The 57,057-nt window shown below is 71.6% G+C and carries 50 protein-coding genes (2 of these 50 cut by a window edge); 20 read left to right on the forward strand and 30 right to left on the reverse strand.

Annotation, left to right across the window (positions count from 1 at the left end; all coding sequences use genetic code 11):
• Both ACSHXN_RS15275 and ACSHXN_RS15280 read left to right on the forward strand, forming a co-directional pair.
• On the forward strand, positions 1-601 hold the final stretch of the coding sequence (locus ACSHXN_RS15275) for a TOMM precursor leader peptide-binding protein (protein ID WP_438303241.1). Its footprint begins 623 nt before the window's first position; only the last 601 of its 1,224 coding nucleotides appear in the window; the start codon falls outside the window, past its left edge; it ends in the stop codon at positions 599-601.
• A complete protein-coding gene (locus tag ACSHXN_RS15280) occupies positions 594-1,955 on the forward strand; it encodes an ABC1 kinase family protein (protein ID WP_438303242.1) in 1,362 nt (453 codons plus the stop codon). The genes ACSHXN_RS15275 and ACSHXN_RS15280 overlap by 8 nt, the downstream gene beginning before the upstream one ends.
• Positions 1,956-2,029: 74 nt before the next feature.
• Here the strand turns inward: ACSHXN_RS15280 and ACSHXN_RS15285 are convergent, their stop codons facing one another.
• From ACSHXN_RS15285 to ACSHXN_RS15305, 5 genes are all read right to left on the reverse strand, one after another.
• Complete coding sequence (locus ACSHXN_RS15285) at positions 2,030-2,254, reverse strand: hypothetical protein (protein ID WP_438303243.1); 225 nt, start codon at positions 2,252-2,254, stop codon at positions 2,030-2,032.
• Positions 2,255-2,396: 142 nt separating this feature from the next.
• Positions 2,397-2,723, reverse strand: a complete 327-nt coding sequence (locus ACSHXN_RS15290) for a hypothetical protein (protein ID WP_355134237.1) — start codon at positions 2,721-2,723, stop codon at positions 2,397-2,399.
• The gene (locus ACSHXN_RS15295; RefSeq protein ID WP_010984500.1) at positions 2,720-3,088 is read right to left on the reverse strand and encodes a WhiB family transcriptional regulator; all 369 of its coding nucleotides are present in this window, start codon (positions 3,086-3,088) and stop codon (positions 2,720-2,722) included. The genes ACSHXN_RS15290 and ACSHXN_RS15295 overlap by 4 nt, the downstream gene beginning before the upstream one ends.
• A gap of 176 nt (positions 3,089-3,264) precedes the next feature.
• Positions 3,265-3,582: a hypothetical protein gene (locus tag ACSHXN_RS15300; protein WP_355134239.1), complete on the reverse strand. Its 318-nt coding sequence runs from the start codon at positions 3,580-3,582 to the stop codon at positions 3,265-3,267.
• A gap of 169 nt (positions 3,583-3,751) precedes the next feature.
• On the reverse strand, positions 3,752-5,950 hold the full coding sequence (locus tag ACSHXN_RS15305) for an ATP-dependent DNA helicase UvrD2 (protein WP_438303244.1): 2,199 nt from the start codon (positions 5,948-5,950) through the stop codon (positions 3,752-3,754).
• A 354-nt stretch (positions 5,951-6,304) separates the two neighbouring features.
• Here ACSHXN_RS15305 and ACSHXN_RS15310 point away from each other — a divergent pair, with 354 nt between their 5' ends.
• Complete coding sequence (locus ACSHXN_RS15310) at positions 6,305-6,547, forward strand: mycoredoxin (RefSeq protein WP_059128322.1); 243 nt, start codon at positions 6,305-6,307, stop codon at positions 6,545-6,547.
• 44 nt (positions 6,548-6,591) lie between these two features.
• Here ACSHXN_RS15310 and ACSHXN_RS15315 read toward each other — a convergent pair whose 3' ends face one another.
• From ACSHXN_RS15315 to ACSHXN_RS15340, 6 genes are all read right to left on the reverse strand, one after another.
• Entirely contained in the window at positions 6,592-7,203 is a 612-nt protein-coding gene (locus tag ACSHXN_RS15315; protein ID WP_438303245.1) for a class I SAM-dependent methyltransferase, read from the reverse strand.
• Between the two features lie 16 nt (positions 7,204-7,219).
• Positions 7,220-8,173 (reverse strand): NAD(+) diphosphatase, encoded by a 954-nt coding sequence (gene nudC, locus ACSHXN_RS15320; RefSeq protein WP_438303246.1) that lies wholly within the window; start codon positions 8,171-8,173, stop codon positions 7,220-7,222.
• Between the two features lie 152 nt (positions 8,174-8,325).
• On the reverse strand, positions 8,326-9,729 hold the full coding sequence (locus ACSHXN_RS15325; protein WP_438303247.1) for a dipeptidase: 1,404 nt from the start codon (positions 9,727-9,729) through the stop codon (positions 8,326-8,328).
• A gap of 10 nt (positions 9,730-9,739) precedes the next feature.
• Positions 9,740-13,486 carry an ATP-dependent helicase gene (locus ACSHXN_RS15330; protein WP_438303248.1) on the reverse strand — a complete coding sequence of 1,249 codons (3,747 nt, stop codon included), beginning with the start codon at positions 13,484-13,486 and terminating at the stop codon, positions 9,740-9,742.
• Positions 13,487-13,629: 143 nt separating this feature from the next.
• On the reverse strand, positions 13,630-16,962 hold the full coding sequence (locus ACSHXN_RS15335) for an ATP-dependent helicase (RefSeq protein ID WP_438303249.1): 3,333 nt from the start codon (positions 16,960-16,962) through the stop codon (positions 13,630-13,632).
• Between the two features lie 305 nt (positions 16,963-17,267).
• Entirely contained in the window at positions 17,268-17,630 is a 363-nt protein-coding gene (locus tag ACSHXN_RS15340; RefSeq protein WP_438303250.1) for an MGMT family protein, read from the reverse strand.
• Positions 17,631-17,816: 186 nt separating this feature from the next.
• Between ACSHXN_RS15340 and ACSHXN_RS15345 the strand changes: the two genes are divergently transcribed.
• The 4 genes from ACSHXN_RS15345 to ACSHXN_RS15360 all read left to right on the forward strand — a co-directional run bounded on the left by ACSHXN_RS15345 (position 17,817) and on the right by ACSHXN_RS15360 (position 24,520).
• Positions 17,817-20,636: a lysylphosphatidylglycerol synthase transmembrane domain-containing protein gene (locus ACSHXN_RS15345; protein ID WP_355134255.1), complete on the forward strand. Its 2,820-nt coding sequence runs from the start codon at positions 17,817-17,819 to the stop codon at positions 20,634-20,636.
• A gap of 124 nt (positions 20,637-20,760) precedes the next feature.
• Positions 20,761-22,326, forward strand: coding sequence for an alpha/beta hydrolase (locus ACSHXN_RS15350; RefSeq protein ID WP_355134257.1), 1,566 nt, complete (start codon positions 20,761-20,763; stop codon positions 22,324-22,326).
• A gap of 165 nt (positions 22,327-22,491) precedes the next feature.
• Positions 22,492-24,030 carry an alpha/beta hydrolase gene (locus ACSHXN_RS15355; protein WP_356106754.1) on the forward strand — a complete coding sequence of 513 codons (1,539 nt, stop codon included), beginning with the start codon at positions 22,492-22,494 and terminating at the stop codon, positions 24,028-24,030.
• A 103-nt stretch (positions 24,031-24,133) separates the two neighbouring features.
• Positions 24,134-24,520: a DUF4440 domain-containing protein gene (locus ACSHXN_RS15360; RefSeq protein WP_356106751.1), complete on the forward strand. Its 387-nt coding sequence runs from the start codon at positions 24,134-24,136 to the stop codon at positions 24,518-24,520.
• Positions 24,521-24,641: 121 nt separating this feature from the next.
• Here ACSHXN_RS15360 and moeZ read toward each other — a convergent pair whose 3' ends face one another.
• The 12 genes from moeZ to ACSHXN_RS15420 all read right to left on the reverse strand — a co-directional run bounded on the left by moeZ (position 24,642) and on the right by ACSHXN_RS15420 (position 39,303).
• Positions 24,642-25,820, reverse strand: coding sequence for an adenylyltransferase/sulfurtransferase MoeZ (moeZ, locus tag ACSHXN_RS15365; protein ID WP_355134263.1), 1,179 nt, complete (start codon positions 25,818-25,820; stop codon positions 24,642-24,644).
• Between the two features lie 62 nt (positions 25,821-25,882).
• Positions 25,883-26,632 (reverse strand): spherulation-specific family 4 protein, encoded by a 750-nt coding sequence (locus tag ACSHXN_RS15370; RefSeq protein ID WP_356293725.1) that lies wholly within the window; start codon positions 26,630-26,632, stop codon positions 25,883-25,885.
• Positions 26,620-27,579 carry an NAD-dependent epimerase/dehydratase family protein gene (locus ACSHXN_RS15375; RefSeq protein WP_355796638.1) on the reverse strand — a complete coding sequence of 320 codons (960 nt, stop codon included), beginning with the start codon at positions 27,577-27,579 and terminating at the stop codon, positions 26,620-26,622. The genes ACSHXN_RS15370 and ACSHXN_RS15375 overlap by 13 nt, the downstream gene beginning before the upstream one ends.
• Positions 27,580-27,761: 182 nt before the next feature.
• Entirely contained in the window at positions 27,762-29,159 is a 1,398-nt protein-coding gene (locus tag ACSHXN_RS15380) for a hypothetical protein (protein WP_438303251.1), read from the reverse strand.
• Positions 29,156-30,886 (reverse strand): DUF3492 domain-containing protein, encoded by a 1,731-nt coding sequence (locus ACSHXN_RS15385; RefSeq protein WP_438303252.1) that lies wholly within the window; start codon positions 30,884-30,886, stop codon positions 29,156-29,158. Before ACSHXN_RS15385 ends, ACSHXN_RS15380 begins: the two co-directional genes overlap by 4 nt.
• Before the next feature lie 221 nt (positions 30,887-31,107).
• Complete coding sequence (locus tag ACSHXN_RS15390; RefSeq protein WP_355796633.1) at positions 31,108-32,724, reverse strand: ABC transporter ATP-binding protein; 1,617 nt, start codon at positions 32,722-32,724, stop codon at positions 31,108-31,110.
• The gene (locus ACSHXN_RS15395; RefSeq protein WP_355134275.1) at positions 32,721-33,719 is read right to left on the reverse strand and encodes an ABC transporter permease; all 999 of its coding nucleotides are present in this window, start codon (positions 33,717-33,719) and stop codon (positions 32,721-32,723) included. The genes ACSHXN_RS15390 and ACSHXN_RS15395 overlap by 4 nt, the downstream gene beginning before the upstream one ends.
• A complete protein-coding gene (locus tag ACSHXN_RS15400) occupies positions 33,716-34,726 on the reverse strand; it encodes an ABC transporter permease (protein ID WP_355134277.1) in 1,011 nt (336 codons plus the stop codon). Before ACSHXN_RS15400 ends, ACSHXN_RS15395 begins: the two co-directional genes overlap by 4 nt.
• Before the next feature lie 4 nt (positions 34,727-34,730).
• The gene (locus ACSHXN_RS15405; protein ID WP_355134279.1) at positions 34,731-36,443 is read right to left on the reverse strand and encodes an ABC transporter substrate-binding protein; all 1,713 of its coding nucleotides are present in this window, start codon (positions 36,441-36,443) and stop codon (positions 34,731-34,733) included.
• Positions 36,444-36,620: 177 nt separating this feature from the next.
• A complete protein-coding gene (locus ACSHXN_RS15410) occupies positions 36,621-36,713 on the reverse strand; it encodes an Ms4533A family Cys-rich leader peptide (protein WP_355134281.1) in 93 nt (30 codons plus the stop codon).
• 56 nt (positions 36,714-36,769) lie between these two features.
• The gene (locus ACSHXN_RS15415; protein WP_383357221.1) at positions 36,770-38,215 is read right to left on the reverse strand and encodes a DUF3152 domain-containing protein; all 1,446 of its coding nucleotides are present in this window, start codon (positions 38,213-38,215) and stop codon (positions 36,770-36,772) included.
• Between the two features lie 8 nt (positions 38,216-38,223).
• Positions 38,224-39,303, reverse strand: coding sequence for an alpha/beta fold hydrolase (locus tag ACSHXN_RS15420; RefSeq protein ID WP_355134283.1), 1,080 nt, complete (start codon positions 39,301-39,303; stop codon positions 38,224-38,226).
• Between the two features lie 206 nt (positions 39,304-39,509).
• Between ACSHXN_RS15420 and ACSHXN_RS15425 the strand changes: the two genes are divergently transcribed.
• The 4 genes from ACSHXN_RS15425 to ACSHXN_RS15440 all read left to right on the forward strand — a co-directional run bounded on the left by ACSHXN_RS15425 (position 39,510) and on the right by ACSHXN_RS15440 (position 41,580).
• Positions 39,510-39,731 (forward strand): hypothetical protein, encoded by a 222-nt coding sequence (locus ACSHXN_RS15425; protein ID WP_438303253.1) that lies wholly within the window; start codon positions 39,510-39,512, stop codon positions 39,729-39,731.
• 356 nt (positions 39,732-40,087) lie between these two features.
• Positions 40,088-40,732: a TetR/AcrR family transcriptional regulator gene (locus ACSHXN_RS15430; protein WP_355134285.1), complete on the forward strand. Its 645-nt coding sequence runs from the start codon at positions 40,088-40,090 to the stop codon at positions 40,730-40,732.
• Positions 40,733-40,886: 154 nt separating this feature from the next.
• Positions 40,887-41,114: a DUF3107 domain-containing protein gene (locus ACSHXN_RS15435; RefSeq protein ID WP_059128345.1), complete on the forward strand. Its 228-nt coding sequence runs from the start codon at positions 40,887-40,889 to the stop codon at positions 41,112-41,114.
• 196 nt (positions 41,115-41,310) lie between these two features.
• Positions 41,311-41,580 carry a hypothetical protein gene (locus ACSHXN_RS15440; protein ID WP_355134287.1) on the forward strand — a complete coding sequence of 90 codons (270 nt, stop codon included), beginning with the start codon at positions 41,311-41,313 and terminating at the stop codon, positions 41,578-41,580.
• A 139-nt stretch (positions 41,581-41,719) separates the two neighbouring features.
• On the opposite strand, the gene ACSHXN_RS15445 is transcribed toward ACSHXN_RS15440, so the two are convergent.
• Positions 41,720-42,457, reverse strand: a complete 738-nt coding sequence (locus tag ACSHXN_RS15445) for a ferritin-like fold-containing protein (RefSeq protein ID WP_355134289.1) — start codon at positions 42,455-42,457, stop codon at positions 41,720-41,722.
• 462 nt (positions 42,458-42,919) lie between these two features.
• Between ACSHXN_RS15445 and ACSHXN_RS15450 the strand changes: the two genes are divergently transcribed.
• Both ACSHXN_RS15450 and ACSHXN_RS15455 read left to right on the forward strand, forming a co-directional pair.
• Complete coding sequence (locus ACSHXN_RS15450) at positions 42,920-45,025, forward strand: DEAD/DEAH box helicase (protein ID WP_383357227.1); 2,106 nt, start codon at positions 42,920-42,922, stop codon at positions 45,023-45,025.
• 134 nt (positions 45,026-45,159) lie between these two features.
• Positions 45,160-46,038: an alpha/beta fold hydrolase gene (locus ACSHXN_RS15455; RefSeq protein ID WP_355134293.1), complete on the forward strand. Its 879-nt coding sequence runs from the start codon at positions 45,160-45,162 to the stop codon at positions 46,036-46,038.
• Here ACSHXN_RS15455 and ACSHXN_RS15460 read toward each other — a convergent pair.
• Entirely contained in the window at positions 46,035-46,931 is an 897-nt protein-coding gene (locus tag ACSHXN_RS15460) for an NYN domain-containing protein (protein ID WP_355134295.1), read from the reverse strand. The two genes, ACSHXN_RS15455 and ACSHXN_RS15460, sit on opposite strands and share 4 nt — an antisense overlap.
• 251 nt (positions 46,932-47,182) lie before the next feature.
• Here ACSHXN_RS15460 and ACSHXN_RS15465 point away from each other — a divergent pair, with 251 nt between their 5' ends.
• Positions 47,183-47,335, forward strand: a complete 153-nt coding sequence (locus ACSHXN_RS15465; RefSeq protein WP_331265367.1) for a hypothetical protein — start codon at positions 47,183-47,185, stop codon at positions 47,333-47,335.
• Positions 47,336-47,421: 86 nt separating this feature from the next.
• On the opposite strand, the gene ACSHXN_RS15470 is transcribed toward ACSHXN_RS15465, so the two are convergent.
• The 3 genes from ACSHXN_RS15470 to ACSHXN_RS15480 all read right to left on the reverse strand — a co-directional run bounded on the left by ACSHXN_RS15470 (position 47,422) and on the right by ACSHXN_RS15480 (position 49,829).
• Complete coding sequence (locus ACSHXN_RS15470) at positions 47,422-48,027, reverse strand: MarC family protein (protein WP_355796621.1); 606 nt, start codon at positions 48,025-48,027, stop codon at positions 47,422-47,424.
• A gap of 145 nt (positions 48,028-48,172) precedes the next feature.
• Positions 48,173-49,051: a PHP domain-containing protein gene (locus ACSHXN_RS15475; protein ID WP_355134299.1), complete on the reverse strand. Its 879-nt coding sequence runs from the start codon at positions 49,049-49,051 to the stop codon at positions 48,173-48,175.
• 136 nt (positions 49,052-49,187) lie between these two features.
• Positions 49,188-49,829, reverse strand: a complete 642-nt coding sequence (locus ACSHXN_RS15480; RefSeq protein WP_331265369.1) for a DUF6758 family protein — start codon at positions 49,827-49,829, stop codon at positions 49,188-49,190.
• Between the two features lie 167 nt (positions 49,830-49,996).
• Between ACSHXN_RS15480 and ACSHXN_RS15485 the strand changes: the two genes are divergently transcribed.
• Positions 49,997-51,256, forward strand: coding sequence for an MFS transporter (locus tag ACSHXN_RS15485; protein ID WP_438303254.1), 1,260 nt, complete (start codon positions 49,997-49,999; stop codon positions 51,254-51,256).
• Positions 51,257-51,296: 40 nt separating this feature from the next.
• Here ACSHXN_RS15485 and ACSHXN_RS15490 read toward each other — a convergent pair whose 3' ends face one another.
• Complete coding sequence (locus tag ACSHXN_RS15490) at positions 51,297-51,881, reverse strand: suppressor of fused domain protein (protein ID WP_355796617.1); 585 nt, start codon at positions 51,879-51,881, stop codon at positions 51,297-51,299.
• Positions 51,882-52,395: 514 nt separating this feature from the next.
• On the opposite strand from ACSHXN_RS15490, the gene ACSHXN_RS15495 reads away from it, so the two are divergent.
• Complete coding sequence (locus ACSHXN_RS15495; RefSeq protein WP_355134306.1) at positions 52,396-53,514, forward strand: magnesium and cobalt transport protein CorA; 1,119 nt, start codon at positions 52,396-52,398, stop codon at positions 53,512-53,514.
• 23 nt (positions 53,515-53,537) lie between these two features.
• The gene (locus ACSHXN_RS15500; protein ID WP_438303255.1) at positions 53,538-54,047 is read left to right on the forward strand and encodes a hypothetical protein; all 510 of its coding nucleotides are present in this window, start codon (positions 53,538-53,540) and stop codon (positions 54,045-54,047) included.
• Positions 54,048-54,108: 61 nt separating this feature from the next.
• Here ACSHXN_RS15500 and ACSHXN_RS15505 read toward each other — a convergent pair whose 3' ends face one another.
• Complete coding sequence (locus ACSHXN_RS15505) at positions 54,109-54,864, reverse strand: hypothetical protein (protein ID WP_355134310.1); 756 nt, start codon at positions 54,862-54,864, stop codon at positions 54,109-54,111.
• Between the two features lie 174 nt (positions 54,865-55,038).
• On the opposite strand from ACSHXN_RS15505, the gene ACSHXN_RS15510 reads away from it, so the two are divergent.
• The 3 genes in view from ACSHXN_RS15510 to ACSHXN_RS15520 are tightly spaced (at most 43 nt apart) and all read left to right on the forward strand, a layout consistent with a single transcriptional unit that may run on beyond the window.
• A complete protein-coding gene (locus tag ACSHXN_RS15510; RefSeq protein WP_438303256.1) occupies positions 55,039-56,319 on the forward strand; it encodes a magnesium transporter MgtE N-terminal domain-containing protein in 1,281 nt (426 codons plus the stop codon).
• The gene (locus tag ACSHXN_RS15515; protein WP_355134314.1) at positions 56,309-56,884 is read left to right on the forward strand and encodes a DUF1003 domain-containing protein; all 576 of its coding nucleotides are present in this window, start codon (positions 56,309-56,311) and stop codon (positions 56,882-56,884) included. The genes ACSHXN_RS15510 and ACSHXN_RS15515 overlap by 11 nt, the downstream gene beginning before the upstream one ends.
• A 43-nt stretch (positions 56,885-56,927) precedes the next feature.
• On the forward strand, positions 56,928-57,057 hold the 5' portion of the coding sequence (locus ACSHXN_RS15520) for an Mrp/NBP35 family ATP-binding protein (protein WP_355134316.1). 1,004 nt of this gene lie beyond the right edge of the window; 130 of the gene's 1,134 nt are visible here — the first part of the coding sequence; it begins with the start codon at positions 56,928-56,930; its stop codon lies beyond the right edge, outside the window.

Consider the following 57,057-nt stretch of genomic DNA (forward strand, 5'->3'; position numbering starts at 1 on the left):
GCGCTCCCCCCACGACGAACAGGCCCCGGCCCACTCCCTCGTGATCATCACCCCGCGCAACGGCGTCGACATCCACGCACCCGACCCCTTCACCGCCGAACCGCTCATCACCTCCGGAACGCCCCATCTGTACGCCGGCGTCGTCGAGGGCACCGGAGTCGTCGGCCCGTTCGTCCTCCCGGGCGAGACAAGCTGCGCGGAGTGCCTCCACCAGGGCCGCGCCGACCGGGACGAGACCTGGCCGCGCCTGGTCGCGCAATGGCGCTCCGGACGCGCACCGCAGGTCCAGCCGTGCGATCTCGCGCTGGCCACCGCCGTCGCAGGCGTCGCCGCCTGCCATGCGCTCACCTTCCTGGACGGCGGAATGCCCTCCAGCGCGAGTGCCCGCTGGGAGGCCTCCGTGCCCCGTCTCGACTGGCATGCGCGACCCGTCTGGCCCCACCCTGCATGCCCGTGCGGCGCGGCGGAGAGAGGTAAAGGGGAACGCACCTCAAAGGACGCGGAGCCGCACGAGACAATGGCAGGGCAACGGCTGCCGAGAAGTCTGTCCCGCAAGGCACACGCGGCACGGCTGTCTGGGACTTGGAGGGCGCATGTCTGATCTTCCCCGGAAGGCGGTCACCCGGACCGCCAAGCTCGCCGCGCTCCCGCTCGGCTTCGCCGGCCGGGCGACCTGGGGACTCGGCAAACGGATCGTGGGCGAATCCGCGGAGCTCGTCGGCCGGGAACTCCAACAGCGCACCGCCGAGCAGCTGTTCAAGGTGCTCGGTGAGCTGAAGGGCGGCGCGATGAAGTTCGGGCAGGCCCTGTCCGTCTTCGAGTCGGCGCTCCCCGAGGAGGTCGCAGGACCCTACCGCGCCGCCCTGACCAAACTTCAGGAAGCGGCCCCGCCGATGCCCACGCGCACCGTGCACGGCGTACTGAAGGAACGCCTCGGCGACGACTGGCGCGAGCTGTTCCTGGAATTCGAGGACAAGCCCGCGGCGGCGGCCTCGATCGGCCAGGTGCACCGCGCGGTGTGGCACGACGGGCGCGAGGTCGCGGTCAAGGTGCAGTACCCCGGCGCGGGCGACGCCCTGCTCTCCGACCTGAGCCAGCTCAGCCGCTTCGCCCGTCTCCTCGGCCCCCTGATCCCCGGCATGGACATCAAGCCGCTGATCGCGGAGCTGCGCGACCGGGTCTCCGAAGAACTGGACTACGGCCTGGAGGCCCAGGCCCAGCAGGCCCACGCGGAGGAGTTCGCGGGCGACCCGGACGTGATGGTCCCGGCCGTGGTCCACCAGTGCGACCAGGTCCTGGTGACGGAGTGGGTCGAGGGCATACCGCTGTCCGAGGTGATCTCCGACGGCACCCAGGAGCAGCGGGACCGCGCGGGTCAGCTGCTGGCCCGTTTCCTCTTCTCGGGCCCGGCCCGCACAGGCCTGCTGCACGCCGATCCGCACCCGGGCAACTTCCGCCTGCTGCCGGGGTCCGGCGACAGCACCCGGAAGGAGCAGTGGCGGCTGGGTGTCCTGGACTTCGGCACGGTCGACCGGCTGCCGGGCGGCCTGCCCGCCCCCATCGGCGACTCCCTGCGCATGACCCTGCAGGGCGACGCACAATCGGTCTATGAACTCCTGTGCGAAGAGGGCTTTGTGAAGGAGTCCATCGAACTCGATCCCGACGCGGTGCTCGACTATCTCCTCCCGATCATCGAACCGGCCCAGGCCGACGAGTTCACCTTCACCCGAGGCTGGATGCGCAGCCAGGCGGCCCGGATCGCCGACCCGCGCTCCCCCGCCCACCAACTGGGCAAGCGGCTGAACCTGCCCCCGGCGTACCTCCTCATACACCGGGTGACACTGAGCACGATCGGCGTGCTGTGCCAACTCGGCGCGACCGTCCGCCTGCGGGACGAGCTGGAGAAATGGCTGCCGGGCTTCCTGCCCGAGGAGGAGCAGGCCGCGGAGGCGTGACTTGGGCTGCTCGTGGTTGTGGGGGGGGGAGGGGTGGGGGTGGGGCGGGGGGGGAGGCCCCCACAAGAAGCTCCCTACCACCAGGCCGAGTCCAGCCGCCCCTCGATCGCCCTGATGTTGGCTCGGGCGCAGTTGTCGCAGAAGTACTGACGGACGCCGTTCTCCACGGAGCAGGTCCAGGTGGGCCGGGGGCCGTCGGCCCGGGTGCCGCATCGGGCGCACACGGGGTACTGGGTCCGTGCGGTGTCCGGCTGCCGTGCGGAGCCGCTGTTGTCACTGTCCCCGGGAAGACTCATCACCTTTGTGACGATATCTCCGCCGGCCCGTTCGGCGCAGACAACGCACCGCGGGGGCCGGTCCCTTCGGACCGGCCCCCGCGAGACTTTCCGGGTGCCGACGATGAACGTCGGGTCTACTGCATACCGACGGTGAACGTCGGGTCTACTGCATGACGGCCATGGCGAGCGCACGGCGGGCGCGCATGGAGGCGCGCTCGGCCCGGCGCTGCATCCGGCGGGCCATCGCCAGGCGCATGGCCTGGCGTTCCCGCTCGGCCTCTTGCAGTCGCTCGTGCATATGCGCACGAGCCAGGGCTTCTGGAATGAGTTGCATCTCTCGGGTCCTGTTCTGGCGCGATGCGTTGTCCGCACCGCTGGTGGTGAAGTCTGGAATCGCGGAGCCGGTGGGCTCGCTGACGGACTGCTTCATCGGGGCCTGCTTCTTGGGGTCGTGCGTGAGGGGGCGATCGATCGTTCCGGTGGTGTTCATGCCGTGACCGGGTTCTTCCGCGGGCGGCCACGCGGCCGCTTCCGGGCGACGACGACACCCTGGACGAACAGCTCGCCACCCCAGACGCCCCAGGGCTCACGCCGCTCCTTGGCGCCGGCGAGGCAGGCCTCGATCAGCGGGCAGGTGCGGCAGAGGGACTTGGCGTACTCGACGTCGGCCGGCGACTCGGCGAAGAAGACCTCCGGGTCGTAGGAGCGGCAGGGGACGGGTACGCCGAGGTTCTCGATGGCGTCGTCGAGCGCGGTGAGCGCAGTGAGCGGGATCAAGGTGGAGTCCTCCGTGAGGCCGGGCGGGGGGATCGTTTCCGAAGGCGGTACGGACGGGGCGTGCGCTTCGAGTTGCACGGCTGGTTTTCCTCGTCTGGTCGTTCCGGCCCTGTTGGGCCGGGTGTCGGCTTGGTACCGGGTTCTTTTCTTGTCCCGAGGCCCCTTCGCTCTGCCGTCCCCGTTCGGGGAAAACAGAAGGGCCGCGGATCCCGGGTGGGGTTCCGCGGCCCTGAAGGCGCCGGCCTGATCGGCGATCAGGCTGGATCACTCCAGGGTTCTGGCCCACGGAAGGCCCACATCAGGTGGTGCTGCGTCTGCTTCCGGAATCCGGCACCGGCCGCCGCGAAGGCATAGGCCTGTGCCTGTGCCGCTACTGCTTCCAGTGCCTTGGTCGGTCGCTCATTGCGCTCTCGGACGGGCAGACCCGCGAGAGACGGGGCGGACGCCGGGCGCACGGCAGGAATGCCGGACAGACCGGTGCCCAGGTCGAAGGCGCCGAGCATGCACGTGGAGACGACCGAGGGATCGGTCACTTTGGCAGTGCGGACAGAACTGGTCTGGATGCTGATCACTTCAATCGCCTCCTCTCGGCGCCTCGGGGGGCCGGCATCTGCCGGTCCGACGGATAGATAGGTAAGTAGAACACGGAATCAGGGCCTCCGAGAAGGCCGCCGCTCCCGTGGTCTAGAACCTATGGGGATTGCTGGGGCATGCGCAAACTATTTTTTCGACGAGTTCGTCTCAGCCGTCGTTGTCCTCTTCCGCGAGGTCGCGGCCCGCGCAGAGAGCCAGGACATCTGCCCCATAACGGTTGAGCTTGCGGGCTCCGACCCCTGGGACGCGCGCCAGTTCACCGGGGTCGCCGGGGACGGTTTCGGCGATGGCGACGAGGGTCCGGTCGGTGAAGACGCAGAACGCGGGCTGACCGCTGCGCTGTGCCTGTACCGCCCGCCATGCGCGCAGCCGCTCGTAGAGGCCCTCGTCCATGTCGGAGGGGCAGTCGTCGCACCGCATCAGTTTCATCTCGCCGGCGTCGGACAGGGTGCGTCCGCAGACCCGGCAGCGGGCCGGGGTGCGGTTGGTGCGGCGCAGGGCGGGGGTGGTGCCGGCGGTGCTGAAGCCGCGTTCGACGCCTCCGACGCCGCCGGCGGCCGCGCGTGCGGCGGCGCCTGAGGAGCCGGGGCGCAGTCCGTCGAGGAATCGGCTGGGCCGTCGGTTGGGCCGGCCGCCGGGTGATCGGGACAGGGCCCAGGAGAGGTGGAGGTGTTCTCTGGCGCGGGTGACGCCGACGTAGAGGAGGCGGCGTTCCTCTTCGACCTGTTCGTCCGTACGGGCGTAGGTGATCGGCATCATGCCTTCGGCGACGCCGACGACGAAGACGGCGTCCCATTCCAGGCCCTTGGCCGAGTGCAGGGAGGCGAGGGTGACGCCCTGCACGGTCGGGGCGTGCTGGGCGCCTGCCCGCTCGTCCAGTTCGGCCACGAGGTCGGCGAGGGTGGCGCCGGGTTTGGCGGTGGCGAAGTCCTGGGCGAGGTTCACGAGTGCGGCCAGGGATTCCCATCGTTCCCTGACGGCTCCCGAGCCCGCGGGGGGTGTGGGTGTCCAGCCTTCTCCGGAGAGGACGGCGCGCACTTGGGAGGGGAGGTCCACGGCGTCGTCGAGGAGGGTGTCGTTGGTGCCGAAGCGGGCGGCGCCGCGCAGGGCGATGCCTGCCTTGCGTACCTCGGGGCGGTCGAAGAACCGTTCGGCGCCGCGGAGCTGGTAGGGGATTCCGGCGTCCGCGAGGGCTTGTTCGTAGGTCTCGGACTGGGAGTTGGTGCGGAACAGGATCGCGATCTCGGCCGGTGGTACGCCGGTGGCGAGCAGGTCGCGGATGCGGCGGGCGGCGCCTTCGGCTTCGGCGGGCTCGTCGACGTATTCGGTGTAGGCGGGTTCGGGACCTGCGGCGCGCTGGGAGATCAGTTCGAGTCGGTGGTCGGCCGCGCGGCCTCGGGCCTGGGCGAGGAGGCCGTTGGCGAGGTGGACGACCTGGGGTGAGGAGCGGTAGTCGCGGACGAGCTTGACGACGGTGGCTCCGGGGTGGCGGATGCGGAAGTCGAGGAGGTGGTCGGGGGTGGCTCCGGTGAAGGAGTAGATGGTCTGGCTGGCGTCGCCGACGACGCACAGGCTGTCGCGGTCGCCGAGCCAGAGTTCCAGCAGGCGCTGCTGGAGCGGGCTGACGTCCTGGTATTCGTCGACGACGAAGTGCTGGTACTGGGCGCGGACCTCGTCGGCGATGTCGTGCCGGTCCTGGAGGATGCCGACGGTGAGCAGGAGGACGTCCTCGAAGTCGATGACGGCGCGGTCGCGCTTGAGGTCTTCGTACGCGGCGTAGAGCTGGGCGATCTCGGCGGGGTCGCGGGGGGCTTCGCGGCCGGTCTTCGCGGCAGCGGCGGCGTAGTCGGCGGGGACGGTCTGGGTGACCTTGGCCCATTCGATTTCGGCGGCGGCGTCGCGCAGTTCGTTGCGGTCGAGGCGGATGCGGCAGGCGGCGGCCGCGTCGGCGACGATCTGGATCTTGCGGTCGATGATCTTGGGGATGCCGCCGCCGACGGCTTTCGGCCAGAAGTACTGGAGTTGGCGCAGGGCGGCGGAGTGGAAGGTGCGGGCCTGGACGCCGGCGGCGCCGAGCTGGCGCAGGCGGCCGCGCATCTCGCCCGCGGCGCGGTTGGTGAAGGTGACGGCGAGCACGCTGGAGGGCTGGAGGATGCCGGAGCGGACCCCGTAGGCGATGCGGTGGGTAATGGCCCGGGTCTTGCCGGTGCCTGCGCCTGCCAGTACGCACACCGGACCGCGCAGGGCGGTCGCCACTTCGCGCTGCTCGGGGTCGAGCCCGTCGAGCACCGCGTCGGCCGAGTCCGGAACCTGCGGGAAGAGGGTGGAGTGCGTTGCTGCTGTCACCCCGCCATGCTGCCAGGTCGGTGGAGACGGGTGCGGCGGTTGTCCACAGGCAGGCGCATTCAGTCGTATGAGTGCGGCAGCGGTGCTGCTCGTTCATGCGGGTGGCGGGGCCGCTCGCCGCAGCTGATGTCGACGCCGGCCGCGGTGGGCGGCGCCGCCCACCGCGGCCGCTCCGCCGCTCGTTTCGCCGGGTGTCGCTGCTCACCACGGCGAACGTCACCGGTCACCGCGGCGGCGGTTTTCGTCACCGAGGGGACGGGCGTGTGCGCGCCGGGTCGCGGGAATGGTGGAAGGTTCACATACGTTGCCTTCACAGCGACCATGAATACCGAGCCGTAAAGGAGCGCGACCGACATGCCGGGCACTGTGACGATGTACAGCACTTCGTGGTGTGGCTACTGCCGTCGGCTGAAGAGCCAGATGGACCGTGAGGGCATCACGTACAACGAGATCAACATCGAGCAGGACCCGGAGTCCGCGGCGTTCGTGGAGAAGGCGAACGGCGGAAACCAGACGGTCCCGACCGTGCTGTTCGCCGACGGTTCGACCCTCACGAACCCGTCGCTCGCGCAGGTCAAGCAGAAGATCGGCGCCTGACCGCTGCGCGGTTGCGGCTTGGCAGGAGGCGGTCCCCGAGATCCTCAGGGGCCGCCTCTTCGCGGTTTGTCCCACACCAGCGTGTAGCGCCACAGGAGCCGGCGGCGGAAGCTGCATCCCGGCAGCAGGTGGGACGCGGCCTGGCGGATCTGGGTCCAGTGCATGTTCGGGTCCTCGAGGGGCATGCCGGCCGGGCCGCGCTTTCCTCCCCTGAGCAGCGCGCCGAGCCTGCTCGCGGGCACACCGCACCCGCTGATCACCCGGTCCGTGAACGTCCGGTTGTACGCCAGGCCGACGATCATCAGTCGTCCGCCGGGGGTCAGCAGCCGTTTCAGGGCCGTCACGGCGTCCTCGAAGACGGTGTGGTGGACGACGGCGACCGCGCTGACGAAGTCGTACGCGCCGGCCGGCAGGGCGGCCGGGTCGAGGTAGTCCCCCTCCACGAATGTGACGTTCGGGGGCGTCTCCTGCCGGGCGAGGCGCATCATGCCGGGCGAGCGGTCAACGCCGGTCACGGATGCGGCCCGGTCCGCGAGCTTGCGGGCGAGCAGCCCGTCTCCGCAGCCGACGTCCAGTGCCGCCCGGCAGCCGTCCGGCACGGCGGTGAGCACGGCGCGGTGGTAGTGGACGTTGTGGTTCCAGTACGGGTCGCTCACGGCGTGCGCACCGAGGTCAGACGCTCCTCGTCGGCAGGGGCTTGCCGTACCACAGTTCGATCAGGCGTGCGGCGATGGAGATGCCGTACGGGGGCAGGACCTCGCCGGACTCGAAGGCGGCGCGCAGTTCCTCGCGGGAGAACCAGCGTGCTTCGTGGATCTCGTCGCCGTCGACCTCGATGTCGGTGGAGGTGGCGCGGGCGAGGAAGCCGAGCATCAGGCTGGACGGGAAGGGCCAGGGCTGGCTGGCGACGTACTCGACCTGGCCGACGGAGATGGCCGCCTCTTCGAAGACCTCGCGGCGCACGGACTGCTCGATGGACTCGCCGGGCTCGACGAAGCCGGCCAGGGTGGAGAAGCGGCCCTCGGGCCAGTGGACCTGGCGGCCGAGCAGGATCCGGTCCTCGTCGTCGATGACGGCCATGATCACCGCGGGGTCGGTGCGGGGGTAGTGCTCGGCGCCGCAGGCCGGGCAGCGTCGGATGTGACCGGAGGCCGCGATGACGGTGCGTTCGCCGCAGCGCGAGCAGAAGCGGTGCATGCGCTGCCAGTTCTCCAGGGCGACCGCGTGCACCATCAGCCCGGCGTCGCGCGGGGACAGCAGCAGGCCGGCCTCGCGCAGGCCCGCCGGACGCGCGGACTGGTCCATACGGCCGGGCAGGGCGTCCTTCTGGAGCGCGAAGTAGCTGACGCCGTCCTCGTCGGTGCCCAGGAAGTAGCGGTGGGCCTCGGTGAGGGGGGCCTCGAAGGAGGGGGTCATGACGAGTTCGGTCCGGCCGTCGGACGTCTCGTCGATGAGGACCTGGCCGCCGGAGACGACGAAGCAGCGCGTCGTGGGGTGGCTCCACGCCGCGGCGAGCCACGCCTCGTCGAGCCGGTGGTGGGCGGCACGGTCGATGCCGCTCGGGGCGGTGAGCGAAATGGGTCGGTCGGCGGTGTGGTCGGTCCAGGTGGTCACGGGTACTTCCAACTCCCCCGGTGCAGCGGTGGTTTCGGCAGGCGGTTCAGCGGGGCGTACGGCTGGAGGGGACCGGGTCCGGTGGGCCTTGTGCCTGCGGGGCGGCCCTTCCAGTGTGCCGCGCCCCGCGGGACGGTCGGCCGACCGTCCGGCCCGCGAGATCGTCAGTCCGCACGGCGCCGCCTCTCCCCCAGCTCGCCCCACAGATATGCGGAGGTTTCCACCCCTTTGAGAAGCAGATCGAGTTCGACCTTCTCGTTCGGGGCGTGCCAGCCGTCGGAGGGGACGGAGATGCCGAGGAACAGCACGGGCGCGCCGAGCACCTCCTGGAGGTCGGCGGCCGGTCCTGAGCCGCCCTCGCGGGTGAAGCGGACGGGCTGCTGGAAGGCGCGCCCCATGGCCCGCACGACGGACTGCAGGGCGGGGTGGTCCAGGGGCGTCAGGCAGGGGCGGGTGGCGGCGCCGAAGGTGATCTCGTACCGGATCCCGGCGGGCACCCGGTCGGCGGCCCAGGCCCGGACGGCCTTCTCGATGTGGTCGGGGTCCTGTCCCGCGACCAGCCGGAAGGAGAGCTTGACCATCGCCGAGGAGGGGATGATCGTCTTGCTGCCGGGGCCTTGGTAGCCGCCGCCGATGCCGTTGACCTCGGCCGTGGGGCGGGCCCAGACGCGCTCCAGGGTGGTGTGCCCGGCCTCGCCGTGGATCGCGGTCGACTTCGCGGTCCGCAGCCATTGGTCCTCGTCGAAGGGGAGCTCGGCGAAGAGTTCGCGTTCGCGGTCGGTGAGCTCGGTGATGCCGTCGTAGAAGCCGGGTATCGCCACGCGCGCGTGCTCGTCGTGCAGGGCGGCGACCAGCCGGGCGACCTCGGTGGCCGGGTTGGGCACCGCGCCGCCGAAGGAGCCGGAGTGGATGTCCTGCTCGGGCCCGTGCAGGGTGATCTCGCATTCGGCCAGGCCCCGCATGCCCGTGCACACGGTGGGGGTGTCCGCGGACCACATACCGGTGTCGGAGACGATCACGGCGTCGGCCTCGAGCCGGTCCGCGTGCCGCTCGACGAGGGCACGGAAGTTCGGGGAGCCGGACTCCTCCTCGCCCTCGATCAGCAGCTTGAGGTGGACCGCCGGGGACTTTCGGCCGGTGGCGGCGAGATGGGCGCGGACGCCGAGCGTGTGGAAGAACACCTGCCCCTTGTCGTCGGCCGCCCCGCGCGCGTGGAGGCGTCCCTCGCGGATCTCCGGCTCGAAGGGGTCGCCGGTCCAGCCGTCCTCGCGGGCGGCGGGCTGCACGTCGTGGTGGCCGTACACGAGGACGGTGGGGGCCTGCGGATCCTCGGCGGGCCAGTGCGCAAAGACCGCGGGGGCACCGGCGGTCGGCCACACCTCGGCGGTGGGGAATCCGGTCTGAAGCAGCTTGGCGGCGAGCCACTCGGCGCTGCGGCGCACATCCGCCGCGTGCTCGGGCCGGGCGGACACCGACGGGATGCGCAGCCACTCCACGAGGTCGTCGAGGAAGGCGGCACGGTGGTCGTCGATGTACGTGCGGACGGCACTGTCCGGGGTCTCGCTCATGGTCACGAGCCTATCCGCCCGCGCCGGCATCCTCGTCCGCCGGTTCCTCGGCGAAGGGCTCACCGAGCAGCAGCCGCTCCAGCGCGGCCCGGTCCGGGAGGTCCTCGGGGTGTACGACCTCCCCGGTGCGGACGTACAGGAACGCGGCCTTGACGGCTTCCGGACGCACTCCCTGCTGCTCGGCCCAGGCCAGCCGGTACAGGGCGAGCTGGAGCGGGTCGCCGGTGCGGTCGCGGCCGGTCTTCCAGTCGACGATCTCGTACGTCGCCGTGTCGCCGTCGTCCGTGCGGTAGACGGCGTCGATGCGGCCCCGCACCACGCGGCCGGCGATGGCGAGCTGGAACGGGGACTCGACGCGGTACGGGGTGCGGTGCGCGTAGGGGGTGCGTTCGAAGGCGTCCTTGAGGGCCTCCAGATCGCGTTCGTCGGCGATCTCGGCGTCCGCGCCGGGCAGATCCTCGGGCTCCAGCATGGGCAGTCGCAGTTCCTCGAAGCGCGCCTCGACCCAGGCATGGAATCGGGTGCCCCGGCGCGCGGCGGGTTGCGGGAGGCGCGGCATGGGGCGCGCCAGTTCCTGCGCGAGCCCGTCGGGGTCGGCGGCCAGGCGCAGCACCTGCGACGCGGTCAGGGACGGCGGGAGGGTGACGTCGGTCACGGCCGCGCGGGCGCGCAGCAGCTCTCCGGTGAGGGCGTCCAGGTCGCGGTCCCAGGAGGCGACGGTGCGGGTCTCCTCCGGGGTGGGACCGCTGTCGTCCTCGACGGGGTGCCGGCGGGGATGCGGGACGGTCGGGGCGGTCCCGTCGTGCGGCACGCGCGCGTGGGGTGCTGCCGGCCGGTGTGCGCGGTGGTCCGCTGTCCGGGAATCCACGTCGGCGGGGTCCGCTTCCCGGGGATCGTCGGGAAAGCCGTCGTCGAGTCCGCTGTCCGGGAACCCCTCATGGGGGTCGCCGTCGGGGAACCCGTCGTAGGGGCCTTCGCCGGGAAAGCCGTCGACGGGCCCGTCTTCGGGACGACGGTCGTGGTCGCCGTCGGCGGAACCGGTGTCGAAGCCTTCGCCGGGAAATCCCGTGTGGGGGCCGCCGTCGGGCACCTGCTCGTAGGGGTCCGGCTCCTCGCCCAGGACGTCGCCGTAGTCGTGTGCGTCCTCGTGGGAGGGTCCGCCGTGGAGATCGTCGTCGTCGGGCGGGGGCGGCCATTCGGGGTCGTCGTACGCGGCGGGGTCGCCGCCTGCCGCGGGGTGGCCTGCGTCGTGCGAGGCGATCGCGTCGAGGTGGCCGAGCACCGTCTCGGCGGCGGCGCGGCGGCGGGCGAGTGCGGCCTCGTCCAGCGGCAGCGGCCAGGCGTGGTCGGCGGACGCCCGGTGCAGCGCCGGGTTCTCCTCGTCCTCGGCGGGCTCCTCGCTCCAGACCTCGATCTCGCCGTACCCGGCGGCGCAGTGCTCGTAGAGGGCCTGGAGGAAGTCCGAGGGCCCGCGGGGGCGCTTCTGGGCGGGCCCCCACCAGTGACCGGAGCCGAGCAGCAGGGAGCGGGGGCGGGTGAGGGCGACGTAGCCGAGACGCAGCTCCTCGGTGTGCTGGTGCTCCTTCATGGCCTCGTGGAAGGCCTTCAGTCCCCGGGAGTCCCAGGTTCCGACGTCGGGCAGGGTGTCGGCGTCCCCGCGCAGGGCGTGCGGCAGCACCTTGCCCTGGGAGGTCCACTTCTCGCGTCCCTGGGTGCTGGGGAAGGTGCCGGTGACCAGCCCGGGAACGGCGACGACATCCCACTCCAGGCCCTTGGACCTGTGGGCGGTGAGCACCTTGACGGTGTTCTCGCCGCCGGGCAGGGCGTTGTCGAGGCCCTTCTCGTACTGGGCTGCGGTGCGCAGGAAGCCGAGGAAGGCCAGAAGGGAGGCGTCGGGGTCGTTGGCGGCGAACGAGGCGGCGACGTCCAGGAAGTTCGACAGGGTTTCCCGGCGGCGGGCGGCCAGCGCGTGCGGGGAGGCGGACAGCTCCACCTCGAGGCCGGTGACGGTGAGGATCCGGTGCAGGACGTCCATCAGCGGGTCGGCGAGGGAGCGGCGCAGCTCGCGCAGTTCGGCGGCGAGGCGCGCGAACCGCACGCGCGCGTCGGGCGAGAAGGGGAGGCCGTCGTCCTCCCGCTCGGCCTCGATCGGCAGTTCGAGGAAGGTGTCGAGGGCGTCCGCGAGCGAGGTCACCTCGGAGGGGTCCACGCCCTCGACGGCCGCGGCCAGCCGGCGGTCCATGTCGTCGTCGGCGTCCACGCGTGCGTGCGACACGAGCAGCCGGGCGCGCCGGCCCAGGAGGGCGAGGTCGCGGGCGCCGATGCGCCAGCGCGGCCCGGTGAGCAGGCGGACCAGGGAGGCGTTGGCGCCGGGGTCCTGCAGGACCTCGCAGACGGCGACGAGATCGGCCACCTCGGGCAGGTGCAGCAGCCCGGAAAGACCCACGACCTCCACGGGGACGTCGCGGGCGACGAGGGCGCCCTGGATCTCCGCGAAGTCGGTCGCCGTGCGGCACAGCACCGCGATCTCCCCGGGCGCCGTGCCGGTCCGCACCAGGTGGGCGAGGGAGTCGGCGACCCAGTCGATCTCCTCGGCATGGGTGCGCAGCAGGGCGCAGCGGACCTGTCCGTCGTGTTCGGCGCCGGGGGCCGGGCGCAGTGCCTCCACACCCGCGTGCATCGCGCGCAGCGGCTCGGCGAGCCCGTTGGCCAGGTCGAGGAGCCGGCCGCCGCTGCGGCGGTTCTCGCTGAGCGCCTGGCGGGTCGCGGGGCGGCCGTCCGGGTGCGGAAAGTGCTCGGGGAAGTCGTCGAGGTTGGCGACGGACGCGCCGCGCCAGCCGTAGATGGCCTGGCAGGGGTCGCCCACGGCGGTCACCGGATGTCCGGTGCCGCCGCCGAACAGCCCGGCGAGCAGCACGCGCTGGGCCACCGACGTGTCCTGGTACTCGTCGAGCAGCACGACGCGGAACTCCTCGCGCAGGATGCGGCCGACCTCGGGGATGCGGCCGAGTGCCGCCGAGAGGGCGATCTGGTCGCCGAAGTCGAGAAGGTCGCGCTCGCGCTTGGCCGCGCGGTAGCGGCTCACCAGCCCGGCCAGTTCACGGCGGGCTGCCGCCGTCTCGGGAACCTTGCGCAGATCGGCGTTGGTGAGCCGGAGGCGCTCCAGGGCGCGCAGCAGTTCGGCGTCGTGGGCGCGCACCTGTGTGGGCTCCACGAGGTGCTCGGACAGTTCGGAGTCGAGGGTGAGGAGGTCGCTGACGAGGTCGGGGAAGGAGCGGGTCAGCGCCGGGTAGGGGCCGGGCGCCTCGCGCAGCACACGCGCGGCGAGCTGGTAGCGGGTGGCGTCCGCCAGCAGGCGCGAGGTGGGCTCGAGCCCGATGCGCAGGCCGTGGTCGGTCAGCAGCCGGCCCGCGAAGGCGTGGTACGTGGAGATCAGCGGCTCGCCCGGCGGGTGGTCGGGGTCGATCACGTCCGGGTCGGTGACGCCCGCCTTCACGAGCGCCGTGCGCACACGCTCGGCGAGCTCACCGGCGGCCTTGTTGGTGAACGTCAGGCCGAGGACCTGCTCCGGGGCGACCTGACCCGTGCCCACCAGCCACACCACGCGGGCCGCCATCACCGTGGTCTTGCCGGAGCCGGCACCGGCCACGATCACCTGCGGGGCGGGCGGCGCGGTGATGCAGACCGTCTGCTCCGGGGTGAACGGGATCCCGAGGAGCTCCTTGAGCTGATCGGGGTCGGTGATACGGGCGGGCACGACGCAGAGGCTATCGGCGGCCACCGACAGCGGATGCCACCTCGCCTGCCGTGCCGGAAGAAGCGCTGGTCAGCACATGTGGTGCGGTGCATCACAGGGATGGCTCACAGGCACGGCCCCCAGGGACGGCTCACCAGGTGCCCTCATTCCACGACGTTGCGGCCCTCCGGGCGCGCGCTGCACGAGGCGCGGAACGCGCAGTGCGTGCAGTGCTGCCCGGTGGTCGGCGAGAAGCGTTCGTCGAGGACCTTGCCGGCCGCGGTGGCCAGCAGTTCACCGACCCACTCCCCCGCCGGCGGCTCCTGGGTCTGCACCTTGGGCACCGTGTCGCCGCCGTCCTTCCGTGCGGCGCCCTGCCGCAGCTGGACGAGTTCGGCCCCGCCCGGTTCCGGGCGCAGGCCGCCGAACGCCTCGTCGACGGCGCCCTCGCGCACGGCGAGCTGGTAGACGGCGAGCTGCGGATGGCGGGCCACCTCGGCCGCGCTGGGCGCCTGCTTGCCGGTCTTGAAGTCGACCACGTAGGCGCGGCCCTCGCTGTCCGCCTCGACACGGTCCATGGAGCCGCGGATACGCACCTGGTAGTCGCCCTCTTCGAGCGTGATGTCGAAGTCGTGCTCGCTCGCCACGGGTGTGCGTCCGGCGCGGTCCATGACGTGCCATTGAAGGAAGCGTTCGAGCGCCACGCGCGCGTTGGCCTTCTCCTGGTCGGACTTCCACGGTGCGTCGAAGGCGAGCGCGTTCCACACCGAGTCGAGCCGTTCCAGGAGGACGTTCAGGTCGGCGGGGGTGCGTCCGGACGCCACCTCGTCGGCGAGCACGTGCACCACGTTGCCGAACCCCTGGGCGGCGGTCGCCGGCGCGTCGGCCTTCACCTCGCGCCCGAGGAACCACTGCAGGGCACAGGTGTTGGCGAGCTGGTCCAGGGCGCTCCCGGAGAGCACGACGGGCTGGTCGCGGTCGCGCAGCGGCACCTTGCTCCGTGTCGGGTCCCACATGCCCCACCAGCGGTAGGGGTGCGCGGACGGCACCAGGGGACGGCCGTCGTCGTCGGTGAGCGCGGCGAGCCGGGCGAGCCTGCGGGCGGCGGCCTCCCTGAGGGTGTCGGAGGCCCGCGGGTCGACGGTCGTGGCCCGCAGTTCGGCGACGAGCGCGGCGACGGACAGCGGACGGCGGGGGCGCCCGGTGACGTTCTTGGGCTCGACGCCGAGTTCGGTGAGGAAACGGGAAGGCTGGTCGCCGTCGTCGGCCGGGGCCTTGACGGCGGTGACGACGAGACGTTCACGCGCGCGTGTGCAGGCGACGTAGAACAGGCGCCGCTCCTCGGCCAGCAGCGCGCCGGGGGTGAGCGGCTCGGCGAGTCCGTCCCGGCCGATGCGGTCGGCCTCCAGCAGGGAGCCGCGGCGGCGCAGATCGGGCCAGAGTCCCTCCTGAACGCCCGCGACGACGACCAGGCGCCACTGCAGTCCCTTGGAGCGGTGCGCCGTCATCAGGCGTACGGCGTCGGGGCGCACGGCGCGCCGGGTGAGCGTGTCGGCGGCGATGTCCTGGGCCTCGATCTCCTCCAGGAAGTTCAGGGCGCCCCGGCCGCCGATGCGTTCCTCCGCGCGTGCGGCGGTCGCAAACAGGGCGCACACGGCGTCGAGGTCGCGGTCGGCGTTGCGGCCCGCCGCACCGCCGCGGCGCGAGGAGCTCTCCAGCCGCCTGGGCCAGGGGGTGCCGTCCCACAGCTCCCACAGGGCCTCCTCGGCCGTGCCGCCGCCCGCGAGCCGCTCGCGTGCCTTCCTGAGGAGCCCGCCGAGGCGCTGGGCGCCGCGCGCGTACGCCGGGTCGTGCGCGACCAGCCGCTCGGGCTCGGCCAGTGCGCGTGCGAGCAGCGCGTCGGAGGGCGGGGGCACGGGGTTGCCGGCGGCTCGCTCCTCCTCGCGCAGCGCACGGCCCAGGCGGCGCAGGTCGGCGGCGTCCATGCCGGCCAGCGGGGAGGCGAGGAGGGTGAGGGCGGTCTCGGTGTCGAGCCAGGGCTCCGGCTGCGCCCCTTCGGGCCCGGCGTCCTCCTGCCCGGGCTCCCCGGGGAGCGCGGGCGCGGCCTCCGCCCGTGCCACCGCGCGCAGTGCCGTCAGCAGCGGGGTCACGGCCGGTTCGTGGCGCAGCGGCAGGTCGTCGCCGTCGATGTCGAGGGGGACCCCGGCGGACGTCAGGGCGCGGCGGACCATCGGGATCGTGCGCGCTCCGGCCCGGACCAGGACGGCCATCTCGCCCCACGCGACGCCGTCCTCCAGGTGTGCCCGGCGCAGGATGTCGGCGATGTTGTCCAGTTCCGTACCGGGTGTGGGGAAGGTGAGGACCTCGGTCCGGCCGCCGTCGTGCACCGCCCCGAGCTCGCGGTGGGCGCGCACCTTCTCCGCCGGAAGCCGGGTCAGGGGCATGCGCCGGGTCAGCAGCCGGGTCGCGGCCAGGAGGGCGGCGCCGGAGCGGCGGGACGTCCTGAGGACCTCGACGGGAGCCGGGGTGCCGTCCCTGCGGGGGAAGGCGTGCGGGAAGTCCAGGATGCCGCCCACGTCGGCGCCGCGGAACGCGTAGATCGACTGGTCGGGGTCCCCGAAGGCCACCAGGGTCCGGCCGCGGCCCGCGAGCGCCTTCAGGAGGCGGACCTGCGCCGCGTCGGTGTCCTGGTACTCGTCGACGTAGACCGCGTCGTACCGGGCGGCCAGCCGCTCGGCGATCTCGGGGCGGCGGGCCAGCAGCACCGCACGGTGGACCAGTTCGGCGTAGTCGATGACTCCCTGGAGGTCCAGGACGTCCAGGTACTCCGCGAGGAAGGCGGAGGCGGCCTGCCAGTCCGGGCGGCCGATGCGCTCGGCGAAGCTGCGCAGGGCGTGGGGGCCGAGGCCCAGTTCGCGGGTGCGGGCCAGTACGGCGCGCACCTCGTCGGCGAAGCCCCGTGTGGTCAGGCAGGCGCGCAGTTCGTCCGGCCAGCGGACGTGCGCGAGGCCGAGGCGCTCCAGGTCGGGCTGGCCGGCCAGCAGCTCCCGCACGGCCACGTCCTGCTCGGGTCCCGACAGCAGCCGCAGGGGCTCGACGAAGAGGTCGCTGTCCTGGTGGGCGCGGAGCAGGGCGTAGCAGAAGGAGTGGAACGTGGTGGCCTGCGGGGCGTGCGCCGCCCCTGTGCGCTGCGCCATCCGGTCGCGCAGGTCGACGGCGGCCCTGCGGCTGAACGTCAGGACCAGGATGCGTTCCGGGTCGCCGCCGCGGGCGATCCGGGCGGCGACGGACTCGACCAGTGTGGTCGTCTTGCCGGTGCCCGGGCCTGCGAGGACGAGCAGCGGACCGGCACCGTGGTCAACCACCGTCCGCTGTGCTGCGTCCAGCAGAGGGGGATCCACCCGGACAGGCGGGGTACGCACCAGTCGGTAAGCGCCACGGCTCCCCTGCCGCACCCCGGGGTGCGGCAGGCGCCTGGTGGAGGAAGAGGAGCTCACGTGGTTCGCCGGTCCTGGTTGTCGTGCTCGTGCTGGTCACTGCTAGCGCGGAACGCCGTCGTCGGTGTGTGGTCGCCGGGCGACAGTCCGAGGGGCTGCCGGGCGGTGACCGGGGGATGAGGCTCGCGCGCGTCGTCGACGCTACGCCCGTGCGAACGGCGGAAGCAGGCCTTCCCCTTGGTCCGGCACGCCCCACGGGCCACCGGTGTCCCCCGCGGCACGAACGTACGCCATGCCACAGACGTGCCCCGGTTACCCCGAACGGGCGACAGGCCGCCTCGGGCCCCTTGCGGTGCCGGAGGCCGTCAGGGGTGCCCCTGCAAACGCTCCTCGCCGTCCCAGCGCGCCCGTCTCACGTCGATCCGGGGCAGATGGCCCTCGGCGGCGCGGCTCGCCTCGCGCAGTGCGGTCCCCTCCTCGCGGTAATGGCCGAGCGCCTCCAGTTCATGGCCGGGCAGCAGCACACCGTCCGCGCGGATGACGCGCCACCAGGGGACCGCGCCTCCGTAGAGGGCCATCACCCGGCCCACCTGACGCGGTCCGCCCTCCTCCAGCCACTCCGCCACGTCCCCGTACGTCATCACGCGTCCCGGCGGAATACGGTCCGCCACGTCAAGGACACGTTCCGCGTATTCCGGCAGGGCGTCCGGCAGGCTCTCCTCGCTCATCCGCCCCATCCTGCCCCACGCGACCGACAATGTGACATGAGAGCCTGCGGGCGTATGCCTCGCCCCGGAGCGGCGCTTCAGGCAGACTGTGCGCCCCCGCATTTGCACCCTGATGCCCCCGTGTGTCGGGGTGCCATGCCACCATCATGCGGGCGGTGACTGGTGATACGAGATCAAGAAGAGACGATGGAACAGCAGGGTGTGCACCCCGACGGCGCGGAGGGCACCTCTGAGACTTCGTCGCGCCCCGACACCGCCGCAGCCGGACGGACCCGCAGCGAAGACGCCGACGACAAGAAGCCGCAGAACGGCGAAAACGCGCACAATAAGGCACATGACGCGAAGGGGCCGCCGGAGGCCTCGAAGGCCGGCCCGCGTCACCAGTCCGAGGAGGACCGCGTCGACGCCCACAACGACGAGGTCGAGGGCGACGAACCGCTGCTCCCCGCGCGCGTGCACCGTCCCTCCGATCTCATGCGCCTCCTGGTGGGCGTCCTCGCGATCGCGGTGCTCCTTGCGATCGCCGCGTTCGCACACGGCACCACGTCGGGGCTCGAACAGGACATCAACAAGGGGACGGGACAGGCACCCGACCTCCTGATCAAGATCGCGGGTCTGGCGTCGAGCATCGCGATCCTCCTGGTGCCGGTCGCCTTCGCGATCGAGCGGCTGATCAAGCGGGACGGGTTGCGGATCGCCGACGGCGTCCTCGCGGCGGTCCTCGCCCACGGAGTGACGCTCGCCACCGACCTGTGGGTCGCCCGGGCGGCCCCGCCCTCCATCCAGGACGCGCTCACCCAGCCCTCCCCCGGTGACATCCACGCCCTGACCGACCCGGTGCACGGCTACCTCGCACCGGTCATCGCCTACATGACGGCCGTCGGCATGTCACGCCGACCGCGCTGGCGCGCCGTGCTGTGGGTGGTGCTGCTGCTCGACGCCTTCTCGATGCTGGTCACCGGCTACACCACCCCGTTCTCGATCGTCCTGACGGTGCTGATCGGCTGGACCGTGGCGGCCGGGACGCTGTACGCGGTCGGCTCGCCGAACGTACGGCCCACCGGGCGGACCCTGATGGCGGGTCTGCGCACCGTCGGCTTCCGTCCCGTGACCGCGGCGCGCGAGGACATGCCCGACACGACGGACAGCGGCGACCGCGGCCGGCGCTACTTCGTCACCCTGGAGGACGGCCCGCCCCTGGACGTCACCGTCGTCGACCGCGAGCAGCAGGCCCAGGCCTTCTTCTACCGCGTGTGGCGGCAGCTGACCCTGCGCGGCATCACCACCCGCCGCAGCCTGCAGTCGCTGCGCCAGGCGCTCGAACAGGAGGCGCTCCTCGCGTACGCCGCCATCGCGGCCGGGGCGAACGCCCCCAAGCTGATCGCGACCTCGGAGCTCGGCCCGGACGCCGTGATGCTCGTCTACGAGCACACCGGCGGCCGCACCCTGGACCAGCTGGCCGACGAGGAGATCACCGACGAGCTGATGCGCGACACCTGGCAGCAGGTGCGCGCCCTTCAGTCACGGCGTATCGCGCACCGCCGGCTGGCCGGCGACGCCGTCGTGGTGGACGGCTCCGGCGCGGTGATCCTGACCGATCTGCGCAACGGCGAGATCGCGGCCGGTGACCTGGTGCTGCGGATGGACATCGCGCAACTGCTGACCACGCTCGGGCTGCGCGTCGGTGCCGAGCGCTCGGTGGCGTCCGCGGTCGGTGTGCTCGGCCCGGACGCGGTCGCCGACTGTCTGCCCATGCTCCAGCCCATCGCCCTGACGCGCTCCACGCGCGCGACGCTCAGGAAACTCGCCCGCGAACGGGCACACCGTGAGCGGGAGGCGGTCCTCGAGGCGTCCCGGCAGGCCAAGGCGGCCCGCCTGGAGGAAGGCCACGAGGGCACGGGAGTCGTCCTCGACAAGCCCGACAAGAAGGCGGCCCGCGCGGAGCAGCGGGCCGAGAAGCGGGCACTCGACGAGGCGCTCGACGAAGCACGCGAGGAGGATCTGCTCACCCAGATCCGTCACCAGGTGCTGCGGATCCGCCCGCAGGCGCCGGTCGAGCCGGCCCGCCTGGAGCGAGTGCGGCCCCGTACGCTGATCAGCTTCATCGCGGGTGCCATCGGCGCGTACTTCCTGCTCACGCAGCTCACACACATCGAGTTCGGCACGCTCTTCTCCAGCGCCGAATGGGGCTGGGTGGCGGCGGCCGTGCTCTTCTCCGCCCTGAGTTATGTCGCGGCCGCGATGGCGCTGCTGGGCTTCGTGCCCGAGCGGGTGCCGTTCTGGCGGACCGTGGCGGCGCAGGTCGCCGGCTCGTTCGTGAAGATCGTGGCGCCCGCGGCGGTGGGCGGAGTGGCGCTCAACACGCGCTTCCTGCAACGCGCCGGCGTACGGCCGGGTCTCGCGGTCGCCAGTGTCGGCGCCTCGCAGCTGTTCGGACTGGGCTGCCATGTGCTGATGCTGCTCTCGTTCGGCTATCTCACGGGCACCGAGAAGACGCCGTCGCTGTCCCCGTCCCGTACGGTCATCGCGGGCCTGCTGACGGTCGCGGTGCTCGTCCTGGTGGTCACGTCGGTGCCGTTCCTGCGGAAGTTCGTCGTCACGCGCGTCAGGTCGCTCTTCGCGGGCGTCGTGCCGCGCATGCTGGACGTGCTGCAGCGCCCCCAGAAGCTGGTCACCGGTATCGGCGGCATGCTGCTGCTGACCGCGTCGTTCGTGATGTGCCTGGACGCATCGATCCGGGCGTTCGGTCACGAGGAGCCGACCACACTGACCCTGGCCAGCGTCGCGGTCGTCTTCCTCGCGGGCAACGCGCTCGGATCGGCCGCGCCGACCCCGGGCGGCGTGGGCGCGGTGGAGGCGACCCTGACCGTCGGCCTCATCGCCGTCGGCCTCCCCAAGGAGGTGGCCGCGCCGGCGGTGCTGCTGTACCGGCTGCTGACGCTGTGGCTGCCCGTACTGCCGGGGTGGCTGTTCTTCAACCATCTGACGCGCAAGGGGTCGCTCTAGGACCGGGGCCGCGGACGTGCGCCGGCCGCCGTCACGCAAAGCGACACGCTGCTCCCGGCACCCGAACTCACCCGCACGGCCCGCATTGTGAGCGCTTCACGCCGTGCGCCCGCACGATGGGATCATGTCGAACCCTCACAGGATCCGCGCCGTCTCACTGGCCGCCACCGCTGTCCTCGCAACCCCCCTGCTGACGGGCTGGACCACCGGCCCCGCAACCGGGGCGCCATCGGACCCGACCGCGAACACGGCAGGTCAGAAGCTGAACTGGAAGGACTGCCCCGCGCCCTCCGCCGCGCAGGGCGGCGGCAGCGCCCCCGCGCCGCTGCCCGACGGCAGCCGATGGCAGTGCGCCACCATGAAAGCGCCCCTGAACTGGGACAACCCCAAGAGCGGCACCATCGACATAGCCTTGATCCGGGTGAAGGCCAGCGGCCCCCCGAGCAAGCGCATCGGCTCCCTCGTCTTCAACTTCGGGGGCCCGGGTGGCTCCGGCGTCAGCACGCTGCCCGCGTTCGCGCAGGACTACGCGGCCCTGCGCACCCGGTTCGACCTGGTGAGCTTCGACCCGCGCGGCGTCGGCCGCAGTTCGCCCGTGCTCTGCGAGAACGACCAGCAACTCGACGCGTTCTTCCAGCAGGACGCGACGCCCGACACCCCGGCCGAGAAGAAGACGCTCCTCTACAACACCGAACGGTTCAACAGGGCCTGCAAGCTGAACTCCGGCAAGGTGCTGCCGTACGTAAGCACCACCGACGCCGCCCGGGACATGGACCTGATGCGCCAGGTGCTCGGCGACGCCAAACTGCACTACTTCGGCATCTCCTACGGCACCGAACTCGGCGGCGTCTACGCCCACCTGTTCCCCGGAAAGCTCGGGCGGGCCGTGCTCGACGCGGTCGTCGACCCGACACAGGACTCGAAACAGAGCGCGCTCGGACAGGCCAAGGGCTTCCAGCTCGCGTTCGACAACTTCGCCCGGAACTGCACCCAGCAGAGCACGGGATGCCCGATCGGCAAGACACCGCAGGACGTCAAGAACCGCGTCCTCGCACTGGTCAAGAGGCTCGACAGCAAGCCGATCCCCGGCATCGCGCCCCGGCAGCTCACCGAGACCGCCGCGATCAACGGCATCGCCGAGGCCCTGTACTCCAAGGACTTCTGGCCGTACCTCACCGAGGGCCTCCAGCAGGCGTACGCCGGCGACGGCAAGGTGCTGATGCTGCTGTCCGACGCGATGAACGGACGCGGCGACAACGGCCAGTACAGCAATCTGATCCCCGCGAACATCGCCATCAACTGCGCGGACCAGAAGGCGCGGTACACCACCGCGGACGTGAAGGCGAGCCTGCCGCAGTTCCGCGCCGCGTCCCCGCTGTTCGGCGCGTTCCTGGCCTGGGGAATGATCAGCTGCACCGACTGGTCGGTCGCGGGAGCCGCCACCCATCCGAACGTGAGCGCGCCCGGTGCCCCACCGATCCTGGTCGTCGGCAACACCGGTGACCCCGCCACCCCGTACGAGGGCGCGCGGAGGATGGCGCAGGCGCTGGGCAAGGGTGTCGGCGTCCAGCTCACCTACCGCGGCCAGGGGCACGGCTCCTACGACAGCGGCAACAAGTGCGTGCAGAACGCCGTGAACAACTATCTGCTGAACGGACGGATCCCGCCGGCCGGTACCGTCTGCTACTGATCCCGCCGGCTCCCGGTGGCGACCAGTCCTCGACCGGCGCACAATCACAGGAAAAGCGCAGGTCAGTGAGTTATCCACAGGCGGGCATGGTCCCGGCCGGGCCCGCCTACTATGGCCTGACTGCTCCTCGCGGCTCCGTGCGAGGGGCTCGTCAGGGGGGTGCACATGTCACGATTCGCATGGTGGACGGCCGCGGTCACCGCGGCGGCACTGCTGACAGGCTGCGGCGGCGGTTCGTCCGGCACGTCCGACGACGACGCGAAGCGCGGGTCCGACGACGCGTTCTCGGCGTCCGCTCCCGCGACGTCCTCCGGCCTGCCCTCCTCCCTCACCTCCCAGAAGCTCGACTGGGGCCGCTGCAAGGGCGCCGCCGCGCCGTCCGGCGACTGGCAGTGCGCGACGGTGAAGGTGCCGCTGGACTGGTCGAAGCCCGGCGGTGAGACCATCGGCGTGGCACTGATCCGCTCCAAGGCCACCGGAGGCAGCCGCATAGGCTCGCTCCTGTTCAACTTCGGTGGTCCCGGAGGGTCCGGCGTCTCGATAATGCCGTCGTACGCGAACGCGGTCTCCAAACTCCACGAGCGCTACGACCTGGTGAGCTGGGATCCGCGCGGGGTCGGCGCCAGCGAAGGCATCCGCTGCCGCAGCGACAAGGCGATCCAGGCCGCCGAGACCGTCGACACCACTCCGGACAACGCCGCGGAGGAGACGGCGTATCTCCGCGACGCCGCCGACTTCGGCAAGGGCTGCGCCAAGGCCGCCGGAAAGCTGCTCGCGCATGTGTCGACCGCCGACACGGCACGCGACATGGACCTCATCCGCGAGGTGCTCGGCGACCGCAGGATGCACTACTTCGGCATCTCCTACGGCACCGAACTCGGCGGTGTGTACGCCCATCTGTTCCCGACCCACATCGGACGGTCCGTGCTCGACGCGGTCGTGGACCCGACGGCCGACAGCGTGGGCCACGCCAAGAACCAGACCCTCGGCTTCCAGCGGGCCCTGGACGACTACCTCAAGTCGACGGGCCAGGACCCGAAGCAGGGCTCCCGCGAGATAGCGGACCTGCTGAAGCGGATCGACGCCAAGCCGCTGCCGACGTCCTCCGGCCGCAAGCTCACCCAGACCCTGGCGCTCACCGGCATCGTCCTGCCGCTCTACAGCAAGGAGAGCTGGCCCGCCCTCACCATCGCCCTGCAGTCGGCCCGGTCGGGCGACGGCTCGGAGCTGCTGAGGCTCGCCGACTCCTACAACGAGCGGGACGCCTCGGGCCACTACGGCACGACGACGCACTCCCAGCGGGTCATATCGTGCCTCGACGACAAGCAGCGGCCGACGGCGCAGCAGATGAAGAAGCTGCTGCCGGAGTTCGAGAAGATCTCCCCCGTGTTCGGCGACTTCCTGGGCTGGGACACGGCCGGCTGGTGTCATGACTGGCCGGTGGCCGGGGAGTTCGACCATCCCGAGGTCAGCGCCCCGGGAGCGGCACCCGTCCTGGTGGTGGGCAACACCGGAGATCCCGCGACACCGTACGAGGGCGCGCAGAAGATGGCCGACGAGCTCGGCAAGGGCGTCGGGGTCCTGCTCACCTGGAAGGGCGAGGGACACGGGGCGTACGGGAGCGGAAGCGACTGCGTCGACTCGGCCGTGAACGCCTATCTGCTGAACGGCACCGTCCCGACGGACGGCAAGGTCTGCTCTTGACGATCGCGAGGGCTTCGGGCACCGCGGCGCCCGAGGCCCTCGGGCAGGGTGTCGGCACCCGCCCGGTGACGGCCTGTCTGATGAACCCGGCGAGGATGGGCCCATGGACCGTGCGACAGACGATGTGAACCAGGCCATCGCGGGCGAGTTGCTGCTCATGGATCCGGATGTGCGTGCCTCGCGCGAACGTGCCGGGCGGCTTCTCGACCCGGAGTTCGTCGAGGTCGGCGGGTCGGGGCGGCGGTGGACATACGAGTCCATGCTCACCGAACTGGCCGGGCTCGCCGGCAGCGCGGAGGACGGTCCGCGCTACGAGCCCTCGGAGATCTCGGGGGTGCTGCTCGCACCGGGGCTGGTGCATCTGACGTTCGAGACCATGCTCGGCGAGCGCAGGACCAGGCACAGTTCGATCTGGCGCAAGGGGGAGGGAGCCGCGGGCTGGCGGATGTACTACCACCAGGCCACACGCGTGCCGGCCGGTGTGGGCTGAGCGCCGGGGCGTTTCCCGCCCTGCGCGGCGGCCGAGGGCGATCCGGTCATGACACAGGCCCACGGCTGCCGAACTGGTCGGAGCCGTGGGCCTGTTGCGTCTCGCCGGTACGCCGCGGGGGTCAGTACACGGGCTTCTCGGGCTCGATCTGGTTGACCCAGCCGATCACGCCGCCGCCCACGTGGACCGCGTCCGCGAAGCCCGCCGACTTCAGCACGGCGAGGACTTCCGCACTGCGGACACCCGTCTTGCAGTGCAGGACGATCTTCTTGTCCTGGGGGAGGCTCTCCAGGGCGGTGCCCATGAGGAACTCGTTCTTCGGGATCAGCCGGGCGCCCGGGATGGAGACGATCTCGTACTCGTTCGGCTCACGGACGTCGATGATCTCGATGTTCTCGCCGTCGTCGATCCACTCCTTGAGCTGCTTGGGAGTGATCGTCGAGTCGGCGGCGGCCGCCTGGGCCTCCTCGGAGACGACGCCGCAGAAGGCCTCGTAGTCGATGAGCTCGGTGACGGTCGGGTTCTCGCCGCAGACCGCGCAGTTCGGGTCCTTGCGGACCTTGACCTGGCGGTACTGCATCTCCAGGGCGTCGTAGATCATCAGCCGGCCGACGAGCGGCTCGCCCGTGCCGGTGAGGACCTTGATCGCCTCGGTCACCTGGATGGAGCCGATGGATGCGCACAGCACGCCGAGGACACCGCCCTCGGCGCAGGACGGGACCATGCCCGGCGGCGGGGGCTCCGGGTACAGGCAGCGGTAGCAGGGGCCGTGCTCGGACCAGAAGACGGAGGCCTGGCCGTCGAAGCGGTAGATCGAACCCCACACGTACGGCTTGTTCAGCAGCACGCACGCGTCGTTGACCAGGTAGCGGGTGGCGAAGTTGTCCGTGCCGTCCACGATCAGGTCGTACTGGCTGAAGATGTCCATCACGTTGTCGGCCTCGAGCCGCTCCTCGTGAAGGATCACGTTCACGTACGGGTTGATGCCCTGGACCGAGTCACGCGCGGACTCGGCCTTGGAGCGGCCGATGTCGGCCTGGCTGTGGATGATCTGCCGCTGCAGGTTCGACTCGTCGACCTCGTCGAACTCCACGATCCCCAGCGTTCCCACGCCGGCCGCGGCCAGGTACATCAGCGCGGGCGAGCCCAGACCGCCCGCGCCCACACAGAGCACCTTCGCGTTCTTCAGCCGCTTCTGCCCGTCCATCCCGACATCGGGGATGATCAGGTGGCGGGAGTACCTGCGGACCTCGTCTACGGTGAGCTCGGCAGCCGGCTCAACCAGGGGTGGCAGCGACACGGGGACTCCGTTGGTCGGTCAATCACTACGGTTGTTCACCCGTAACACTGCCACGCCCTTCTTCATTCCGAGACACCCGGTCCGATGCGCGAGACGATTTCGTCCCAGTAGCCGGGCAGGGACTCCCAGGGCTCGGTTCGGCCACCCCTGCCGAAGCGGTCGGTGAACCAGATCGTCCCGGCCCCCTGCCAGCGCGCGATGCGTAATGCCTCCTCGAGATGGCGGCGGGGCACACCGTGCACGAAGTGGCAGAACCGCTCGGGCGGATAGTCGGCGGTCCACTCGGCCACCTGCGACCAGCGGTACTCGCTCCAGGGGCCGGAGTACGTGACCAACTGGTCGCCGTTCTCGGCGTATCCGGGATACGGGTGCGCGCCGTGCCCCAGCACGATGTGGCCCGGAGCGAGGAGCGCGCGCAGCGTGGTGATGATGCGGCGGATCTCGGGGAGTGCCGCGCGCTCGGTCGGGCAGCGGTCCATGAAGAATCCGTCGACCCGGTACCAGTCGAGATAGCGGTGGGCCTCGGAGATCAATTCGCCGTAGGACCGCGCGCCGTAGGTGACGTCGAGGTGACCAAGAACACGGACGCCCGCATTGGTCAGCCGCCCCGCCGCCTCCAGGCAGTGCGGATCGGGCCGGATGCCCGGGCCTCCGCCCACGTTCAGGACCGCCCAGTGCACCGGGGTGCCGGGGCGTGTGAGCTCCCCCCACTCCAGCGGGGCGACGAGCGGGTGCGCATAGCCGGGGATGCCGAGGCCCATGTCCAGGCCGGTGCTTGTGGTACCCGCTGTGGTGCTGGTCAGATGCGGCATGCCGCCTCCATCCAGATGTCGGCGAGGGACTCTTCGAGGTTGATCCGGGGGCGCCAGCCGAGCCGGTCGCGGGCGGTGCGCACATCGGCCTGCTGCCAGCTGCCGCAGCCGTCGGGGTAGGGATGGGCGACCGGAGCCGCGTGCTCCGGGTCGTTGCGCGGATGGCCGATGGCCGACCGCATCGGGCCGGGAGGTCCGTCCAGTTCGTGCAGGTTGCCGCCGTAGCCGGCCACACGGGCGAGGACGGCGACCGCGTCGCGGAGCCGGACCGCGCGGCCGGAGCCGATGTTGATCACACCCTGCGCAGCGGAGAGAGAGGCGGCATGGACGGCCCGGGCGACGTCGCGGACGTCGACGAAGTCACGCTGGACGCCGAGACCGCCCAGCTTCAGTTCGCCGTCGCCGGACTGCATGGCACGGCGGAGCGCTTCGGCCAGGCGGCCCAGCGGGGATCCGGCCGGGGTGCCGGGTCCCGCGGGTGAGAAGACGCGGAGCACGACGGCGTCCAGGCCCGAGCCGAGGACCAGTTCGGTCGCGGCGAGCTTGCTGACGCCGTACGGGCCGCCGGGGCGCGGGATGGCGTCCTCGGCCGTGGAGGAGCCGGGCTGACTCGGTCCGTACTCGGCCCCGCAGCCGATCTGCACCAGTCGGGCCCCGCAGCCGCTGCGGCGCAGGGCCTCGCACACGGTGGCGACGGCGACGGTGTTGTGCCGGGTGAGTTCGCGTGCGCCGCCTCTGATGGCTCCCGCGCAGTTGATGACGACCCCGGGGTGGACGGCGTCCAGGAAGCGGGTGAGCGCGCCTGGGCTGCCGGACGCGAGGTCGAACCGTACGTCGGCGTCGTCGCCGCGGCCGAGCGCGGTGAGCTGCACGGCCGGGTCGGCGAGCAGCCGGTCGGCGACGAAGCGTCCGAGATATCCGTTGGCTCCGATCAGCAGGACCCTCATCGGGCGGCTCCCGGGGCGGATTCTCCGGTTCGGGAGGTGATCATCTGGCGTTCTCCTTCGGGGTCGTGCCGTGGGATGAGAGGGCCCGCGGTGTCGGCCCCGCGGGAGACGGGTACCGGGGACCGGGTCCCCGGCTGCGATTGCGGTTCACGACGTCGGAGGCGGGACGCCATGGACCGGGCTCAGGGGGATCCGGGCGGCCTGGCGTGGGCGGACGCCCGGGTCAGGGTCCGCAGCGCGTGGGCCAGCAGGGCCAGGGCGGCCAGCGCACACAGCAGGGCCGGGACGGCGTCCGCTCCCGCGGTGTCGGTCAGGCTCCGCACCGGAGCGGCCAGGAACGAGCAGCCGGGGAGCCGGCCGGCGAAGACCGAGGCCAGGGCGGCGGCCTCGGCTGCGGCGACGGTGCCGAGGACGACCGCCGGGGCATGGCCGAAACCGTGTGCGTGGAGCAGTCGGGCGAGCAGGAGGAGCGCTCCCACCGCGACGGCTCCGGCGTATGCCGTGGGCTCGCCCAGCAGCCCCCCGCACAGGGCGAGCAGCGCGCCCAGGGCGCAGAGCCAGAGTCCGAACGTGCCGAGCAGGAGCGGCTTCGCCGAGGACGTGAAGTCCCCCAGGCCGCGGCTGACGACGAGTTTGCGGCGGGCGCGCAGCGCGAAGAGGTGGGCGCACCAGACGGCGGGAGCGACGGCCAGGGAGAGGGCGAGGACCGGAGCTGCGGCCGGGGTCCAGGTCCCGTGGGGGCCTCCGTTGAGCGCGGCCTCCAGCAGCCCGTCGCCGAGGAGGGCGTAGGCGAGCAGCCAGCAGGTCCATACGCGGGTCGCGGTGGACTCGGCTCGGGCGGGGGCGCGGAGCGGGCCGCGCCGGAGCGCCGTGCGCAGGCCGAACGCGACGGCGAGGACGCCGAGCGCGGCGACGCCGAGCCGGACCCTGCCCTCGGTGGCCCGCAGCCCGATGACGGCGGCCGTGCACAGCAAGCCGGGGAGCAGCGCGAGCAGCGCCCACCCCCGGTGCCCGCGGGTGGCCGGCGCGGGCTCGGACCGTGCCGGGGGCGCGTCGCCGTCGCGCGGCACGCGCGCGTACATCTCTTCGGCCAGCGAGAACACGTCCCGGTGCCGGAAGCGGGCGGCGGTCCGGTCGGTCAGGCCGTGTGCCTCCAGACCGGCCGCGATCTCCAGCGGGTCGATGGCGCGCTCGCACAGCTCGCGGTGCCGGTGGAGAAGGGTCTTGACCGGGTCGACGGCACCGCGACGGGCAGTGGCTCTGCGACCCGGGTCGCCGCTGTCGGCCGCGTGGGCGGTGGCTCGCGCGGCGGGGGGCGTGTGCTGCGGCGCGCCGGCATCCGTGCGCGGCTCGGCGTCCGGTGCAGGGACCGCCTCCCGGCCCGAGTCCGCCCCGTCTGCCGTGCTCTGCGTCCCGCCGGGCGTTGCACCGCCCTGGGTTCGGGCCTCGCGGTCGGCGTCCGGGACGGCCTCGTCCGCGCGCCCTTCCCACACCCCGGCAAGCCATTCCTCCGACCGGGTGTCCCAGGGGCCGCGGTTGCCCGGCGTGCCGGGACGGTCCAGTTCTCCGAGGTCGCTCATCGCGCCCCCTCCACGGCCGGGACGGATCCCTTGCGCTGTCGTGCGGAACGCTCGGAAGCCGTCGGCTCGCCCGGCGCCCACGCCCAGCGCGGTCGGCCGCCCGGCGTCCGCACCTCGGTCCAGCGGCCCGGCAGATGGGACTCCGCCGGTGCTCCGAAGGGCAGCGGCTCGCCCGATGCGTTCACCAGCACCCGCCGCACCGGGGCGTGCGAGACGATCTCCAGGTAAATGCCGTGAAATGCCGCCACGTTCTGCTCGACGGTGAACAGCTCCAGGGCCCGCGCGCGGGCGGCCGCACCGAGGCGCTCACGGCGCTCGGGGTCGCTCAGCAACGCCAGGCACGCCTCCGCGAGCGCCCGCGGATTGCGCGGCGGGACCACGAGTCCCGTGCCGCCGATGACCTCCACCACCGCGCCCACGTCCGTGGAGACCGTCACCCGGCCGCAGAACATGGCCTCCACCAGGCTGATCGGAAACCCTTCGACGACGCTGGACAGGACGACGACCGCGCCGGCCGCGTACGCCGCCGCCACATCGGGCACCTCCGGACCGCCGATCTCCTCGAAGGACACCGGGTTGTCGCCGATGGCGTGCACGCCTTCGGCCTCGTCGGGGAAGAGCTGCGCGGCCAGCGCCTTGCAGTGACCCAGATAGGCCGTGCCGTCGGCGTCGGCGGCGGCGCCCACGATCCGCAGGCGCGCCTTCGGCTCCTCCCGGTGGATCTCCGCGAAGGCGTGCAGCAGGGAGATCAGGTCCTTGGCGGGTTCGACACGGCCGACCCAGACCAGGGTGTGCGGGTCCGCGCCGTCGGCCGACTCGCCCACCTCCGTGAAGTGGGACGCCTCCATGCCGGGGTAGACCGTGCGCAGCCTCTCCCGGTCGGCGCCGCACCGTTCCTGCCAGCGGCGGGCATGGGTGTTGCCGGGCGTGATGCAGGCCGCCCTGCGGTAGACCTCGGCGGCAAGCCGCCGGTGGAAGGAGGCGAGCAGCGCGCGTACCGGGGACGCCTCCTCCTGCGCCCCCAGATAGTGCGCTCGCAGGTGGACGCCGTACTCCGTGACCAGGAGCGGAACTCCGGTGAAGTGTCCGGCGAGCAGCCCGGTGAGGGCCGGGGCACCGCCCGTGGTGGCATGGCAGAGGTCGACGGCGCCGAGGCCGTCGTCCTCGTACCAGTGGAGCGAGAGGGGGCGCAGGGCGCGTTCGACCCGGGCGGCGACTTCGAGCAGTTCGGGAACGCGCGCCGCGCGCGCCGTACGCAGGGCGTGGGGCGTGCGGCAGGCGTGTTCGAGGGCGCGCAAGGCGGTCTCGGAGCGCAGGGCACCGGTCAGCCCGCCCTCGTCTCGGGCGAGTTCGGCGAGCGCGTACAGCGCTGCGCCGAAACGGTCCGCCTCGGGGCCGGCACCCTCGACGTCCTGCTGCGTCGGCCCCGGCTCCGGCGCCGTGCAGAGCACGGCGGCCAGTTCCGCGTACGCCTCGGTGAACCGCCGCCGCGCACGGCGCCCGTGCACCGCCCCGTCGTCCTGCGGTCTCCACAGAGGCGCCGTCCGCACCCTGCCGACCTGCGGCGGCAGCGGGATCCGGCCCTCGGCCTCCTGCCGTTCCGTGCGGCTGAGCGCGTAGACGTCGAACTCATGCTGCCCGAGTCCGTGCACCAGCCGGTCGCACCAGAGCCCGGCGTCACCATTCACATACGGATAGCCACCCTCCGTAAGCAGTCCGATGCGCACGAGTGCACCCCCGATCTCCCGTATGGGAACCGCCGTTGGCCCCGGCGGCTCGCAGCGGGACGAACGTATGCGGACAAGGCGGTGGCGCGATGGACGGTTGTCCATCGCGCCACCAAAAGGGGTGAACGGTCGTAACTTTCCCGGACGGAGCGCGTTCGGTCGCGCTATGAGTTCAAAGGATCACACTCCGTCGCCCGTCGCCGAGCCTGCCCCGCGGGGCGTCACGCCGCGGTCAGCTCCTTGCGCGCGCTGCGCCGCCGGGCGGCCACCGCGGGGTCGAGGGCCGGTACGGCGGCCAGGAGCTGCTGGGTGTAGGGGTCCTTCGGCGCCCCGTACACCTCGTCGGCCGGCCCGTACTCGACGATCCGTCCGCCGCGCATCACGGCCACCCGGTCGCTGACCTGGCGCACGACCGCGAGGTCGTGCGCCACGAAGACGAGCGCGAGCCCGAGTTCGCGCTGCAGCTCGCCGAGCAGGGCGACCACCTGGGCCTGGGTGGTGACGTCGAGGGCGGAGACCGGTTCGTCGCACACGATGACGCGTGGATCGGCGGCGAGGGCGCGCGCGATACCGACGCGCTGGCGCTGCCCACCGCTGAACTCGTGCGGGTAGCGGCCGTAGTGCTCCGCTTCGAGCCCGACGCGTGCGAGGAGTTCGCCGACGCGGTGCCGGATGAGCCGCTCGTCGCGTTCTCCGCGGGCCCGCAACGGATCGGCGATCGACTCGCCCACACTGCGCCGGGGGTTGAGGGAGGAGACGGGGTCCTGGAAGACCATCTGGACGGCCGGGCTCACCCCCGACCGCACGCCTCCCTCGTAGCGGACCTCCCCGGCCGTGGGCTCGAGCAGGCCGACCAGCATGCGCCCGAGCGTGGTCTTCCCGCTGCCGCTCTCGCCCACGACTCCGAGGGTCTCCCCGCGCCGGACCGTCAGCGACACATCGTCCACGGCGGCGAACCTGCCCCTGCCGCGGCCGAATTCGCGCCGCAGTCCCACCGCCTCGATCACGACCTCCTCCGAGGGGGCGGCCGGGGAGACCCGGGAGACGTCCACGCGCGGGACCGCGCTCAGCAGGTCCCTGGTGTACTCCTCGCGGGGCGCCCCGAGCACGGTGGTGACCGAGCCGTGCTCGACGGCCCTCCCGTGCCGCATGACGAGCACCTCGTCGACGCTCTCGGCGGCGACGCCCACGTCGTGCGTGACCAGCAGCAGCCCCATCCCGGTCTCCTGCCGCAGGGTGTGCAGCAGATCGAGGATCTGGGCCTGGACGGTCACGTCCAGCGCGGTGGTCGGTTCGTCGGCGATCAGCAGTTCGGGCTCGCAGGCCAGCGCCATGGCGATCAGGGCGCGCTGGCGCATGCCCCCGCTGAACTCGTGCGGGCGCGAGCGGGACCGCCGGACCGCGTCCGGGATCCCCACCCTGTCCAGCACTTCGACGGCACGCGCGCGTGCGGCACGCCGGGAGGCACGTGTGTGCACCCGGTACACCTCGGCGATCTGGTCGCCGATCGCGTAGTAGGGGTCCAGGGACGACAAGGGGTCCTGGAAGACCATCGCGGCCCTTCCGCCGCGCAGCCGGCGCAGTTCCTCGTCGGACGCGCGTCCCACGTCGGTCCCGGCGACCAGCACCGAACCGCCGACCCGGGCGCCCGTGTCGCGGTGCAGCCCCAGCAGGGCGGACGCGACGGTGGACTTGCCCGAGCCGGACTCACCGACCAGGCCGAGGGCGCCTCCCCCGGCCAGCCTGAAGGAGAGTCCGTCGACGGCACGCAGCCCGCCGAACTCGACGGTGAGGTCCGTGACGTCCACCAGCGGAGTCGTCACAGGGGATTCGCTCATGCCAGTACCACCCGTCGGTCGGCCACCGCGTACAGCAGGTCCGCGACGGCGTTGGCGATGACCACGAAGAAGCCGATGACCAGGACCATGCCGACGACCACCGGCAGGTCGACGACCGCCACCGCGTGCACCAGTTCCTGACCGATGCCCGGGAGTCCGAACAGCGTCTCGGTGAGCACGGCGCCGCCGACGGCCGAACCGAAGTTGTTCGCGTTCAGCGCGATGACCGGGGCGAGCGCGCCGCGCAGTGCGTGCCGCCCGATGACCGAGCGCTCGCCGACGCCGTACGCCCGGAAGGTGCGTATGTGGTCCTCGGCCAGGGTCTCCAGCATCGACGCCCTGGTCAGGCGCGCGAACGTGGCGGCCTCGATCAGGGCGAGCGAGAGCCACGGCAGCAGCAGGTTCCAGGCCCACTGTTCGGGATCGTCGGTGAAGGCGACGTACTGCGGGAAGGGCAGCAGGTGCAGTTCGCCGCAGACCACGATCATCAGGACCAGGCCGATCACGAACACGGGCGTCGCCGTGCCCGCCAGGGTGATGCCGGTCAGCACGCGCTCGCTCAGCCGGCCGCGCCGCCATGCGGAGAGCATGCCGGTCCCGACGCCCAGGACGAGCCACAGGACCATCGCCCCGAGCACCAGGGACAGGCTGACCGGGAGCTTGGCCAGGATCAGCTCGGTGACCTGCTGGTCGCTCTGGTACGACAGACCGAGGCACGGCGCGGAGCAGTGCTGCACGGCCGTGCCGGTGGAGTAGTCCTGGCCGACGAGGATGCCTTCCAGGAAGTGCCAGTAGCGCAGGTACAGGGGGTCGTCGAGCCTGAGCTGCTGGGCCACCTGGTGCACCTGCTCCGGCGAGCAGCGCGGGCCGCAGGTGATCTGCGCGACGTTGCCGGGAGTGGCGTAGAAGACGACGTAGATGATCACCGAGATGGCGAACAGGGTGATCACGGCCCCGACGCCGCGGCGCAGCACGAATCCGCCGAAGCCGCTCATGCGTCCGCTCCCTTCGTGGAGCCGGCCCCGCGCCTGCGGCCCGCGCCGACGCGCAGCCGGGAGGCCGCGCGCGGGTCGAGCGCGGTGCGCACCCCGTCGCCGAGGACGGTGAGCGCGAGGACGGTCACGAACAGCGCGCCGGCGGGGAACAGCAGGTACTGGGGGGCCGCCTGGTACCAGACGTCGGCGGCGGTGAGCATCTGCCCCCAGGACGGAGTCGGCGGTTTCACGCCCACGCCGAGGAAGGACAGGGCGGCCTCGACCGAGATGTTGAGGGGGACGAGCAGGGCCGCGTAGGTGATGACGGGCGCGGCGAGGCCGGGCAGGAGCTCGCGGCGGGCGATGCGCCATGTCCCCCAGCCGCTGAGCCGGGCCGCGGAGACGTAGTCGAGTCCCTTGAGGGTGAGTGTCTGCGCGCGCACGATCTTGGCGATGTTGCCCCAGGCGATCAGTCCGATGACAAGGGTGACCAGGACGGGCCGCGGAAAGCTCGACGGCACGACGGCGAGCAGCGCCAGGGACATGATCATGAGCGGCATGGCGACGATGATGTCGGTGACGCGGCTCAGGATCTGGTCGACCCATCGGCTGCCGAGCGCCGAAGCGATCCCTATCGTGATCCCGATGACGACCTGCACCACGGTCGCCGCGAGGGCCACGCCCAGCGACACCCGGGCCCCGTACACCAGACGCGCGAACAGGTCGCGGCCGGTCTGGGGTTCGACGCCGAGCCAGTGGTGGGCGCTCATGCCGCCGAACGATCCGACGGGCACCCCGCCCCGGGCCGAGTCGATGAGCGAGGGGTGGTAGGTGGTCGGGTCCTGGCCCTCGAGCGCGGTGAGCAGGGGCGCGACGAGCGCGACCAGGACCAGCAGCGCGACGACGACCGCCGCGACGAGGGCGGCGCGCTGCGCCCGCAGCCGCCGCCGGAACAGACGAGCCCCCGAGGCCCCCGGGACGGGCGTGTCCGTCCCGGGGGCCTGAGAGGCGACAAGTGCCTCACTCACGGCGTCACTTCACCGCGACCTGCGAGATGTCCAGCACACCGGTCCAGTCGCTGATCACGATGTTCTTGACGTCCTTGCCGTACAGGCGCTTGTAGACCGGGTGGAACAGCGGCACGGTCAGGGCCTGCTCACCGATCTTCCGGTCCAGTGCGCCCCAGCGCTCGGCCGCCGCGTCGAGGTCGGTCAGCTTGTTGATCGCGTCGATCTCGGTGTTGACGGACGGGTCGTTGAGCAGACCGTTGTTGAAGTTGGAGCCGTCCTTGACGATCTGCCGGCCGTCGAAGATCGGAGCGAGGAACGGGCCGCCGGACGGCCAGTCGGCGCCCCAGTGGGCCAGGAAGAAGCCCGGCTCGGTCTTCACACTGTGGATCTTGTCCCTGTAGTCGTTGTCCTCCAGCCCCTGGAGCCTGACCGTGATGCCGGCCTTCTTGAGCGCGTCCTGGATCGCGGTGGCGATCTCCGGGCTGGTCTCGAAGTCCTTGCTGTTGGAGTGGGTCAGGGTGACCGTGAGTCCGTTCGGGTAGCCGGCCTCCTTCAGCAGTTCCCTGGCCTTGGCCGCGTCGCCCGTCCTGCCCGCCGGGAAGAGGTCGTACGGTGTGTAGCCGAAGGACTTCTGGTTCGGCAGGAAGGTGGTCGCGGGCTCCGCCAGCGCGGATCCGCCCGCCGCGTTGACGACCGACGACCGGTCGATGGCGTACGAGACCGCCTGTCGCACCTTGGCGTTGTCGAACGGCTTGACCGTCGGATTGAACGCGATGTAGTTCGTGTAGCCGAAGTGGCCGGTGCCGACGCGCGACGCCAGTTCCTTGTCACCGGTCACCTTGGCGAGCTCGGCCGGGCCGAGGTTGGTGTCCGTGGTGACCGCGGCGGAGTCCGTGCCCTGGGACGCCGACAGCCTCTGGTTGATCACGGAGGAGTCGAGCCCCGAGCGCACGTCGATCTTGTCCGGGTAGGCCTTGCGCTGGTCGTCCTCCGACCAGTGTGTGTTGCGCTCCAGGACGAGCCGCTCACCGTCGTTCTGGTTCTCGACGACCTTGTACGGGCCGGACGAGACCGGGTGCTCCTCGTACTTGGTGCCGGTGTCCTTGGCCTTCGGCACCGGCGTGAACTGCGTCTGGGTGGCCAGGTAGGGGAACTCGCCCTCGGGCTTGTTCAGGTGGAAGACGATGGTCGAGTCGTCCGGCGTCTCGATCGCCGTGAGGCCCTTCTTGTCCTTGTACGGGCCCTGGTAGTCGGCGGCACCGGCCAGCCAGTCGCGCAGGTAGGGGGCACCGCCGGAGAGTTCCGGCGCGAAGGAGCGCTCGATGCCGTACTTGATGTCGGCCGAGGTGATCGGGGTGCCGTCCTCGTACTTCAGGCCCTTCTTGAGGGTGTACGTCCACACGGTCGCGTTCTCGCTCGGGCGCCCGGTGTCCGTCGCGAGGTCCGGGACGACCTTGGCACCGGCCGCGCCGTTCGCACGGTTGCGCGTGGTGAGGGTGCGGAAGACCAGGGAGGGGACGTTGCCGCCGCCGGAGGTGTACAGGCGGGCCGGGTCGAAGTCCTCCTGGGGGACGGAGTTCAGGACGGTCAGCGTGCCGCCCTTGTGGGGCGTGGAGTCGCCACCGGCGCCCTTGGCATCGTTGTCCTTCGGCCCGCAGGCGGCGGCGCCCGCTGCCACGACCAGGCCGACGGATGCCGCTGCCAGGCGGCGCGCTATGACGGACGATTGACGCATCGAAATGACGACCTCTCGAAGGCGCGTCTCGAATGACGAGACAGATGAACGACGGGTGAGACGGATGGAAGCAGACGTCTGCCCGGGCGCCGGGTCGTGGGAAACCGTGAACGGCTCAGCGACGCGGAGGGGTCACGGAGGAGATGAGGATCGCGACGCGAACGCCAGGGGCGGGCGTCAGCGACAGAGGATGTCGGCCACGCAGAGCGGGGTCACGCCGATGAGCGCCAGCTCGATGGCGGCGCGGCTGAAGGCGGGACGGGGCGACATGCCTAGAAATATGAACGAACTCTCTGGGCATGTCAATGTGACGAAAGCGTCACCCGTCAACTCCGGGGATACGGCCAGGGGTTGGGCAGACAGTGGATCCCGTCGTGGTCGAGGAACTTCGTCTGCTGCTGCATGACCGGCGCCAACTCGCCGTCCTTGTCACAGGTGACATGGCCGTAGCCGAGGCGGTGGCCGACCTCGTGGTTGATCAGCATCTGGCGGTAGGAGTGAATCTCGTCACCGTACGTCGTTGATCCCTGGGCCCATCGATAGGCGTTGATCATCACGCGCTCGGTGGCGGCCGAGTCGCACGAGACGTTGTCCTCCGAGGTGTCGAGGCCCGATTTGGCGCACCAGACGGCGGTGGTGCCGGGGCTGGCGAGCGTGATCACGAAGTCGGGTTTGCCGGAGCTGATGCGCTCGAAGGTCCGGGCACCGCTGTGGGCCCAGCTGCGGCCGTCGTTGAGGGTCTTCTGCACGGCCTGCGCGAACAGCTCCCCGTCGAGGCCGAGCCCCTTCTCCACGTCCACGCGATAGGTGTACTTCCGGCCCGTGCCCGGCGCCTTGGCGAAACCGGGGACGGCGGCGAACTTCCCCGAGCCCTTCAGCGTGGCGCCGAGCGGGTACCTCCTGCTCATGGCCTGCTCGTACGTCAGCGGTGTCGCGCGGGGTGCGGTGGAGGGGGTCGGGCGGCCGTCGCCGCGGGTGGCGGAGCCGTGGATGTCGCGGGCCCGGTCGGTGCCGACCGCGGACCGTGCGGCGGTGTCGCCCTGCCCGTCGGTGACCTGGCCGGCGACGACGACCGCGAGCACGGTGGTGACGGCGGCGGCCGCGATCCCGGCGAGCGTGCGTCCCCTGCCGTTCCCGGTGCGCGGTGCCTCCTCGGCTCCGGCCTCCGGGGTGTCACCGCTCCCGGCGCCCGTCCCGGCGGCACGGACGCCGGTGCCGGGGACGGTGACGCCCGTGCGGCGGGGCGTGAAGACGTCGTCGTCCTCGTCGAAGGCGTCGAGGTAGTCCTGACGGGGGCCGTCCGCCCGCGACCGCTGAGCGGGGACACGGGGCCCGCGACGACCGGGGGGTGCGGCCTGCGGCGTCTCCGTGGAGACCGCCCCGGACCCGAACTCGCCCCAGCCGCCGCCGGTTTCACGCTGCTGAGGGTGGCCGCCACGGACCTGGGGAACACCGTGGGCGGGGGTGCCGTCGGCGAACCGCGGCATTCCGTGGGCCGGAGTCGCGTCGGCCGGAAGCGGTGCTCGCCGTGCCGCAGCCCCACCGGGGAATCGGGGCACTCCGTGTGCAGGCGTGCCGTCCGGGAACCGCGGGACGCCTCGCGCCGGCGTGCCGTCCCCGAACCGCGGGACACCCCGGGCCGGCGTGCCGTCGGCCTCGCGGGACGCGTCCTGCGCGCCGCGGCCCGGGCCGTCCGGCGCCGGTATGCCGGGGCCCGCGTCCGTGTCCGTCCGGGTCCTGTCGCCCCGCCCCTTGCGGCTGTGCCGTCCCACGCCGCGCCTCAGCTCCCCGCGCCGGCCGTGCCGGACTCGTCGATCTTCCTGGAACCACCGTTGTCGGGCACGTCGCCGTCACCGGCTCCGCGGCCCTTGTGCGTGCCCTCGGGCCCGTCCGCCGTCCCGGGCAACTCGCCGGTGTCCGCGAGCAGTTCACGGAACGCCGCGGAGACCACCTCGGGGTACTCCATCATCGCCACGTGCCCCGCCTCCGGCAGGGTCAGCAGCCGGGAGTCCCGGAAGGCGCGCGACGCCCGCTGGGCCATGCGGTACGAGACCAGTTGGTCCCGGCCTCCGTACACCAGCAGCGTAGGGGAGAGGACGCGCTCCGCCTGACGCCACAGGCCGTGCTGCCCGCCCAGCGTGTAGGCGTTCACGATCCCGCGCGCCGAGCGCGCCATCGCGTCCCAGAAGTACGGCAGCCGCAGCCGCCGCTCCATCTCCTCGACGGCGTTGCGGAAGCCCTCCGGCGTGACGCGCCCGGGATCGCCGTAGCACAGCGCCATGACCCCGCGGACCCGCTGCTCGGCCGTCCAGCCCTGGGTGTAGCGGGTGAACAGTGCGGCGACACCGGGGAGCGCGAGCAGTCCCGTCGGAACGGCACCGCGCTGAATGAAGATCTCCGGGAGTGCGGGCGACACGAGGGTGAGCGTACGCACCAGATCGGGGCGCACGGCAGCCACCCGGGTGGCCACGGCACCGCCCATGGAATTGCCGAACAGGTGCACGGGACCGCGCCCCGACGCGTCGAGATACCGGATGACCGCTCGCGCGTGCCCGGTGACCGAGTAGTCGCCGTCGTCCGGCGGCGGCGAGTCGCCGAAGCCCGGCAGGTCCAGGGCCTCGCCGTCGACGAGTCCGTCGACCTCCGCCATCAGGGCCGACCAGTTCTGGGACGAACCACCGAGCCCGTGGATGTAGAGCGCGGGTGCCAGCCCGTCGCGCTCCGGCGGTCTCGACCGAACGGTCAGCGTGATGCCCGGGAGTCCGACCGACCGGAGCCGCTCCCCCTCCTCGACCCTGACGGGCGCCACCTTCGGGAGCACATTGGCGGCCGCGACGGACGGGAGCTCGGTCGAAGACATGCGGCAATGTTACGAGACGATCACGCAGTGATTCGTGTGTTCGCCGTCACAGCAGGCGAGGTCGGCCCCGTGGGAAGAACCCCGAAACGGCCTTTCACCACACATAGCGTCCCGATCGGGTGTCTCCTAGGCTCATAGCAGGGCACCCGCATGTGGATCCCCCCTCTTTCGGGGACACTCCAGGAGTTCTAGGAAGGGAGCCCACCATGGCCGTAGACCCCACTGATCCCGAGACGTTCGAGGAGGACGAGGCCGAGGCCGCCGAACCCGACGTGGAGGCCCCGGAGAACGACGCCGCCGAACAGCACACGGAACTCGACCCGGAGGGCGACGAGCCCCTGACCGAGGAGGAGATCCTGCGCGCCAACGAGGCGGACCTCGTGGAGCAGAAACGCGTCGTGCGGCTCGACGAGGACGACTACCGCTGAGTGGTGAGCGGTCATGGGGTACAAGATCGGTGAGGTACGAGGGTGATCGCCCCGGGCGGTAGGGCCGTCCCCGGACGTGATCGCGTCGGGAGACGACGGCGCCGGGAGAGACGGTCGGCCGGGACAGGACGATCCGCCCGGACCGGCGCGCGGGCGGTGGACGGGACACGAGGGCACATGCCCGTGACCGGCACCGAGCGGCCTTTCGCCCGACCTGTCCCGTTGCGGGAGCTCCGCACGGCTTTCGCCACCGTCCGGTCCGTGAAATTCTGCGTTCGCACCGCGCACAGCACGGTTACCGAAAAGTACGATGGCGGCGCGGCGCACACCGCAAGTGGACGATTTTGGGAGGCGGCGTGACAGCCATCGAGCAGACAGAGGCAGCACGCCCGCGAGGCACGCGCCTGCCGCGCCGTGCCCGACGGAACCAGCTGCTGGGCGCCGCCCAGGAAGTCTTCGTGGCCCAGGGCTACCACTCGGCCGCGATGGACGACATCGCCGAGCGTGCCGGTGTCAGCAAGCCGGTGCTCTACCAGCACTTCCCCGGCAAGCTCGACCTCTATCTGGCCCTGCTGGACCAGCACTGCGAGGCCCTGCTGGAGGCCGTGCGGAACGCGCTCGCGTCGACGACGGACAACAAGCAGCGCGTGCGGGCCACGATGGACGCGTACTTCGCCTACGTCGAGGACGACGGCGGCGCCTTCCGGCTGGTCTTCGAGTCGGACCTGACGAACGAGCCCGCGGTACGCGAGCGCGTCGACAAGGTCACGTTCGAGTGCGCCGAGGCGATCTGCGACGTCATCGCCGAGGACACGGGTCTGTCCCGGGCCGAATCGATGCTGCTGGCCTCGGGCCTCGGCGGCCTCGCCCAGGTCGTGGCGCGCTCCTGGCTGCACAGCGACCGCAGCGTGCCGCGCGACGAGGCGGTCCAGTTGCTGACCTCGCTGGCCTGGCGGGGCATCGCGGGGTTCCCGCTCCACGGCAGCGAACAGCACCACTGAGCCGTTCTCGCAAGGATGTACTGCGGTTTTGTTCCCGCAGGCTGTTCGCTCATGGCGTGCCGGAGCGGAGCGTGCACGTCCCCTCACCGGGCTAATGTGTGCTGGTACGGCGCGGACGGCCGCGCACATCACTGACCGTCGGAGGGACAAAGCCGTGGAGGTCAAGATCGGCGTGCAGCACGCGCCCCGCGAGATCGTTCTGGAGAGCGGTCAGACCGCCGAGGAGGTCGAGCGCCTCGTGGCGGAGGCACTGGGAGGCAAGTCGCCGCTGCTCAGCCTCGTGGACGAGCACGGCCGCAAGCTCCTCGTCCCGGCCGACCGCCTCGCGTACGTGGAGATCGGCGAGCAGGCCCCGCGCAAGGTGGGCTTCGGCACGCTGTAGTTCCGAACGGAGCAGGGGCCCGGTGGCGAGTGCCGACGGGCCCCTTTTCGTTGCCCCGTCCCGGCCGTCCGGGCGGAACATGCACACAGACGGAGCACATCCCCCGCACAGAGGAGGATTGTGTTCCGCACGCCGCGGGTAGGACCGGCTACGACCGATTTGCCCAGGCAGCAGCCGTGCGGGAGGGAACCTCGTCATGTTCTTGGAAGCGCTCGGCTCCGCCGTCCTCGGGCTCGCCCTGGCATGGTTCGCGACACACCGGCTGCCCCACCGGCTGCCGCCTCGTCTTCTCGTGGTACCGACGGGCGTCGCGGGGGCCCTCTTCGGAGCGTTCGTCACCCACAGCGCGGTCGGCGCGGGGAGCCTGCTCGTGATCCTTCTCGGGGCCCTGGTCGTCTCAGCGGCCTCACTGTCGCTGTTGCTGCGTCCCGCGGAAAGATTCGGCCGCCGGTCGGCGACGGCCTGAAGCCGCTCGCCGGACCCGGCGGCACCCGGAGTTCCCCCGACAGGACACCCCCGGCACCCCTGAGGCAGTGGCCGCGCCCGCCCGCCGCCTCGGGGCCGGGCCGGCGGCCGCTGTGACCCGTGGGCGGGCGCGGCGGTGATCAGGCGGCCAGCCCGAGGGCCGCCATCCGCTTGGTGTGCGCCTCGGTGATCCGGGAGAACATCCGGCCCACCTCGGCGAGGTCGAAGCCGTCCGCGACGCCGCCCACGAGCATCGTCGACAGCGCGTCCCGCTCCGCGACGACCCGCTGCGACTGCGACAGGGCCTCGCCCATCAGCCGCCGCGCCCACAGTGCGAGCCGCCCGCCCACACGCGGCTCGGCGTCGATCGCGGCACGGACCTTCTCGACGGCGAAGCCGGCGTGCCCGGTGTCGTCCAGCACGGCCAGGACCAGCTCACGCGTGTCGGAGTCGAGGCGGGCCGCGACCTCCCGGTAGAAGTCGCTGGCGATCGAGTCGCCGACGTACGCCTTGACGAGCCCTTCGAGCCAGTCCGAGGGCGCCGTCTGCTTGTGGAAGCTGTCGTACGCCGCGACGAACGGCTCCATCGCCTCGGTGGGCTCCGAGCCGATCTCCGTGAGCCGGCCCCTGATCCGCTCGAAGTGGTGGAACTCGGCGGACGCCATCTTCGCCAGTTCCGCCTTGTCCGTCAGCGTGGGAGCGAGTTTGGCGTCCTCCGCGAGCCGTTCGAACGCCGCCAGCTCGCCGTACGCGAGCGCCCCGAGCAGGTCCACGACCGCGGCACGGTACTGGGGGTCTACGGAGGCCGTGCCCCAGTCCTGGGCGGCGACCGAGGTGGGTTCGGCGGAAGCGTCGGAGGCGTTGTCAGACGTCGTCATGAAGCGCACAATAGCCCGCTCGCCGCCCTGTGGAAGTCCCTGGTCAATCACTGTGACGACGGCTACGTGACCGAATCGGCCATCACATGTGCGCGATTCCGGGGTATGGTGGTAATGCGCCTGCCGAGTATTCGACGGGCTGCATGTATGAGGATGCCCGGTCGGTGGCCCGATCGGCTCCGACTGACAGCTCTCATGGTCCGTACGGCACTGTGCGTACGGCATCCGGAGAGACCCTCAGCGGTACGAGCGCTGGAGCGTCGGCGTGGTCCCGTGCCACAGGCCCGTCCCCCAAGCAGGCCGACGTCATCCGCACGGTCACGACCCCCCGCGCTCGCCTCGCACCGCGTTCACAGAAGAGGCAGCACCCTGACTACCACTTTCCGCGAACTCGGGATCCTTCCCGAGACGGCCGAGGCCCTGGAAGCCGTCGGCATCATCAACCCCTTCCCGATCCAGGAGATGACACTCCCCGTCGCCCTCTCGGGCACGGACGTCATCGGCCAGGCCAAGACCGGCACCGGCAAGACGCTCGGTTTCGGCCTCCCGCTCCTCGAGCGCGTCACCGTCCCCGCGGACGTCGAAGCGGGCCGCGCCAGGCCCGAGGCGCTCACCGAGTCCCCCCAGGCGCTCGTCGTCGTCCCCACCCGTGAGCTGTGCACCCAGGTCACCAACGACCTGCTCACCGCGGGCAAGGTGCGCAACGTCCGGGTCACGGCGATCTACGGCGGCCGGGCCTACGAGCCCCAGGTGGAGGCCCTGAAGAAGGGCGTCGACGTGGTCGTCGGCACCCCGGGCCGGCTGCTGGACCTCGCGGGCCAGAAGAAGCTGAACCTGAAGCACGTGAAGTGCCTCGTGCTCGACGAGGCCGACGAGATGCTCGACCTGGGCTTCCTGCCCGACGTCGAGAAGATCATCAACATGCTGCCGGCGAAGCGACAGACCATGCTGTTCTCGGCGACCATGCCGGGAGCGGTCATCGGCCTCGCCCGCCGCTACATGTCTCAGCCGACGCACATCCGGGCCACCGCGCCGGACGACGAGGGCGCCACCGTCGCGAACATCGCGCAGCACGTCTTCCGCGCGCACTCGATGGACAAGCCGGAGATGGTCTCGCGCATACTGCAGGCCGAGGGCCGTGCGCTGGCGATGATCTTCTGCCGGACGAAGCGGACGGCGGCCGACATCGCGGAACAGCTCCAGCGGCGCGGCTTCGCGGCCGGCGCGGTCCACGGCGACCTGGGCCAGGGCGCGCGCGAGCAGGCCCTGCGGGCCTTCCGGAACGGCAAGGTGGACGTACTCGTCTGCACCGACGTGGCCGCGCGCGGCATCGACGTCGAGGGCGTCACCCACGTCATCAACTACCAGTCCCCCGAGGACGAGAAGACGTACCTGCACCGCATCGGCCGTACGGGCCGCGCCGGCGCCTCGGGTACGGCGATCACGCTCGTCGACTGGGACGACATCCCGCGCTGGCAGCTGATCAACAAGGCGCTGGAGCTGGACTTCAACGACCCGGTGGAGACGTACTCCACCTCCCCGCACCTCTTCGCCGTCCTCGGGATTCCCGAGGGCACGAAGGGTGTCCTGCCGCGCGCCGAGCGCACCCGTGCCGGGCTCGCGGCGGAGGAGCTGGAGGACCTCGGCGAGACGGGCGGCCGCGGGCCCCGCGGCCGCCGTTCCCCGGCCCCGCCCACGCAGAGCGAGCGTCCGGCGCGTGCGCCGCGCAGCCGCCGTCGCACCCGGAACGGGGCGCCCGTCGAGGCGCCGGCCGCCCCGGACGCGGCGGAAACCCCGCAGCCGGCCGAGGACCTGGAGGCGCGCACGCCGCGCCGCCGTCGCCGTATGCGCGGCGGGGTGCCGGCGGAGTCGGCCGCCGCGGTGACGGAGACGGCGGAGCCGACCGTGTCCGAGGCGGCGGAGACCGTCGTCGACACGGCCGAGCCGGTGAAGCCGCGCCGTCGCCGGACCCGCAGGGCCGCCGAGACGGCCCCGGCTGCGGCCGAGGCCGCCGTGGACGCGGTGGTGGCGGCGCCTGCCGCCGAGGCAGCCGTCGACACGGCGGAGGCCGCGCCGCGTCGGCGCGCCCGCAAGGCGGCGGCCACGGAAGCCGCCGCCGAGACGGCCGTCGACACCGCCGAGGCCACCGAGGCCAAGCCCCGCCGGCGCACCCGCAAGACGGCGGAGGCCGCACCCGAGGCGACCGAGGGCGAGGCACCCGCCAAGCCGCGACGCACCCGCAAGACGGCCGAGGCAGCCGTCGAGACCGTGGACGGCGCGGAGGCCACGCCGCGCCGTCGCACCCGCAAGGCAGCGGCCACCGAGGCCGCCGCCGAGACGGCCGTCGACACCGCCGAGGCCACCGAGGCCAAGCCCCGCCGCACCCGCAAGGCGGTGGCGGCGGAGCCCGCGATCCCGGCGCAGTCCGTCGAGGAGCCCGAGGTGAAGCCCCGGCGCCGCACGCGCAAGGCGGCGGCCGCCGAGGCGGAGATCCCGGCCCAGACGGACGAGGCCCCCGCGAAGCCCCGTCGGCGGACGCGCAAGGCCGCCGAGCCCGCCGAGGGCTGATGCGACACCCGCTCGACGGCCCGTCACCCCATCCGGTGGTGACGGGCCGTCGGCGTTCCCGCTCCTCGTCCGTACACCGCGATGTCACCCGGCTCCGGCCGCGCCCGGCGTCCGCCGCCCGGTAACCTCGCCCCATGAGCCGTCCCCCCGCCTTCGTACCGCCCCCTGGTGTCCGGTCCCGTCGACTCGCCACGGAACGCGGGGAGTTCGCAGTCCTGGAGGCGGACGCGACGGCGTCACCGGTGAAGGGAACCGTCCTCCTGCTGCCCGGATACACCGGAAGCAAGGAGGACTTCATCGTTCTGCAGCCGCTCCTCGCGGCTGCCGGGTACCGGACCGTCGCCGTCGACGGACGCGGCCAGTACGAGTCCCCAGGACCCCGGGACGACGAGGCCCCTTACGCGCAGGACGAGCTGGCGCGGGACGTGCTCGCACAGGCGCACGCGGTCGGCACGCCGCTGCATCTTCTCGGCCATTCCCTCGGCGGTCAGATCGCCCGCGCGGCCGTCCTGCTCGACGCGTCCCCGTTTGTCTCGCTCACCCTGATGGCCTCCGGACCGGCCCAGATCTCCGTCCCGCAGCAGCAGCGCGTGAAGCTGCTGCGCGACGCCCTCGCCGTGATGGACATGGCCGAGGTGTGGGAGGCCATCCAGGCCATGGAGCCTCCGGAGGACGTCGACGCCGGGGACATCGACGAAGGGCTCGCCGACGGGGAGGACCTGCGCCGCCGCTGGCTCCGCAACAGCCCCGCCCAGCTCCTCGCCACCGGTCGGCAGCTGTGTCTGGAGCCCGACCGCGTGGCGGAGCTGGACGCCGTCGGTCTGCCGGTGCATGTGCTCTCGGGCGGCCGCGACGACACCTGGCCCGTACCGCTCCTGGACGAGATGGCGACCCGGCTGGGTGCCGAGCGCACCGTCGTCGCGCAGGCGGAGCACTCCCCCAACACGGAGCAGCCCGAGCAGACGGCCCGCGCACTGACCGCCTTCTGGGAGCGGTTCGCGCAGGCGGTCTAGTACTGCCCCTGCAGGTGGTCCCAGAAACCGTCCCGCAGGGCGCGCCGCAGGTCCGACTGGCCGCGCAGCGAGTACTGCAACAGGCCCTCCGCCTCCACCAGCAGGTCCTGGTCGACGGAGCCGGGCAGATACGGATGGCCGGGCAGCAGGTCCGCCAGCGTCTCCCGGCCGCGCGCCACCAGCCACTTCGCCGCGATCTGCGCGCCCACGAAGCGGACGTCCTCACGCGTGGGCCGGGCCGCGGACGCGGCCTCGTACGTCGCGGCGGTCCGCCGGCTGACATACGGCTTGAAGAAGTCGAGTTCGAGGGTGCGCTGGCTGTCCACCTCCCACAGCAGCGGCTCCGCCTGGTTGCGGCCCTCGGGCGCCTCGATGCCCCACAGGTGCACCCGCGCCCCGTACCCCTGTGCCGCCTCGACCGCCGACACCAGGTCCTCGTCGCCGCCGATGAGCGCCGCGTCGCTGATGGCGCGGTGCCGGGCGAGTGACTCGAGGTCGGACCTGATGAGGGAGTCGACGCCCTTCTGCTGGTTGTTGGCGTTGAGGTTGCCGAGCCGCACCTTCACGTCGGGGAGTTCGGCGATGGACTGCTGTTCGGCGGTGTGGATGCGGCGCCTCGCGCCGTCGTACCAGTACACGCGCAGCAGCCTGCTGTCCGCGAAGATCGTGCGCGCCTTGTCGATGAGCGCCTCGATCAGCCCCTCGGCATCGAGGTCGAAGGCCCGGCGGTCCTCGGTCCCGGCGATGAGGCGCCCGGCGGCCGCGTAGAGATAGCCGGCGTCGACGAAGATCGCATGGGTCGAGGGGGTCTTCGCCACCTCGGCGAGCATGCGCTGAAGCAACTCGTTCGTGCGGTCGATGCGGGCGCCGAGCGCCGCCAGGTCGTCGTTCATACTGACCCCATTGTCCCGGCGGTCACGCTGCGAACACAACCGGTCCCCATCAGTGCACCGTGAACACAACGCGCTCGGACCCCATCCGCCTTACCGGTGAGTAATTAGAGACTCGAAAAATTTCCTTAGCGTAGGGAATGTTTGTAACAAGCATCCCGTTGAATCCCTACGGGAACGGGGACACCGACGCTCTTCGCTCCGCACGCCAGTAGTTCTCCTCAGGAGGATGACCAGACGAAGGGAGAAGCCCTATGCGCTTCGAAATCATGCGACTCGACGACGTCGACGGAACCCCCGTGGACACCACCGTCGTGGACGCCGCCTCCGTCAAGCAGATCGTTCAGCAGGCCGCAGCCATAGGGCAGCGACTCTGGATCCGCCCGGCCGACTCGTCCGCATCGTAAGACCCGACGCGGGCCCATGTGATGCTTCGGAGCCCCGTACGGCAACCGCCGTACGGGGCTCCGCGCGTCGCGGTACCGCCGGGCGGTCAGCCGGCCCGGACGACCTGGGTGACCCCGTTGATGATCTGCTGCACGGCGATCGCGGAGAGCATCATGCCCGCCAGCCGGGTCACGAGCACGACGCCGCCGTCCTTGATCACACGGATGATCACCAGCGAGTAGCGCATGACGAGCCACAGCACGACATGGATCGCGAGTATCGCCGCCCATACCGACACCTGGGAGCTCACGCTGTCGGCCTTCTGGACCGCCAGGATCACGGAGACGATCGCGCCGGGTCCGGCGAGCAGCGGCATGCCGAGCGGAACGAGCGCGACATTGACGTCCTTGGTCTGCTTCGGCTCGTCGGTCTTGCCGGTCAGCAGGTCGAGGGCGATCAGCAGCAGGAGCAGCCCGCCCGCGATCATCAGCGCGGGCACGGAGACGTGCAGGTAGTCGAGGATCTGATGACCGAGCACGCCGAACACCCCGATGACACCGCCGGCCACACAGACGGCCTGGAAGGCCATCCGCTTCTGCATCTTGGCGGGGCGCCCGGCGGTGAGGGCCAGGAAGATCGGGGTGATCCCCGGGGGATCCATGATCACGAAGAGGGTGAAGAAGAGGGACGCGAAGAGGGCGACGTCGAACATGGGGACCTTGAACGTAAGTACGGACGAGCACGCGGCGGTCGGCCGCGGCCGCAGGGGGACAGGGGTGTTGGGAAACGTGGGCGCGCCGGACGGCGCGAGGCAGTGAGGGGGCGGGGCAGGGCTCCCCGGACAGCGGGCGAGGGGACTACGGGCCGACCAGGCTCCGGTTGTGTCCACCGGCGCCCGGCACCGGGAACGCCCCGGTGGCCCGTCGGGTGATCTCCCCGTACACCTCCGGATCGGTGGTGTACTCCCCGAGCACGCACGTCTTGCGACTGCCGTGGTAGTCGGACGAGCCCGTGGCCAGCAGGTCCAGTTCGCCGGCGAGCGCACGCAGCCGCTCCCGGGTCTCCGGGTCGTGGTCCATGTGGTCGACCTCGATGCCGTCGAGCCCCGCGGCGGCGAGATCCGCGATGACGGAGTCCGGCACGATCCGCCCGCGCCGTGACGCGGCCGGGTGCGCGAAGACGGTCACCCCGCCGGCCGCCTTGACCAGCCTGATCGCCTCGAACGGATCGGTCGCGTGCTTCTCGACGTAGGCGCGCCCGCCGTCGGCCAGCCACTCGGGCGTGAACGCGTCCGAGACGGTCTCCACCACGCCGAGTTCGACCATCGCGGAGGCGATGTGCGGCCGCCCGACGGAGCCCTCGCCGGCGATGCGCGCCACCCGCTCCCAGCCGATCGGCACCCCCAGCTCCCGCAGCCTGTCGATCATGGCGTGGGCTCGGGGGACACGGTCGTCCCGCACCAGCTCGCGCTCGGCGAGCAGTTCCGGCTCCTCGGGGTCGAAGAGGTAGGCCAGCATGTGCAGGCTGATGCCGCCCATCCGGCAGGAGAGCTCGGCACCCGTGACAAGCGTCAGCCCCTCGGGCAGCGCACGGATCGCCTCCGCATGGCCGCGGGTGGTGTCGTGGTCGGTGAGCGCGACGACGTCGAGTCCGGCGGCAGCGGCGCCCAGCACCAGCTCGGCGGGGGTGTCCGTACCGTCGGAGGCGGTGGAGTGGGTGTGCAGGTCGATGCGCACGACACGGACTCCAGACGGCGACGGAACGAGGGGACGCTCAAGGATAACGGACCCCCCTGTCACACCCGCAGCGGGCATGCGCCCCCTACGCCCGGCAGGACTCGCATGCGCCCCTGGGCCCGCCGGGACTCCCGCGTCACGGCTCGATCAGTCGCGGGGAGAGTGCACCGATGGGCAGCAGGTCCACCTCGGCCCCCGCGTCCCGCAGATCGGTCAGCACCAGTTCGTCGTACATCAGCATGCCCGTCTGCTCGGGCCAGACCACCGCCCACAACCACAGCCCGCGCGCCTCGCCCGCGAAGACCGCGCGGTCGTCGGGCGTGCCCGTGACGTGCCACAGCGGGGTGGGGCGACCGGCGGCGAGCACCTTGGCCTGGGGCGGCTTCTCGACGTTCAGGTACGGGCCCGGGTCAGGACCCGTGATGCCCGCGTACCGCGCACCCAGCCCCACGCCGAGCTCCTCGGCCACGAGGATCAACTCCCCCATGCCGCCGAGCGGTCCGGGGCCCGAGCAGGCCACGGCCGTCGCGCGTCCCCCACTGCGGTCGTCACCCGCGCAGGCCACACCCGTGAACAGCCAGCCCACGGGCAGCGGCCACGGCATCCACACCGGCACCCGGGCACGGTGCACCACGACACCGAGGGCCTCGACACTGGGCGGGATCACGGGCTGCAGCGGATGCACGTTGCCGTGCACATCGCACTGCCAGGAGTCGGCAAAGAGTCCGGGAGCCCTGACCCGGCCACCACACTTCGGGCAACTGGGTTCGCCCCTCATAGGGCCCCACGGTCCTCCCCGTCCCGCGCCGCGTCAAGGACGATCACCCGTCCGGCGTGTGCCCCGCACACCCGCTTCACCGCAGTGATGTAGATGTAGGTTGCATTAATTAGCCCACCTAACTTAATGTATGTATAAAGCAACCATCTCGCACTGCAAGGATGCCCATGAGCAGCAGGAACACCGCAGGGCCCGACCCGGCCGAAGATCCGTTCGACGCGGGAGCCGGAAGCCTTCTGCGCCAGCCGAAGTCCGTCTGGGCGACCGCCGGAGCGTCCGTCGTCGCGTTCATGGGCATCGGACTCGTCGACCCGATCCTGCCGTCCATCGCCAAGGGCCTGCAGGCGACACCCAGTCAGGTCTCGCTGCTCTTCACCTCCTACTTCCTGATCACCGCCATCGCGATGCTGGTCACGGGATTCGTGTCCAGCCGTATCGGCGGCCGCAGGACGCTGCTGCTCGGGCTGGCCTTCGTGGTGGTCTTCGCGGCCCTCGCGGGCACCTCGGGCTCGGTGGGCCAACTCGTCGGCTACCGGGCAGGCTGGGGCCTCGGCAACGCGCTCTTCGTCTCCACGGCCCTCGCCGTCATCGTCGGCGCGGCGGCCGGGGGCAGCTCCGCGGCGATCCTGCTGTACGAGTCGGCGCTCGGCCTCGGGATGGCGTGCGGCCCGCTGCTGGGCGCGGTGCTCGGGAACGTCAGCTGGCGCTACCCGTTCTTCGGCACGGCCACGCTCATGGCGGTGGGCTTCCTGTGCATCACGGGGTTCCTGAAGGAGCAACCGCGGCCGGCACGCAAGACCTCACTGCTCGACCCGATCAGGGCGCTCGGCCACGGCGGACTGGCCTCGGCGGCCGTCTCCGCCTTCTTCTACAACTACACGTTCTTCACCGTGCTGGCCTTCACACCGTTCGTGCTGAACATGACGCCGTACACATCGGGTGCGGTCTTCTTCGCCTGGGGTGTGCTGCTGGCCGTCTTCTCCGTGATCGTGGCCCCTCGCCTGCAGAAGCGCCTCGGTTCGCTGAAGGTGCTCGGCGGCTCTCTCGTGCTGCTGGCGATCGACGTCGCCGTGCTCGGCTACGGGGACCACACCACCGCCGTCGTCTGCACGATCATGTCCGGCGCGTTCATCGGCGTGAACAACACGGTCTTCACCGAACTGGCCCTCGGGGTCTCGAACGCACCGCGCCCGGTGGCCAGCGCGGGCTACAACTTCGTGCGCTGGTTCGCCGCGGCGGCCGCGCCCTACCTGGCGCCGAAGATCGAGGAGTGGAGCGACCTCCACGTGCCGTTCCTGGTCGCGGCGCTCACCGCGGTCATGGGCGCCGTCGTGGTGCTGGTACGGCGCCGGGCCCTCACCCGGACGGCGGAGGGGCCGGAGCGACGGCACGCGAGCGAGGACAGCGTCACCGCATTCGCCAACTGACGGCCGGTGGCGTCATGTTGGTGAGTTTGCTCACCCCGGTTCAGTCCAGCCGAACGGACCTGCGGGACGGATCGCGCAGATCCGTCCCACTCGTCAGCCAGCGCTCCTGGAGCGCCTGGGCGCCGTGCACCCGCTTCCAGGCGGCCTCGTTCGGGGTCATCGGCAGCAGCGGCAGGAACCGCACGGGATCCAGGGGCTCGTCCAGGTCCAGATCCTCGACCAGGCCACCCGGTTCGGCGACCAGCACCGAGGTGAAGGGGGCGCCCGGCCACAGGGGCTCACCCACGTCCAGCGAGGCACCGGGGGCCACGACCACGCCCTCGACCTGCGGGGACGCGGCGAGCACCGCCAGCGGGCGCAGCAGCTCGTCGGTGTCCGCGGTGCCGCCGCGCACCGAGAGGACGAGCTCGGCGCGGGGTCCCTCGACGGGGTCGGCGAGCATCGCGCCGGGGTCCGTCATGGGCCGTGCGGACATACCGAGCGTGGCGTAGCGGAGGATGTCCGCCTCATGGAAGCGCAGCACCTCGACGCGGTCGGTACCCAGGAAGGTGACGGCCGCGCGGGCGTCCGGTTCGCCGAGCGCGGTACGCAGCCGGGCCTCGACCAGAGCGAGAACATCAACCATGCGGCGAGCATAGAACTCGTCAGCGGCGGGCAAAGCGGCGCCTTGACACTTCGGTCGGCTGATACTCTGACTCGGTGGTTCCGGGCAGCACGCAGCAGCGTCGCGATCGAGTCCCGACACCGTGAGACTCCCCTACGGGGGATGGATCGTCCCTCACCAGGGACCGGCCGGAGGAGGTGGGGCTGTAATGGATCGAAGTCGACCGTGCAGTACCACCCGCTCTTCCGGCCACTGATGCAGCTGTTCCGGCTGACCGCCACCTCTCACCTGCGCGCCGCGTCCATGCGGACCTCCCCCGGGGGACCCGCTCCGGATCCCCGGTGCACCGCGGAAGAGCACTTCGTTTCGTTTTGCCTGATCTGACTGATCTGAATCAGTAGCGAAGTCCGCCACCGCGATGGTGCGGTGCTCCCCGCTTTGTGGACGTGCCAAACATCAGTACTCAGGACGTCCCCATTCCGGGCAGTTCCACCCCTCGTGAGCGCCTTTGCTGCTCGTTGCGAAGGAGCCTGCCATGTCGATGATCCGTGACCTGCGCGCCGCGGTCCGCCCGTCCCGCCCCTCCCTGCGCAAGGACACCGGCACGTACGACACCACGCGCGACCCGGCCACGCCGTCCTGCGTCGTGGACTGCGCCGTCTACCGCGACGGCGTGCGCATCGAGACCCAGAAGCCGCTGTCCCCGCACGAGGCGATGCGGCAGGTGCGCCGTGACGGAGGCTTCGTGTGGATCGGTCTGCACGAGCCGACCGAAGCCGAATTCTCCGGTATCGCAAGCGAGTTCGGGCTGCACCCCCTGGCGGTGGAGGATGCGGTGCAGGCACACCAGCGCCCCAAGCTGGAGCGGTACGACGACTCCCTCTTCGCGGTCTTCAAGACCATCCACTACGTCGACCACGACGAGCTGACCGCCAACAGCGAGGTCGTCGAGACCGGTGAGGTCATGTGCTTCACCGGACGGGACTTCTTCATCACCGTCCGGCACGGCGGCCAGGGCTCGCTGCGGACGCTGCGGCACCGGCTGCAGGACGACCCGGAGCTGCTCGCCAAGGGCCCCTCGGCCGTGCTGCACGCGATCGCCGACCACGTCGTCGACGGCTACATCGCCGTGGCCGACGCCATGCAGGTCGACATCGACGAGGTGGAGACGGAGGTGTTCTCGCCGAGCAGGAAGGGCGGCACACCCCGGGGCACCGACGCCGGCCGCATCTATCAACTCAAGCGCGAGGTCCTGGAGTTCAAGCGGGCGGTGGCGCCGCTCATGCGGCCGATGCTGCTGCTGAGCGAGCGGCCGATGCGGCTGGTCGACCCGGACATCCAGAAGTACTTCCGTGATGTCGCCGACCACCTCGCCCGGGTCCACGAGCAGGTGGTGGGCTTCGACGAACTGCTGAACTCGATCCTCCAGGCCAACCTGGCGCAGGCCTCCGTCGCGCAGAACGAGGACATGCGCAAGATCACGGCGTGGGCGGCGATCATCGCCGTGCCGACGATGGTCTGCGGCGTCTACGGCATGAACTTCAAGTACATGCCGGAACTGCACTGGAAGTACGGCTACCCGGTGATCATGAGCATCACGGTGGTCATCTGTCTGGGCATCCACCGCACGCTGAAGCGGAACGGCTGGCTGTGACCCTGCCCCACTAGGCTGGGCACATGACAAGCGAGCTGCTCGACCGGGCCCTCGTCGAGGAGGCCACGAAGAAGTCCGGGCTGATCTGGGTCCAGGGCGCGATGCCCGCGCCCGCCCGGGCGCTGTGGCACGTGTGGCACGACGGCGCGGCCTGCGTGGTGGGCGACGGCCCCGGCGAGCAGCCGCTGCCCGGTCTGGTCGACGGCCAGGACGCGGTCGTCACGGTGCGCAGCAAGGACAAGGGGGGCCGTATCGTCACCTGGCCCGCGCATGTGGTCGAGCTGGCGGCGGGGTCGCCGGAGTGGGAGAGCACCGTCGCCGAGCTGAAGGGCAAGCGGCTGAACGCCCCCGACGGCGAGGAGATGCCGCAGCGGTGGCGCCGCGAATGCCGGGTGCTGCGCCTGGAGCCCCACGGCACCACGGTGCCGCTGCCCAGCGATGCACAGGCAGCTCCCCCGCCCTCGACGCCGGCGACGACCCGCCGTCCGATCCCGGCCGCGCTGCCCCGGCTGCTGCGCCGCAAGCGGCGGTAGCCACCGCGGTCCCCTCCCCCGCCCCTCGGCACCCGGCCACCGCGCCGGCGGGTCCCGCCCGTCAGGACGCCGGCAGCTGCTTCCCGTAGTCCACCGTCTCCTTCTTCGGCGGCTCGGCCAGGGAGAAGTCCTTGCCCCAGTCCGACATCCGGAGGGTCCCGGCGTTGCCGGCGCGCACCAGGCTCAGCGGATACGGAGTGCCCTCCAGGGAGACGTCCAGCGTGCCGCCGGAGCCCTTGTCGCCGGTGATGCGGATCGTGCGGATCCCGTCCTGCTCGTGGTGGCCGTCCGTGCCCAGCGACCCGTGCAGCGTGAGAAGACTGTCCAGCAGCACGTCCTTGTCGGTGAACCCGCTGAAGCGCTTGTAGGCCGGGTCCCCCGTCGGCACCTTCACGTACTTTCCCTCGAGCTTGTTCGCCGCGGCCGCCGAATCGCCGCCGCCTCCGTCGGCCCCCTCCTGGTTCCAGAAGTCGGCACCGGCCTTCAGGAACAGGTGCGGGCCCACCCTGAGCACCTTGAACGAGCCGCTCTTGGAGGTGACCGACCCGGTGCCCCCGTCGCTCTTCAGCCGCATGTCCAGGGTGTAGCTGCCGCCGTTGCCGACCACAGTGCCCGACAGCCGCAGCGCCGAGGCCGACTTCGCCGCCGCACGCGTACGGGACTCGATGGTGCCGGCCGGCAGCTTGCCCACCCCGTTCGTCCCGGCGTCGGGGTCGCCGCTGCCGCACGCCGTGAGCCCCGTCCCCGTCACCACCAGTGCACAGATCGCGCTCACCAGTGCAGCCCTGCGCCTACGGCCCTGGGGGATTGCAGTCACGGATGAGGCTGCCTCTCGTGCGGGAGTCGTCGTCGGCGTACGGCAGCGTACCGGTGCCCGTGGAGCCCTCCGGAGCCAGTCCGTCCGCCCCTCTCGCCAGGGCGTATCGCATCGGGACGGGCTAGCCTGAAGCCCACGCGAGCGGACAAAACGGCTGGAACAGGAGGCGCGGGAATGGCGGCAGGCGCCCCTCGCATCTTCGTTTCGCACCTGGCCGGTGTCGCCGTCTTCGACCCCAACGGCGACCAGGTGGGACGCCTGCGCGACCTCGTCGTCATGCTGCGCGTCGGCCGGCGTCCCCCGCGCCTGCTCGGCCTGGTGGTCGAACTCACCACCCGTCGCCGCATCTTCCTGCCCATGACCCGGGTCACCGGTATCGAGTCGGGCCAGATCATCACCACCGGCGTGCTGAACGTGCGCCGCTTCGAACAGCGGCCCACCGAGCGGCTCGTCTTCGGGGAACTGCTCGACCGCCGCGTCCGGCTCACCGAGACCGACGAGGACGTGACCGTCCTCGACCTGGCCGTGCACCAACTGCCGGCCCGCCGGGAATGGCAGGTCGACAAGGTCTTCGTCCGCAAGGGCCGGGCAGGAACGTTCCGGCGCAGCAAGGGCGAGGCGCTCACGGTCGAGTGGTCCGCCGTCAGCGGGTTCTCCCTGGAGGAACAGGGACAGGGCGCCGAGAGCCTGCTGGCCACCTTCGAGCAGTTGCGGCCCGCAGACCTCGCCAACGTGCTGCACCACCTCTCGGCGAAACGGCGCGCGGAGGTGGCCGCCGCCCTGGACGACGACCGGCTCGCCGATGTGCTCGAGCAGCTGCCGGAGGACGACCAGATCGAGATCCTCGGCAAGCTCAAGGAGGAACGCGCCGCGGACGTCCTGGAGGCGATGGACCCGGACGACGCGGCCGACCTGCTCGCCGAGCTGCCGGAGGACGAGAAGGAGCGGCTGCTGAGCCTGATGCAGCCGGACGACGCGGCCGACATGCGCCGTCTGATGGCGTACGAGGAGCGGACCGCGGGCGGCCTGATGACCACGGAGCCGATCGTGCTCCGGCCCGACGCCACCATCGCCGACGCCCTGGCCCGGGTCCGCAACCCCGACCTGTCCCCCGCACTCGCCGCCCAGGTGTACGTCTGCCGCCCGCCGGACGAGACACCGACCGGCAAATACCTGGGCACCGTCCACTTCCAGCGGCTGTTGCGCGATCCGCCCTACACCCTCGTCAGCTCCATCCTGGACGACGCCCTCCAGGCGCTGGCGCCCGGCGCACCCCTGCCTGTGGTGGCCGGGTTCTTCGCGACCTACGACATGGTGGCGGCGCCCGTCGTCGACGAGGCCGGCGCACTGCTCGGCGTGGTGACCGTGGACGACGTGCTGGACCACATGCTTCCCGACGACTGGCGCGAGACGGAGTTCCACCTGGTCGACGAGGGGACCTCCGATGGTGCCTGACCGCGAGAAGACGCCCTCCGGCGCGACCGCCGCCACCCGCTCCCGCATCCGGCTCGATCAGCCGCAGCGCAGGCGCACCCGCATCCTGCCCGAGTGGGACCCCGAGGCGTTCGGCCGCCTCTCGGAGCGCATCGCCCGCTTCCTGGGCACCGGGCGGTTCATCGTCTGGATGACGGTCGTCATCATCGTCTGGCTGGTCTGGAACGTCACCGCCCCGCACTATCTCCGCTTCGACCCCTATCCCTTCATCTTCCTGACGCTGATGCTGTCCCTGCAGGCCTCCTACGCGGCCCCGCTGATCCTGCTGGCGCAGAACCGCCAGGACGACCGCGACCGGGTCAACCTGGAGCAGGACCGCAAGCAGAACGAGCGGTCTATCGCGGACACCGAGTACCTGACCCGGGAGGTCGCCGCGCTGCGCACGGGTCTCGGCGAGGTCGCCACCCGTGACTGGATCCGCTCCGAGCTCCAGGACCTCGCCAGGGATCTGGACGGCGGGCGGCCCGACGGCCACCGCGTGTTCCCGGCCGAACGAGGCCGCGGACGTGACGTAGACGACCGCTGACGGGGCGTTCCGGGCCCCCGTCGGGCGCCGTACCATCGTGGTTATGGCTACGGAAGACGCGGTGCGCGAGGCACTGGCGACGGTGAACGACCCCGAGATCCAGCGACCCATCACCGAACTGGGGATGGTCAAATCGGTGGAGATCGGCGCGGACGGAGCGGTCGCGGTCACCG

This window comes from Streptomyces sp. HUAS TT11 (assembly GCF_051553595.1).
Classification (GTDB): domain Bacteria; phylum Actinomycetota; class Actinomycetes; order Streptomycetales; family Streptomycetaceae; genus Streptomyces.

Coding starts and splice junctions, on each gene's coding strand:
- ACSHXN_RS15310 (WP_059128322.1), top strand. CDS start 6,305: ATGCCGGGCACTGTGACGATGTACAGCACTTCGTGGTGTGGCTACTGC.
- ACSHXN_RS15340 (WP_438303250.1), bottom strand. CDS start 17,630: ATGAGCGAGGAGAGCCTGCCGGACGCCCTGCCGGAATACGCGGAACGT.
- ACSHXN_RS15500 (WP_438303255.1), top strand. CDS start 53,538: ATGACAAGCGAGCTGCTCGACCGGGCCCTCGTCGAGGAGGCCACGAAG.
- ACSHXN_RS15420 (WP_355134283.1), bottom strand. CDS start 39,303: ATGTCTTCGACCGAGCTCCCGTCCGTCGCGGCCGCCAATGTGCTCCCG.
- ACSHXN_RS15345 (WP_355134255.1), top strand. CDS start 17,817: ATGGAACAGCAGGGTGTGCACCCCGACGGCGCGGAGGGCACCTCTGAG.
- ACSHXN_RS15370 (WP_356293725.1), bottom strand. CDS start 26,632: ATGCCGCATCTGACCAGCACCACAGCGGGTACCACAAGCACCGGCCTG.
- ACSHXN_RS15440 (WP_355134287.1), top strand. CDS start 41,311: ATGTTCTTGGAAGCGCTCGGCTCCGCCGTCCTCGGGCTCGCCCTGGCA.
- ACSHXN_RS15355 (WP_356106754.1), top strand. CDS start 22,492: ATGTCACGATTCGCATGGTGGACGGCCGCGGTCACCGCGGCGGCACTG.
- ACSHXN_RS15465 (WP_331265367.1), top strand. CDS start 47,183: ATGCGCTTCGAAATCATGCGACTCGACGACGTCGACGGAACCCCCGTG.
- ACSHXN_RS15455 (WP_355134293.1), top strand. CDS start 45,160: ATGAGCCGTCCCCCCGCCTTCGTACCGCCCCCTGGTGTCCGGTCCCGT.
- ACSHXN_RS15280 (WP_438303242.1), top strand. CDS start 594: ATGTCTGATCTTCCCCGGAAGGCGGTCACCCGGACCGCCAAGCTCGCC.
- ACSHXN_RS15425 (WP_438303253.1), top strand. CDS start 39,510: ATGGCCGTAGACCCCACTGATCCCGAGACGTTCGAGGAGGACGAGGCC.
- ACSHXN_RS15360 (WP_356106751.1), top strand. CDS start 24,134: ATGGACCGTGCGACAGACGATGTGAACCAGGCCATCGCGGGCGAGTTG.
- ACSHXN_RS15485 (WP_438303254.1), top strand. CDS start 49,997: ATGAGCAGCAGGAACACCGCAGGGCCCGACCCGGCCGAAGATCCGTTC.
- ACSHXN_RS15390 (WP_355796633.1), bottom strand. CDS start 32,724: ATGAGCGAATCCCCTGTGACGACTCCGCTGGTGGACGTCACGGACCTC.
- ACSHXN_RS15290 (WP_355134237.1), bottom strand. CDS start 2,723: ATGAACACCACCGGAACGATCGATCGCCCCCTCACGCACGACCCCAAG.
- ACSHXN_RS15515 (WP_355134314.1), top strand. CDS start 56,309: ATGGTGCCTGACCGCGAGAAGACGCCCTCCGGCGCGACCGCCGCCACC.
- ACSHXN_RS15405 (WP_355134279.1), bottom strand. CDS start 36,443: ATGCGTCAATCGTCCGTCATAGCGCGCCGCCTGGCAGCGGCATCCGTC.
- ACSHXN_RS15350 (WP_355134257.1), top strand. CDS start 20,761: ATGTCGAACCCTCACAGGATCCGCGCCGTCTCACTGGCCGCCACCGCT.
- ACSHXN_RS15325 (WP_438303247.1), bottom strand. CDS start 9,729: ATGAGCGAGACCCCGGACAGTGCCGTCCGCACGTACATCGACGACCAC.
- ACSHXN_RS15395 (WP_355134275.1), bottom strand. CDS start 33,719: ATGAGCGGCTTCGGCGGATTCGTGCTGCGCCGCGGCGTCGGGGCCGTG.
- ACSHXN_RS15495 (WP_355134306.1), top strand. CDS start 52,396: ATGTCGATGATCCGTGACCTGCGCGCCGCGGTCCGCCCGTCCCGCCCC.
- ACSHXN_RS15490 (WP_355796617.1), bottom strand. CDS start 51,881: ATGGTTGATGTTCTCGCTCTGGTCGAGGCCCGGCTGCGTACCGCGCTC.
- ACSHXN_RS15470 (WP_355796621.1), bottom strand. CDS start 48,027: ATGTTCGACGTCGCCCTCTTCGCGTCCCTCTTCTTCACCCTCTTCGTG.
- ACSHXN_RS15510 (WP_438303256.1), top strand. CDS start 55,039: ATGGCGGCAGGCGCCCCTCGCATCTTCGTTTCGCACCTGGCCGGTGTC.
- ACSHXN_RS15380 (WP_438303251.1), bottom strand. CDS start 29,159: ATGAGCGACCTCGGAGAACTGGACCGTCCCGGCACGCCGGGCAACCGC.
- ACSHXN_RS15450 (WP_383357227.1), top strand. CDS start 42,920: ATGACACTCCCCGTCGCCCTCTCGGGCACGGACGTCATCGGCCAGGCC.
- ACSHXN_RS15445 (WP_355134289.1), bottom strand. CDS start 42,457: ATGACGACGTCTGACAACGCCTCCGACGCTTCCGCCGAACCCACCTCG.
- ACSHXN_RS15460 (WP_355134295.1), bottom strand. CDS start 46,931: ATGAACGACGACCTGGCGGCGCTCGGCGCCCGCATCGACCGCACGAAC.
- ACSHXN_RS15480 (WP_331265369.1), bottom strand. CDS start 49,829: ATGAGGGGCGAACCCAGTTGCCCGAAGTGTGGTGGCCGGGTCAGGGCT.
- ACSHXN_RS15375 (WP_355796638.1), bottom strand. CDS start 27,579: ATGAGGGTCCTGCTGATCGGAGCCAACGGATATCTCGGACGCTTCGTC.
- ACSHXN_RS15410 (WP_355134281.1), bottom strand. CDS start 36,713: ATGTCGCCCCGTCCCGCCTTCAGCCGCGCCGCCATCGAGCTGGCGCTC.